Source organism: Streptomyces sp. NPDC028991 (assembly GCF_055564775.1).
Window position 1 is genome coordinate 1 of sequence record NZ_JBVHVP010000033.1, and the last position, 55,574, is coordinate 55,574.

51 protein-coding genes and 3 pseudogenes are annotated in these 55,574 nt (G+C 70.3%); 25 read left to right on the forward strand and 29 right to left on the reverse strand.

All coding sequences use genetic code 11. The features are described 5' to 3' along the window. Positions 1-398 precede the first annotated feature (398 nt). On the reverse strand, positions 399-1,445 hold the full coding sequence (locus ACZ4V1_RS33390) for a saccharopine dehydrogenase family protein (protein ID WP_468344049.1): 1,047 nt from the start codon (positions 1,443-1,445) through the stop codon (positions 399-401). A 129-nt stretch (positions 1,446-1,574) separates the two neighbouring features. Here ACZ4V1_RS33390 and ACZ4V1_RS33395 point away from each other — a divergent pair, with 129 nt between their 5' ends. The 3 genes and pseudogenes from ACZ4V1_RS33395 to ACZ4V1_RS33405 all read left to right on the forward strand — a co-directional run bounded on the left by ACZ4V1_RS33395 (position 1,575) and on the right by ACZ4V1_RS33405 (position 3,828). After that, positions 1,575-2,546 carry a helix-turn-helix domain-containing protein gene (locus tag ACZ4V1_RS33395; protein ID WP_468344052.1) on the forward strand — a complete coding sequence of 324 codons (972 nt, stop codon included), beginning with the start codon at positions 1,575-1,577 and terminating at the stop codon, positions 2,544-2,546. Then, positions 2,509-2,649, forward strand: a pseudogene (locus ACZ4V1_RS33400) (transposase); the annotation flags it as partial. The gene ACZ4V1_RS33395 and the pseudogene ACZ4V1_RS33400, both read left to right, overlap by 38 nt. Positions 2,650-2,763: 114 nt before the next feature. Continuing rightward, positions 2,764-3,828, forward strand: a complete 1,065-nt coding sequence (locus tag ACZ4V1_RS33405; RefSeq protein ID WP_468344055.1) for a LacI family DNA-binding transcriptional regulator — start codon at positions 2,764-2,766, stop codon at positions 3,826-3,828. Here the strand turns inward: ACZ4V1_RS33405 and ACZ4V1_RS33410 are convergent. The 4 genes from ACZ4V1_RS33410 to ACZ4V1_RS33425 are packed head-to-tail and all read right to left on the reverse strand — an operon-like array spanning position 3,788 to position 8,417. Next, positions 3,788-5,197 (reverse strand): glycoside hydrolase family 32 protein, encoded by a 1,410-nt coding sequence (locus ACZ4V1_RS33410; protein WP_468344058.1) that lies wholly within the window; start codon positions 5,195-5,197, stop codon positions 3,788-3,790. The genes ACZ4V1_RS33405 and ACZ4V1_RS33410 overlap by 41 nt on opposite strands. Continuing rightward, complete coding sequence (locus ACZ4V1_RS33415) at positions 5,194-6,048, reverse strand: carbohydrate ABC transporter permease (protein ID WP_468344061.1); 855 nt, start codon at positions 6,046-6,048, stop codon at positions 5,194-5,196. The genes ACZ4V1_RS33410 and ACZ4V1_RS33415 overlap by 4 nt, the downstream gene beginning before the upstream one ends. A gap of 15 nt (positions 6,049-6,063) precedes the next feature. Continuing rightward, positions 6,064-7,017: a carbohydrate ABC transporter permease gene (locus ACZ4V1_RS33420; RefSeq protein ID WP_468344064.1), complete on the reverse strand. Its 954-nt coding sequence runs from the start codon at positions 7,015-7,017 to the stop codon at positions 6,064-6,066. Further along, the gene (locus ACZ4V1_RS33425) at positions 7,014-8,417 is read right to left on the reverse strand and encodes an extracellular solute-binding protein (RefSeq protein ID WP_468344067.1); all 1,404 of its coding nucleotides are present in this window, start codon (positions 8,415-8,417) and stop codon (positions 7,014-7,016) included. The genes ACZ4V1_RS33420 and ACZ4V1_RS33425 overlap by 4 nt, the downstream gene beginning before the upstream one ends. Before the next feature lie 160 nt (positions 8,418-8,577). On the opposite strand from ACZ4V1_RS33425, the gene ACZ4V1_RS33430 reads away from it, so the two are divergent. Genes ACZ4V1_RS33430 through ACZ4V1_RS33440 form a run of 3 tightly spaced genes read left to right on the forward strand, consistent with a single transcriptional unit; the run spans position 8,578 to position 12,056 of the window. Beyond that, positions 8,578-10,131 (forward strand): glycoside hydrolase family 32 protein, encoded by a 1,554-nt coding sequence (locus ACZ4V1_RS33430; protein WP_468344070.1) that lies wholly within the window; start codon positions 8,578-8,580, stop codon positions 10,129-10,131. A 27-nt stretch (positions 10,132-10,158) separates the two neighbouring features. Next, positions 10,159-10,767, forward strand: coding sequence for a MarR family winged helix-turn-helix transcriptional regulator (locus ACZ4V1_RS33435; RefSeq protein WP_468344073.1), 609 nt, complete (start codon positions 10,159-10,161; stop codon positions 10,765-10,767). After that, a complete protein-coding gene (locus tag ACZ4V1_RS33440) occupies positions 10,764-12,056 on the forward strand; it encodes an MFS transporter (protein WP_468344076.1) in 1,293 nt (430 codons plus the stop codon). The genes ACZ4V1_RS33435 and ACZ4V1_RS33440 overlap by 4 nt, the downstream gene beginning before the upstream one ends. A 57-nt stretch (positions 12,057-12,113) precedes the next feature. Here the strand turns inward: ACZ4V1_RS33440 and ACZ4V1_RS33445 are convergent, their stop codons facing one another. Together ACZ4V1_RS33445 and ACZ4V1_RS33450 are read right to left on the reverse strand one after the other, a co-directional pair. Then, positions 12,114-12,437, reverse strand: a complete 324-nt coding sequence (locus tag ACZ4V1_RS33445) for a hypothetical protein (protein ID WP_468344079.1) — start codon at positions 12,435-12,437, stop codon at positions 12,114-12,116. A gap of 548 nt (positions 12,438-12,985) precedes the next feature. After that, positions 12,986-13,399 (reverse strand): winged helix-turn-helix transcriptional regulator, encoded by a 414-nt coding sequence (locus ACZ4V1_RS33450; RefSeq protein WP_468344082.1) that lies wholly within the window; start codon positions 13,397-13,399, stop codon positions 12,986-12,988. Positions 13,400-13,495: 96 nt separating this feature from the next. Here ACZ4V1_RS33450 and ACZ4V1_RS33455 point away from each other — a divergent pair, with 96 nt between their 5' ends. The 7 genes from ACZ4V1_RS33455 (at position 13,496) to ACZ4V1_RS33485 (ending at position 21,554) form a co-directional block, all read left to right on the forward strand. After that, positions 13,496-14,389: an alpha/beta fold hydrolase gene (locus ACZ4V1_RS33455; protein ID WP_468344085.1), complete on the forward strand. Its 894-nt coding sequence runs from the start codon at positions 13,496-13,498 to the stop codon at positions 14,387-14,389. Positions 14,390-14,470: 81 nt separating this feature from the next. After that, the gene (locus ACZ4V1_RS33460; RefSeq protein ID WP_468344088.1) at positions 14,471-14,743 is read left to right on the forward strand and encodes a hypothetical protein; all 273 of its coding nucleotides are present in this window, start codon (positions 14,471-14,473) and stop codon (positions 14,741-14,743) included. A gap of 154 nt (positions 14,744-14,897) precedes the next feature. Beyond that, entirely contained in the window at positions 14,898-15,065 is a 168-nt protein-coding gene (locus tag ACZ4V1_RS33465) for a hypothetical protein (protein ID WP_468344091.1), read from the forward strand. Between the two features lie 148 nt (positions 15,066-15,213). Beyond that, positions 15,214-17,682: a DUF6624 domain-containing protein gene (locus ACZ4V1_RS33470; protein ID WP_468344094.1), complete on the forward strand. Its 2,469-nt coding sequence runs from the start codon at positions 15,214-15,216 to the stop codon at positions 17,680-17,682. Beyond that, positions 17,679-18,977 (forward strand): hypothetical protein, encoded by a 1,299-nt coding sequence (locus ACZ4V1_RS33475; RefSeq protein WP_468344097.1) that lies wholly within the window; start codon positions 17,679-17,681, stop codon positions 18,975-18,977. Before ACZ4V1_RS33470 ends, ACZ4V1_RS33475 begins: the two co-directional genes overlap by 4 nt. After that, a complete protein-coding gene (locus ACZ4V1_RS33480) occupies positions 18,974-20,185 on the forward strand; it encodes a JmjC domain-containing protein (RefSeq protein ID WP_468344100.1) in 1,212 nt (403 codons plus the stop codon). Before ACZ4V1_RS33475 ends, ACZ4V1_RS33480 begins: the two co-directional genes overlap by 4 nt. Next, positions 20,151-21,554 carry a lanthionine synthetase C family protein gene (locus tag ACZ4V1_RS33485; RefSeq protein WP_468344103.1) on the forward strand — a complete coding sequence of 468 codons (1,404 nt, stop codon included), beginning with the start codon at positions 20,151-20,153 and terminating at the stop codon, positions 21,552-21,554. Before ACZ4V1_RS33480 ends, ACZ4V1_RS33485 begins: the two co-directional genes overlap by 35 nt. A gap of 184 nt (positions 21,555-21,738) precedes the next feature. Here ACZ4V1_RS33485 and ACZ4V1_RS33490 read toward each other — a convergent pair whose 3' ends face one another. From ACZ4V1_RS33490 to ACZ4V1_RS33500, 3 genes are all read right to left on the reverse strand, one after another. Then, complete coding sequence (locus ACZ4V1_RS33490) at positions 21,739-22,641, reverse strand: class I SAM-dependent methyltransferase (protein WP_468344106.1); 903 nt, start codon at positions 22,639-22,641, stop codon at positions 21,739-21,741. Positions 22,642-22,661: 20 nt separating this feature from the next. Further along, complete coding sequence (locus ACZ4V1_RS33495) at positions 22,662-23,021, reverse strand: DoxX family protein (RefSeq protein WP_468344109.1); 360 nt, start codon at positions 23,019-23,021, stop codon at positions 22,662-22,664. 166 nt (positions 23,022-23,187) lie between these two features. Next, positions 23,188-23,682, reverse strand: a complete 495-nt coding sequence (locus tag ACZ4V1_RS33500; RefSeq protein WP_468344112.1) for a cupin domain-containing protein — start codon at positions 23,680-23,682, stop codon at positions 23,188-23,190. A 96-nt stretch (positions 23,683-23,778) separates the two neighbouring features. Here ACZ4V1_RS33500 and ACZ4V1_RS33505 point away from each other — a divergent pair, with 96 nt between their 5' ends. From ACZ4V1_RS33505 to ACZ4V1_RS33515, 3 genes are all read left to right on the forward strand, one after another. Further along, positions 23,779-24,615, forward strand: a complete 837-nt coding sequence (locus tag ACZ4V1_RS33505; RefSeq protein ID WP_468344193.1) for a LysR family transcriptional regulator — start codon at positions 23,779-23,781, stop codon at positions 24,613-24,615. A gap of 295 nt (positions 24,616-24,910) precedes the next feature. Continuing rightward, positions 24,911-25,240 carry a DUF1622 domain-containing protein gene (locus tag ACZ4V1_RS33510; RefSeq protein ID WP_468344115.1) on the forward strand — a complete coding sequence of 110 codons (330 nt, stop codon included), beginning with the start codon at positions 24,911-24,913 and terminating at the stop codon, positions 25,238-25,240. Positions 25,241-25,386: 146 nt separating this feature from the next. Next, on the forward strand, positions 25,387-26,250 hold the full coding sequence (locus ACZ4V1_RS33515; RefSeq protein WP_468344118.1) for a potassium channel family protein: 864 nt from the start codon (positions 25,387-25,389) through the stop codon (positions 26,248-26,250). A 446-nt stretch (positions 26,251-26,696) separates the two neighbouring features. On the opposite strand, the gene ACZ4V1_RS33520 is transcribed toward ACZ4V1_RS33515, so the two are convergent. From ACZ4V1_RS33520 to ACZ4V1_RS33575, 12 genes are all read right to left on the reverse strand, one after another. Beyond that, on the reverse strand, positions 26,697-27,836 hold the full coding sequence (locus tag ACZ4V1_RS33520; protein WP_468344121.1) for a site-2 protease family protein: 1,140 nt from the start codon (positions 27,834-27,836) through the stop codon (positions 26,697-26,699). A gap of 87 nt (positions 27,837-27,923) precedes the next feature. Next, positions 27,924-28,154: a YrhK family protein gene (locus ACZ4V1_RS33525; RefSeq protein ID WP_468344124.1), complete on the reverse strand. Its 231-nt coding sequence runs from the start codon at positions 28,152-28,154 to the stop codon at positions 27,924-27,926. Positions 28,155-28,488: 334 nt separating this feature from the next. Next, complete coding sequence (locus tag ACZ4V1_RS33530) at positions 28,489-28,734, reverse strand: hypothetical protein (protein ID WP_468344127.1); 246 nt, start codon at positions 28,732-28,734, stop codon at positions 28,489-28,491. 133 nt (positions 28,735-28,867) lie between these two features. Next, positions 28,868-30,289 carry an NADH-quinone oxidoreductase subunit N gene (locus ACZ4V1_RS33535; protein ID WP_468344130.1) on the reverse strand — a complete coding sequence of 474 codons (1,422 nt, stop codon included), beginning with the start codon at positions 30,287-30,289 and terminating at the stop codon, positions 28,868-28,870. Continuing rightward, on the reverse strand, positions 30,286-31,791 hold the full coding sequence (locus ACZ4V1_RS33540) for a complex I subunit 4 family protein (RefSeq protein ID WP_468344133.1): 1,506 nt from the start codon (positions 31,789-31,791) through the stop codon (positions 30,286-30,288). Before ACZ4V1_RS33540 ends, ACZ4V1_RS33535 begins: the two co-directional genes overlap by 4 nt. 6 nt (positions 31,792-31,797) lie before the next feature. Beyond that, on the reverse strand, positions 31,798-33,669 hold the full coding sequence (locus tag ACZ4V1_RS33545) for an NADH-quinone oxidoreductase subunit 5 family protein (protein ID WP_468344136.1): 1,872 nt from the start codon (positions 33,667-33,669) through the stop codon (positions 31,798-31,800). Beyond that, on the reverse strand, positions 33,666-33,971 hold the full coding sequence (locus ACZ4V1_RS33550; RefSeq protein WP_468344139.1) for an NADH-quinone oxidoreductase subunit NuoK: 306 nt from the start codon (positions 33,969-33,971) through the stop codon (positions 33,666-33,668). The genes ACZ4V1_RS33545 and ACZ4V1_RS33550 overlap by 4 nt, the downstream gene beginning before the upstream one ends. Next, positions 33,968-34,537 (reverse strand): NADH-quinone oxidoreductase subunit J, encoded by a 570-nt coding sequence (locus ACZ4V1_RS33555; protein ID WP_468344142.1) that lies wholly within the window; start codon positions 34,535-34,537, stop codon positions 33,968-33,970. The genes ACZ4V1_RS33550 and ACZ4V1_RS33555 overlap by 4 nt, the downstream gene beginning before the upstream one ends. 19 nt (positions 34,538-34,556) lie before the next feature. After that, positions 34,557-35,486, reverse strand: coding sequence for a complex I subunit 1 family protein (locus tag ACZ4V1_RS33560; protein ID WP_468344145.1), 930 nt, complete (start codon positions 35,484-35,486; stop codon positions 34,557-34,559). Beyond that, positions 35,479-36,900, reverse strand: a complete 1,422-nt coding sequence (locus tag ACZ4V1_RS33565; RefSeq protein ID WP_468344147.1) for a hypothetical protein — start codon at positions 36,898-36,900, stop codon at positions 35,479-35,481. The genes ACZ4V1_RS33560 and ACZ4V1_RS33565 overlap by 8 nt, the downstream gene beginning before the upstream one ends. After that, entirely contained in the window at positions 36,891-37,241 is a 351-nt protein-coding gene (locus ACZ4V1_RS33570; protein ID WP_468344150.1) for an NADH-quinone oxidoreductase subunit A, read from the reverse strand. The genes ACZ4V1_RS33565 and ACZ4V1_RS33570 overlap by 10 nt, the downstream gene beginning before the upstream one ends. 334 nt (positions 37,242-37,575) lie before the next feature. Beyond that, on the reverse strand, positions 37,576-38,496 hold the full coding sequence (locus ACZ4V1_RS33575) for an NAD(P)-dependent oxidoreductase (RefSeq protein WP_468344153.1): 921 nt from the start codon (positions 38,494-38,496) through the stop codon (positions 37,576-37,578). Positions 38,497-38,660: 164 nt separating this feature from the next. Here ACZ4V1_RS33575 and ACZ4V1_RS33580 point away from each other — a divergent pair. Continuing rightward, a pseudogene (locus ACZ4V1_RS33580) lies at positions 38,661-39,260 on the forward strand (helix-turn-helix domain-containing protein); the annotation flags it as partial. Positions 39,261-40,096: 836 nt separating this feature from the next. Here ACZ4V1_RS33580 and ACZ4V1_RS33585 read toward each other — a convergent pair. Continuing rightward, entirely contained in the window at positions 40,097-40,333 is a 237-nt protein-coding gene (locus tag ACZ4V1_RS33585; RefSeq protein WP_468344196.1) for an imine reductase family protein, read from the reverse strand. Positions 40,334-40,357: 24 nt separating this feature from the next. On the opposite strand from ACZ4V1_RS33585, the pseudogene ACZ4V1_RS33590 reads away from it, so the two are divergent. Next, positions 40,358-40,584: pseudogene (locus tag ACZ4V1_RS33590) on the forward strand (IS5/IS1182 family transposase); the annotation flags it as partial. Positions 40,585-40,644: 60 nt separating this feature from the next. Here ACZ4V1_RS33590 and ACZ4V1_RS33595 read toward each other — a convergent pair. Then, positions 40,645-41,205 carry a TetR/AcrR family transcriptional regulator gene (locus ACZ4V1_RS33595; protein WP_468344156.1) on the reverse strand — a complete coding sequence of 187 codons (561 nt, stop codon included), beginning with the start codon at positions 41,203-41,205 and terminating at the stop codon, positions 40,645-40,647. Between the two features lie 89 nt (positions 41,206-41,294). Here ACZ4V1_RS33595 and ACZ4V1_RS33600 point away from each other — a divergent pair, with 89 nt between their 5' ends. Then, a complete protein-coding gene (locus ACZ4V1_RS33600; protein ID WP_468344159.1) occupies positions 41,295-41,693 on the forward strand; it encodes a nuclear transport factor 2 family protein in 399 nt (132 codons plus the stop codon). 81 nt (positions 41,694-41,774) lie between these two features. Next, positions 41,775-42,116, forward strand: a complete 342-nt coding sequence (locus ACZ4V1_RS33605; protein ID WP_468344162.1) for an alcohol dehydrogenase catalytic domain-containing protein — start codon at positions 41,775-41,777, stop codon at positions 42,114-42,116. 179 nt (positions 42,117-42,295) lie between these two features. On the opposite strand, the gene ACZ4V1_RS33610 is transcribed toward ACZ4V1_RS33605, so the two are convergent. The 4 genes from ACZ4V1_RS33610 to ACZ4V1_RS33625 form a co-directional block, all read right to left on the reverse strand. After that, the gene (locus ACZ4V1_RS33610) at positions 42,296-42,799 is read right to left on the reverse strand and encodes a DoxX family protein (RefSeq protein WP_468344165.1); all 504 of its coding nucleotides are present in this window, start codon (positions 42,797-42,799) and stop codon (positions 42,296-42,298) included. A gap of 130 nt (positions 42,800-42,929) precedes the next feature. After that, on the reverse strand, positions 42,930-43,586 hold the full coding sequence (locus tag ACZ4V1_RS33615; RefSeq protein ID WP_468344168.1) for a lytic polysaccharide monooxygenase: 657 nt from the start codon (positions 43,584-43,586) through the stop codon (positions 42,930-42,932). Between the two features lie 84 nt (positions 43,587-43,670). Beyond that, positions 43,671-44,117 (reverse strand): DoxX family protein, encoded by a 447-nt coding sequence (locus ACZ4V1_RS33620; RefSeq protein ID WP_468344171.1) that lies wholly within the window; start codon positions 44,115-44,117, stop codon positions 43,671-43,673. A gap of 116 nt (positions 44,118-44,233) precedes the next feature. Beyond that, positions 44,234-46,570: a family 49 glycosyl hydrolase gene (locus tag ACZ4V1_RS33625; RefSeq protein WP_468344174.1), complete on the reverse strand. Its 2,337-nt coding sequence runs from the start codon at positions 46,568-46,570 to the stop codon at positions 44,234-44,236. A gap of 856 nt (positions 46,571-47,426) precedes the next feature. On the opposite strand from ACZ4V1_RS33625, the gene ACZ4V1_RS33630 reads away from it, so the two are divergent. The 5 genes from ACZ4V1_RS33630 (at position 47,427) to ACZ4V1_RS33650 (ending at position 53,730) form a co-directional block, all read left to right on the forward strand. Next, entirely contained in the window at positions 47,427-48,611 is a 1,185-nt protein-coding gene (locus ACZ4V1_RS33630; protein WP_468344176.1) for an ROK family protein, read from the forward strand. An 88-nt stretch (positions 48,612-48,699) separates the two neighbouring features. Next, a complete protein-coding gene (locus tag ACZ4V1_RS33635) occupies positions 48,700-50,439 on the forward strand; it encodes an alpha-glucosidase (RefSeq protein ID WP_468344178.1) in 1,740 nt (579 codons plus the stop codon). Between the two features lie 43 nt (positions 50,440-50,482). Further along, on the forward strand, positions 50,483-51,799 hold the full coding sequence (locus ACZ4V1_RS33640; RefSeq protein WP_468344181.1) for an ABC transporter substrate-binding protein: 1,317 nt from the start codon (positions 50,483-50,485) through the stop codon (positions 51,797-51,799). 111 nt (positions 51,800-51,910) lie between these two features. Continuing rightward, positions 51,911-52,804, forward strand: coding sequence for a carbohydrate ABC transporter permease (locus tag ACZ4V1_RS33645; RefSeq protein ID WP_468344184.1), 894 nt, complete (start codon positions 51,911-51,913; stop codon positions 52,802-52,804). 2 nt (positions 52,805-52,806) lie between these two features. After that, positions 52,807-53,730 carry a carbohydrate ABC transporter permease gene (locus ACZ4V1_RS33650; protein WP_468344187.1) on the forward strand — a complete coding sequence of 308 codons (924 nt, stop codon included), beginning with the start codon at positions 52,807-52,809 and terminating at the stop codon, positions 53,728-53,730. Positions 53,731-54,984: 1,254 nt separating this feature from the next. On the opposite strand, the gene ACZ4V1_RS33655 is transcribed toward ACZ4V1_RS33650, so the two are convergent. Beyond that, complete coding sequence (locus ACZ4V1_RS33655; RefSeq protein WP_468344190.1) at positions 54,985-55,209, reverse strand: hypothetical protein; 225 nt, start codon at positions 55,207-55,209, stop codon at positions 54,985-54,987. Positions 55,210-55,574: the final 365 nt, after the last annotated feature.

Consider the following 55,574-nt stretch of genomic DNA (forward strand, 5'->3'; position numbering starts at 1 on the left):
CCACTCGCTACGACAAGACCCGCGAGTCCTACCAAGCCGCCGTCACCATCGCCTCAATCCTGCTCTGGATCTGACCTTTGAAGACGATCTCTAGGAGCGGATCGGCTTCAGCCGCGGCCGGGTTGACGCCACCGACACGGTCGCCTCGTCACGGACAGGCTTGCCGTCTCGTGGCCACGGCCCGGTGACGCCAGAGGCGGTCGGGCCGCCGAAGGTCCGACGGGACCGACTCGGCCGCCGCACTGACGGTGGCACGACTCGAGGGCCCCGGGGACGCGCGTCCAGCGGCGGTCCGACCGCGGCGGGCCGCCCGTCGCCGCCCCGTCCCTTCTCCTCGAGGTGTGCGGCCTCACGGTCCCCTGAGGGCGCACGCTCGACGGCTGGGCGGTTGACCCGGGTCAGGCGATCTGCTCCTGGGGGTGCAGTTCGAACGCGATACGGGGGGCGAGCGCGCGCAGGAAGTCAGGGGCGTCGAAGATCTCGCCGGCAGAGGTGACGCCGCCGACGGCCTTGGCGCGGCCGGTGAGGACGCGGTCGAGTGCCTCGACGACGAGGGGCGCGGTGATGGCGTAGATGTCCTGACCGGTGGCTGTGGCCCGGCGTTCGGCGCCACCTGAGCGGACGACGACGTCGACGAGGAAGGTCTGGTCGGAACGTCCGCTCTCGTCGGCGGCGGTCGGGGTCGGTGTGTCAGGGGCGGCGACGTCGCGGGCGGCTTCGGCGCTCATGTACGTGGTCACGTCGGGGATGGCCAGGTGCTGTGGGACGGTCACGACGTCCGCCATGGTGAACTCCGCGATCACGGACCGGCGTCCCACCGGTTCCGGGAAGGTCCACTCCGCAGTGGGCGCGGCATCGGTGCGGTGCTGCCACTGTCCGCCGCGGTAGCGCAGGCGGACGTTGCCGCGCCGCTCGCGGGAGACCGCGCCCGACAGCCGGGTGCCGGCGGTGGGGTGCCAGTTGCTGAGCGCGTAGGCGATGTGGGCCTCGTCGGCCGAGGTCCAGTCGCCCATCGCCGCGGTGGCCAACAGGTCACCGAGGCCGCCGAAGAAGGCCATGGCCGGGACGATCACCGCTCCCGCGGCCCGGGCCCGCTCGCGGAAGTGCGCGAAGGTGTCGAGGTTGGCCTCGATCTCGGCGGCCACATCCAGATACGGCATCCCTGCCCGGAGCGCGGCTTCGATCACCGGGCCGGTGGTCGAGGCGAATGGGCCGGCGCAGTTGATGACCGCCACCGCACCGTCCAGGGCCCGATCCAGCGAGGCCGGATCGTCGACCGACGCCACCCGGGCCTCCAGCCCGTGGTCGTCGGCCAGTTCGCCCAGCGCATGCGCGTTGCGTCCGGACAGCACGGGAACGAACCCGCGCGCGGCGAGCTCTGCGACCACGAACCGTCCGGTGTGACCGTACGCGCCGAACACCGCCACCAGTCGGCCTGACTCCATGAGACTGCTCCCGTGTACTCGATCGTCCGCTGCGATGCCGATCCGCCGGCGGCCTGACACCGACATCCTGCCCCTCCGGCAGGACCCCGCACGAGCGTCGGAAACGACACGCCACATACACTTTCGGACATGCATCGCGTAGCACTGGCCGTCACCGACGGCATGCTCCACTACGAACTGTCCGTGGCCCTGGAGATTTTCGGAGCCGACCTGACTCACGTCGTGGACCCCTGGTACGACTTCGCCCTCTGCGGACCCGGCCCGGTGCGAGTCGACCGCTTCCATGTGGAGCCCGACCACGGACTCGACCACCTCCCGCAGGCGGACACCGTGCTCGTGCCCGGCTGGGCCGACACCGACCGCGAACCTCCGGCGGAACTGGTCGACGCGCTGCGCGCGGCCCACGCGGCCGGTGCCCGGGTGGCCTCGCTGTGCACCGGCGCCTTCGTCCTGGGCGCCGCCGGCCTGCTCGACGGCAGGCGCGCCACCACGCACTGGGCCCACACCAGGGAGCTGGCCCGGCGACACCCGGCCGCCGCCATCGATCCGGACGTCCTCTACGTCGACAACGGCGATGTCCTCACCTCGGCGGGCAAGGCCGCCGCCATGGACCTGTGCCTGCACCTGGTCCGCCTCGACCACGGCTCGGCCAACGCCAACAAGATCGCCCGCCGCCTGGTCATCCCTCCGCACCGTGACGGTGGCCAGGCCCAGTTCATCGCCACTCCCGTCCCCGGCCCGGGCAACCACCCCCTCGGTGAACTCTTCCCGTGGGTCCTCCGACGCCTCGACCAGCCCCTCACCGTCGAGGACCTCGCCCGACGGGCCGGCCTGAGCTCACGTCACCTGGCCCGTCACTTCAGGCACCTCACCGGCACCACGCCCCTGCATTGGCTCCACGTCCAACGCATCCGCCGCGCCCAGGAGCTGCTGGAGACCACCGACGCCACCATCGATACCGTCGCCGAGGCCGCCGGAATGGGCACCGCCACCACCCTGCGCCGCCACTTCCAGCGCACCGTCGGCGTCCCGCCCGACGCCTATCGCCGCACCTTCCGCCCTGCACGACCCGGCGGGCAAGGAAGAGAGATACAGCCGTGACGGCAAACGCTCCGGAACGGTCCTGACCGGCCCAGGGCCGGTGGAGAGCACCGTGCCCCGTGACCGCCACGGCCCCTTCGAACCGGAGATCGTCAAGAAGCGCACCCCTGCGGAAGTCCGTGAACCCCTTGATCCCCGCCCCGGCGGTGCACGGGCGACCGCTCCGGATAGGCTGAGCGCGGGTCGGCAGACGGGTGGGAAGAGGGCGGCGGACGGCATGGCAGGCGCGGAGGACAAGCACACGTCAGGGACGGGGCGTCCCACGTCCCGGGACGTGGCCAGGCTCGCCGGTGTGTCGCACACGGCCGTTTCCTTCGTGTTCAACGGCCGGGCCGAGGGCAACCTCTCCCTCGCCACCCAGGAACGTATCCGGCAAGCCGCTGCCCAGCTCGGCTACCGGCCCGACCCTGTGGCCCGCGGCCTGCGCAGTCGTCGTACGGCCGTGATCGGACTGGTCACCGACGAGATCGCCTCCACGCCGTTCGCCGGGCGCTTGCTGCGCGGTGCCATGGAGACGGCGTGGGGCAGTGAGCACCTGGTCCTGACCGTCGACTCCGGCGGCGACCCGGCCAAGGAGGACGCGGCGGTTGCCGAGCTCCTCGACCGGAGGGTCGACGGGATCGTCTACGCCGCCATGTCGCTGCGCCGGGTGCGTGTGCCGGAAGGGCTGCACCGCACGCACTCCGTCCTCGCCAACTGCGTGCCCGAGGACGGCTCGTTGCCCGCCGTCATCCCCGCCGAACGCGCGGGCGGCCGGGCGGCGGCGCGGCTGCTGCTCGCACAGGGGCACCGCGAGGTCGCCGTAGTGGGGGGCGAGGCCGACATCGCGTCGGTGGAGCGGCTGCACGGCTTCCGTGACGCGCTGCGCGCCGACGGGGTCACGGTCCCCAGGGAGCGGGTCGTCCGGACCGGCGGGGAGATCTCCAGCGGGTACGAGGGCGCCCTGCGGCTGCTCGACGGCGCTGCCGCGGGACGGTACCCCACTGGGCTCTTCTGTTACAACGACAGGGTCGCGGCGGGTGTCCTGCATGCAGCGGCCCGGCTGGGACTCACCGTCCCCGGCGACCTGTCGGTGATCGGCTACGACGATCAGGAACACATGGCGGCGTTCCTGTCCCCGCCCCTCACCACGGTCGCGTTGCCGCACCGGGCGATGGGCGAGGCGGCGGTCCGGCTGGTGCTGGACGCCATCGGTACGGGACGGATGCCGAGCCCCACCGTGCGGCGCATCGCCTGTCCCGTCATCGACCGGGAGTCGGTGGGACCTGCTCCCAGCCGGTGACGGTCGCCCCGTCGCCGGTCACGAGCAGTTCCGCCGCGTCGTCCGGGCGGCGGTACACCCGCTCGGTGACCATGGCGCGGTCGCCGGCGAACACCTCGTACAGCGATCCGTCGACGAGGACGCGCACCGTGAGCTCTTCGCCGCACGGTACCTCCACGGTGATCGGTGCCTGGTCCCCGTGTGCCGTGCGGGGCCAGCCGTCGCGGTCGAGGGTCACCGTGCCCCGCGCGGGGTCGACGTGCACGGTCAGTTCCGCGCCCGAGGCCGAGCGGAGCAGACGTACGGCGGTTGGTGCGCGGGCGGTGACGGTCAGGTCGTACGCCCGGGGCAGTGGTGCAGGTCCGGGGCCCGTGGCGAAGGGGCCGGCGGCGCGCAGCAGGTGGACTTCGGGAGCCGGGGCGACCCGCAGGGTCCCGTCCGGGTGGACGCCGACGTCGCGAGGGACGGTCAGAACGCCGGCCCAGCCGGCCCGGTCGACATCGGGCTGCGCACGGGCCTCCCACGACCAGCCCCACAGCAGGGTGCGATCGGCTTCCTGGAGCAGGGCGGGGGCGTAGAAGTCGCGGCCGTGATCGAGACGCGCCCCGGACCGGGCCGCGAAACGCAACCTGCCGTCCGCGTCGCTTGTCAGATGCCCCGTCAGATACCCCGTGCTGCGCGGCTCCTTGTCCCACAGTGACACCACGAGGATCCAGTCACCGTCCGGTGTCGCGCCCAGCTGCGGGCACTCCCAGCCGACCGCCGTGTCACCGAACGCGGCCGTCGCGACGGGATCGGCGCCGTCGATCAGCACCCCGGCGAACCGCCAGTCGGACAGGTCGTCGCAGTCGTACAGCAGTACGGACGGTGTGCCGTCGGCGTGACCCGCGCCGACCAGGGCCCAGCGCCTGCCGCCGTGCCGGAAGACGAACGGATCGCGGAACATCACCACGTCCAGTCCGTCCGGCGGACCCGCCACCACCGGTGTGGGCAGTGGCGCCCACTTCGTCAGCGCCTCGTCGTCAGGGTCCGCCGCCGGCGCGAGGCAGATGGTCCCCAGGCCGGTGTGGTGACGGTCGACCCCCGTGTACACGGCGGTCGGCACCCCGTCGTCGTCGACCACGCAGCCGGACCAGCAGCCCGCTTCGTCGGGGCCGCCCGGGGTCGGCGCCAGGGCGATGGGATGGTGCCGCCATCGGACGAGGTCGGGGCTGGAGACGTGGCCCCAGTGGACGTTGGTGTGCACCGGAGCGTCGGGGTTGTGCTGGTAGAAGAGGTGGTAGCGGCCGTGCCAACGAAAGGGACCGTTGGGGTCGTTGACCCAGTTGGCGGGCGGACGGACCCGGAAGCGCGGAGCGTCGGGATCGTGGGACGCGGCTGCGAGGCTCAACGGTTCACTCCTGCGGAGGTGATGCCCTCACGGAGAGGGCGCTGACCGATGACGAACACGGCGACGGCGGGAATCATCGACAGCACGACGCCGGCGAGCACCACCGAGATGGATCCCGTGCCGAGGTTGCCCTGCAGCGAGACGAGGCCCAGCGGAAGCGTGTAGTTCTGGCTGGAGGTCTCCAGGATCAACGGGCGGAAGAACTCGTTCCAGTGGTAGTTGAAGGCGAGGACACCGACGATCGCGAGGCCGGGCGCGGCCAGCGGGGCGTACACGGACCGGAAGACCCGCCAGGGGCTCGCCCCGTCGAGCATGGCCGCCTCGCCCAGGTCCTTGGGCATGCCGAGGAAGTACTGGCGCATCAGAAACGTCCCGAACGCGGTCGGAAACGCCGGGATGATCAGTCCGAGCAGGGTGTCGGTCAGACTCATCGACTTCAGCACCAGGAACACTGGCACGATCGTGACCTGGAGCGGCACCATCATGGTGGCCAGGACCAGGGCGAACAGGGACTTCTTGAAGCGGAAGTCCAAGCGGGCGAAGGCGTACCCGGCGAGCCCCGCGGTGACCATCTGTCCCAGCGCGATCAGCGCGGTCACCAGTGTGGAGTTCAGGGCGAGCAGCCACACGTCGATCTGGTCGAAGACCCCGCTGTAGGCCTCGGTCGTCGGGCTGGTGGGAACGATCTTCGGGGGCAGGTCGAAGGACTCGGCGGGGGTGCGCAACGAAGTGGACACGGTCCAGATGACCGGGCCCAGGGTGAGCAGTGCGCACACGGTCAGTGCGGCGATTCGCGCCGACGGCGCGAATGAGTGCCGGATACGGCTGGCGGTCAGGGTCGCTTGGCTCATGGACTCGCACCCGGCTCACTGGTAGTGGACGAAACGCCGGCTGAGCCGGAACTGGAGGGCGGTGACCGCCATGATCAGCACGAACAGCAGCACGCCCACCGCGGACGCCGTACCGAAGCGGAGCTGCTCGAAGGCGGTTTCGTAGATGACCATCACGACGGTGCGGGTGGAGTCACCGGGACCGCCGTTGGTGAGCACGTACGGCTGCTCGAAGACCTGGAGGGCGTTGATGAAACCGACCACGGACGCCACCAGGAGGGTGGGCGACAGCAGCGGCAGCGTCAGGTGCAGGTGCTTGCGCAGGCCCCTCGCACCGTCGAGGGAGGCGGCCTCGTGGATCTCCTTGGGGATGTTGTTCAGGCCGCCGACGAACAGCAGGAACGAGAAGCCGAACTGCTGCCATACGTAGACCAGGACGACCGCGGCCATCGCGCCGCTCTCCGAGGTCAGCCAGGGCACGGGAGCGACACCCACCAGCCCCAGCAACCAGTTCACGACACCGAAGTCCTGGTTGAACAGGTACTTCATGACCACCGAGATGGACGCCGCGGACAGCACCAACGGGAAGAAGAACGCCGACCGGAACACCGAGCGAAGCCACACCGGCATCCGCCCGTTCACGGCGAGCGCCAGCAGCAGCGCGATCAGCAGTTGCAGCGCCACGGCCAGCACCATGAACAGCAGGGTGTTGCCGAAGGAGACCAGCACGGTGGAGTCGGTGAACGCCTCGCGGTAGTTCGCCGTGCCGGCGAAGCGCGGGGAGTCGATCACGTTCCAGTGGAAGAGGCTGAGAACCACTGAGCCGGCGATCGGTACGACCGTGAAGACCACGATGCCGATGACGGTGGGCGCCAGGAACAGCGCCGCCAGCAGGCGGGTGCCGCGCTCGCGCGCCGAGGGCCGGGGACGGTCCCCGATGGGGGTGGCGGCCCGTTCCGGCCGTACGGCCGGGGCCTGGGTGTTCGTCATGTGTCACGCTCCATGGCCTTTTCCAGGTCGCCCTGGAGCCGGCGCAGCGCGGGGCGCACCGAACGCGGGGAGGCCAGGGCGGTTCCGGTGTGCTTGAGCAGCACCTGTTCGACCTCGGCGACCTGTGGCGGCGCCGGGATCGGTCCGGTGTCGGGGAACTGGTCGAGGGTGCCGTAGAAGGCCTGCCAGTGCTTCGGTCCGCTGTCCCGGTAGCGTTCCGCGGTGAGCATCGAGCGGCGCGCCGGGGTGGTCTGGTTGGCCCGGAAGAGCCGGGTCAGGGTGTCCTTGCGGGCGGCGTACTTGATGAACTCCCACGCCTCGTCCTGCCGCTTCGAGGTGCGCAGCATGGCATACCCGGCCGCGCCGAACTGGTGGCGCTGGGTGCGCCAGCGCGGGAAGTACTGCACGTCGTAGTCGGTCGGCTGCATCCCGGCCAGGCTCAGGCCGCCGGCCCAGAATCCGCCCGCCGGAGTGACTCCCACCCGGCCGGTGGAGAATACGCCGACGAGGTTGGTGCCGTTGCCGCCCTCGGGCCGGGTGCACAGGCCGTCCCTGATCAGGGAGGCGAGGTACTCGTACGTCTCCTCCACCCGGTCGTCGGTGGCCTGCGGGGCGGTCCAGCGGAAACCGCCTCCGCGCCCGTGTCGCCGGCCGGCCGGATAGAAGCGGTCCCACAACCAGTCGCCGCCGGGCGCCTTCGACTCCTCGAGGAGGTTGGTGCCGTTGGCGAAGAGCCACGGTACGACTCCGCCCCACAGGCGATTGGTCCAGAAGTAGGGGGTGAAGTGGGAGTCGCTGGTCCGCTTCATCCGGCGCAGCAGGTCGGTGAAGTCGTCGCGCGTCCAGTCCGGTGGCGGGTAGTCCGCGCCGGCCCGGCGCAGTACCTGCCGGTTGAGGTAGATGTCGGCGGCGTTGAACTCCACCGGCAGCTGGTAGAGGCTGCCTTCGTACATCATCGACTCCACCAGTGAGGGGTGGACGTCGGCGAAGTACTCGCGCAGTTCGGCCGCGTCCCGCCTGACCCAGCGGTCCAGAGGAACGCCGAGGCGTCGGGCGAACAACTGCACGCCCTCGGTGGCGACGTAGACCAGGTCGGGGGCGGTGCCCGCGGCGATCTGGGTGAGGATCTTCGCGAAGAAGTCGGACCAGTCGACTGCCTGTACGGCGTTCACACGCAGCTTGATGTCGGGATGGAGGGCACGGAAGCCCTCGCCGAGGGTGCGGACGGCGGCCTGGTCGAAGGCGGAGCCGAGGGTGGCGACGACGAGGGATCCGTCGTCCCGGCCGGGGATGTCGGCTCCGGTGAGCCGGTCCCAACTGGCGGCGGTGCCGGCCAGCGCGGTGGCCCCGGCCCCGTAGGCGCCGTACCGCAACAACGCGCGGCGCTTGAGATGGTGCATCGGGCGGCCCTAACTCGTGTTAGTCGGAAGCTGATGACCCAGATGATGAGAACGGCCCCACGCGGATGTCAAGGGTCCCGAACGGCTTGACCTTTAACGAGTTAGGTCTACAGTCCTGCTCCACATGGACCGCTCGCTCCCACGAAGGGATTGATGTGTGATGTCTGGAATGCCCAGAAGGCTGTTTCTGGCCGGTACGGCAGCGGGAACATCCGCCGCGCTGCTGCCTGCCGGAACCGCCGCGGCGAAGCCCAGGGCCGAGACCACCGCCTGCCTCGGCTACCGTGCCCGGTACCACTTCACGGTCCCCGACCAGTGGAAGAACGACCCGCAGCGTCCGGTCTGGATCGGCGGCGAGTACCACTACTACTACCTGTACAACCCGGACTACTTCACCGGTGGCACCACGGCCGGCACCGCCTGGCGGCTGGCCACCAGCACCGACCTCGTGAAGTTCACCGACCGAGGCATCGCGGTGCCGAAGGACACCACGCCCAACGGCGACGTGTGGTCCGGATCGGCGGTGGTGGACACCGGCAACACCGCCGGGTTCGGCGCGGGGGCGGTGGTCGTCCTGGCCACCATGGAGCCCGTCGAGAACGCGAACGGCCAGGCCCAGTACCTGTATTACTCCACCGACGGCGGCCGCACCTTCACACACCACGGCACCACCCCGGTCCTGCCCAACCCAGGCGTGCGCGACTTCCGCGACCCCAAGGTGATCCGCGACGAGGAACGCGGCCGATGGGTGATGGTCCTGGCCGAGAACACCAAGGTCGGCTTCTACCACTCGGAGAACCTGAAGTCCTGGACTTACGCCGGCGGCTTCGTCAAGGAGGGGATCGGCGTCCTGGAGTGCCCCGACCTGTTCCGCATCACCGCCGAGAACGGCACGGCGAAGTGGGTGCTGGGCGTGAGCGCCAACGGCAAGGCGTCCGGACAGCCCAACACCTACGCCTACTGGACCGGCGCTTTCGACGGCACCGCGTTCACACCGGACGCCGCCGAGCCGCAGTGGCTGGACCACGGCTGGGACTGGTACGGCGCCGTCACCTTCGAGAAGCGGGACGCGGCCGGACGCGTCGACGAGCGCGTCCGCCACGCGATCGCCTGGCTGAACAACTGGGATTACGCGAACACCACGCCCACGATCGACAGTGACGGCTACAACGGAACCGATTCGATCGTCCGCGAGGTCACCCTCAAGTCGACGTCGTCCGGCGCCTACTACCTGGCATCACGGCCGGTGCCGGCGCTGGACGGATACGTCTCCCGCACGATACGGCTCGGCGATCTGGAGGTCGAGGGGACTCGGGTGCTGGACTACACGGGCACGGCGTACGAGGTGACCTGCGAGATCACCTGGGACGAACTGGCCGGCGCCGGATTCCAGCTGCGGCGCTCGGGTGACGGCAGTCGCCATGTCGACGCCGGCGTGTACCGGGACTACGCCTTCCTCAACCGTCGCCATGTGGCGAATCCGGACACCTCTGGAAGGTGGCAGGAGAGCCACAGTCCCTTCGGCGCGGCTGCGCGGCGTGTGCGGCTGCGGATCCTGGTGGACCGGACGTCGGTGGAGATGTTCGTCGACGACGGCCGGTACGTGCACTCCTCGCAGGCGTTTCCGTATCTGATCGACACGGGTCTCGCGCTGTTCACGATTGAAGGGCGAGCGGTCTTTCGTGACCTGGTGATCCGGGAGTTCACGGTGTGATGACGGCCGCGATGGGGAAAGCCCCCCGTGGTCGGCGGCGGCCTGGGTGCGGGCCGCGTCCCGGCCGACGAGGGCGACGCTCTGCCCGGCTTCGACCACTGGTTCGATCACGAGCGACGATTATCGCAGCGCTGTTATATTAGCGCTGTGACACCTTCGGATCCCACAGCGCTACCCGATCCCTGGCATGCCCTGCACGAGCTTCTGGCAGCCATGGACGCCGAGATCGAGCAGGTCTACGTCGAGCGTGGCATCGAGGGGGTGCGGCCTCGGTTCGCCTATCCGCTGATCCGGCTCGCCCACACCGGACCACTGACCATTCGCGAGCTTGCGAAGTCCCTGGGCCGCTCGCACTCCGCGATCAGCCAGACCGTCGCCGCCATGCGCAAGGAGGATCTGGTCACCTCCGAGCCGGGGCCCGACGCCCGCACCCGGCGGATCGACCTGACCGAGCGCGGCCGGTCGCTGGTGCCGTTCCTGGAGGCGGAGTGGCGCGCTACCCACGAGACGGTCGCCGAGCTGGACGGCGAGATCCCGTACGCGATGACCACCGTCGTCGAGGAGGTACGGCAGGCGCTGGAACGCCGGTCGATGCGGCAGCGGATCCTCCACCACCTTGTCGAACCACCGCGATGAGGGGCCGGGTCCGTGTCCGGTTCCTCGACACCCGCCCGCTGCGTAGCAGCCGGTCGTTTCGCGACCTGTGGATCGCCACCTCGGTCTCTCAAGCCGGTGGACAGATAGCCAACGTGGCGGTGCTGGCCCAGGTCTGGGATCTGACCGGCAGCCCAGTGGGCACCGGTGCCATCGGGCTCGCCACCGGTCTGCCGATGGTGCTGTTCGGTCTGCTCGGCGGCACGTTGGCCGACACCTTCGACCGCCGTGCGGTGGTACGGGCCACCACCGCGGGCCAACTACTGGCCGCCGCAGCGCTGTGCGCCCAGGCCCTGACGGACAACCGCAACGTGCTGCTGCTGCTCGCCCTGGTGGCCACGGGGACGAGCTGCGGCGCTCTCGGCGCTCCTGCCCGGCGGACCTTTCCGGTCCGGCTGTTGCCGGGCGACCAGGTCGCGGCCGGCCTCGCGCTGACCAACGTCTCCTTCCAGGCCGCGATGCTGGCCGGACCCGCGCTGGCCGGGCTGATCATCGCCCGTTGGGGCTTCCCCGCCGCATACGCGACCCAAGCCGTGGCCATGATCGTCTCGATGCTCGCGGTGATCCGCCTGCCTGCCATGCGGCCCGAAGGCGCCGGCGCGGGAGGCGGCGGGCGCCGGCCGGAGCGTGGCGGCCGGCGGATCGTCCTGCGCCGCCCGACGCTGTGGGGCTCGATGGCCACCGACCTGTCCGCAACCCTGCTCGCCATGCCCATCGCGCTCTTCCCACTGGTCAACGAGATCCGCTTCGGGGGTAACCCGCAGACCCTGGGACTGTTCCTCTCCGCCGTCGCGGTCGGGGGGATCACGGCTGGTCTGCTCTCCGGTACGGTGACGCGCTGGCGCCGTGGCGGCCTGGTGCAGCTGTCCGCAGCCGGCGTCTGGGGCCTGGCGCTGGCCTGTTTCGGTCTGGCGGGGCCGTTCTGGCTGGCGCTCGGTTGCCTGGCCGTGGCGGGCGCTGCCGACACCGTGTCTGTCGTCACCCGCAGTGCCCTGGTCCAATTGGAGACCCCGGATGCGTACCGGGGGAGGGTTTCCTCGGTAGAACACGTCATCGGTGTCGCGGGCCCCGAACTCGGCAACTTCCGTGGTGGCCTGTTGGCGTCGGCTACCTCCGCCTCCTTCTCCCTGGTCTTCGGCGGACTGTCTGCCATCCTGGCGATCGCCGCCGTGGCCGCCACCAACGCGCCCCTTCGCGCCTACTGCACGCCGCCCGCCGCCGCGAAGCCGACCGTCCCTGGGGTCGCCGACGCGGCGGCGACCGCTGGTTAGGTTTTCTGTTTCACTTCCAGCCTCGAGCTTGGTGAGCGCACCAGAAGCGTCTACTGGTCAGAAGGGATCGGTGAACGAGACCGGCTTGCCGGTGGCGTGGGCGTATGCGATCTCCCTGCTCGTGGACTCGCCGACATACCCGCCTGGGTTGACGACCAGCACCCGGTCGGCCAAGTCGATCTTGCGCAGGTGGAGGGCGGCCAGCGTGGTCTTCTGCTCGCTGGTGATCAACTCGTCTGTGTCGTGATCCTCGGGGCGCAAGAAGACGCCCGGCGCGACGACGATGACGCCTGCGAAGGTCAGATCACGGTTCGCCGCGCTCATCTCGTCCACGAACCGGGTAGAGCCGCAGATGCAGACGATCTCAGGTCGGTCGGGCACGGCTCAGTCCTTCGAGTCGAACGGGAAACCGTCGGTGTGCGCGTCGCGCAATTCTATGCGTTGGTCCTTCGACCGCTGCTCCACCTGACGGCGCCGCAGGGTCCGGGGTGTGGATCATTGCCGACGTGTGGTGCGCGTGAGCGTCGGCGTCCCCGTGTGTCCCAGTTTGCGAGCATGGCGTCGGCCGCGGCGTGCACTTCAACACGGCGATCTTTGCGGGCGGCGCTGTAAGGGCGCTTGGCGCTCGTCACGGTCGGCTTCGGCCGGCGCGCGGCATTCCCCGCAGGGCGCTGATCGAGAGAGGGGCTCGCCGCCGCCATGCGTGTCGTGCGCCGCCGGCTCGGGACGTACCCGGCTCCGGCAGGCGCGCGCACAGCGTGCCGAACGGCTCGGCATCGCCACCGCGCCACGCTCAGCCCGGATGTTCGGCAGCGGCTCGGCTCCGGGACTGTCTTGCCCCGTCGGCCCGTCTGATGGCCCGTATCACCGGCCGGCGACCGTGAAGGGCCGCGCCGTCGTGGCAGCCGGTTGCGGTCGAACGCAGCCTCTCAGGCCGTCTCTTGCGCCCCGTGGCTCAACTCGTTCGCCCGGTCGACCTCGGCCATGTGCTCTTCGGCCCAGGCGCGGACGCCGGCGAGCGCGACCTCGAGTGACAGGCCGAGTCCGGTGATCCGGTAGTGCACGCGAGGCGGGACCGTCGGCTCGACGCGGCGCGTGACCAGGCCGTCGCGCACCAGGTTCCGCAGCGTCACCGAGAGCATCTTCTGTGAGACCCCCGGCATCCGGCGCTGCAGTTCCGCGAAACGCACCTCCTGCGGGGAGGCCTCCGCCAGCACCTTGACCGCCATCGACGTCCACTTCGTGCCGATCCGGTCGAGCAGCCGACGCGTCGGGCACTGCGGGTCGAACAGGTCGCCGCGCACGCCGCGCACGCCGGAGTCTTCCCTGACCTGGGAGGTCACCTGGAGCTCACCACCTGAGGAGAAAGTGCCGTCTTGGACCCGCCAGCTTACTTACCTAACGTTTCCTTGTCACCAAGAGATACCTCTGGAGCGCACATGACCGCCAGGACCGTCCCCCTGCCCGCCGACCCCTCTCGTCCCGAGCCCCACCCCGAGGTCGAGTTGCGCCGAGTCACGGCCAACGGTGTCGAACTCAACGTGGCGACGGCGGGGCGAGGGCCCGCTGTCCTGCTGCTGCACGGCTTCCCGCACACCTGGCGGGTGTGGAGCCGAGTCATCGGCGAACTGGCCACGCGGTACCGGGTGATCGCACCGGATCTGCGGGGCTTCGGCGCCAGTGCCCGGCCCGCGGAGGGCTACGACGCCGGAACCCTGGCCGACGACGCCGAAGGCCTGCTGGAGGCGCTCGGCGTCCCCTCCGCGGCCGTGGTGGGCATCGACGTCGGCACCCCGCCCGCCTTCCTGCTGGCCATGCGTAGGCCCGGCCTCGTACGGCGTTTGGTGGTCATGGAGTCGTTGCTGGGCCGGTTGCCCGGGGCCGAGGGTTTCCTCGCCGACGGCCCGCCGTGGTGGTTCGGCTTCCACGGCGAGCCCGGGCTGGCGGAGTCGGTGCTGGTGGGGCACGAGGAGCGGTACGTGGAGTGGTTCCTCGACCGCGGCACGCTCGGCCGCGGGGTGCCGCGGGACCTGCGCGCCCCGATCGTCCGGGCCTACGCGGCGAGCGACGCGCTGCGCGCCGCGTTCGGCCCGTACCGGGCGCTGCCGGCGTCCGACCGTCACATCCGGTCGGCCGTGGACTCGGCTCGGTTGACCGTCCCCGCGATGACGATCGGTGCTCACCCTGTGGGCCGCGCTCTCGAACACCAGCTGCGCCCTTACGCGGATGACGTGGAAGGCCACGTCATCGAGAACTGCGGCCACATCATCCCCTTGGACCGTCCCGACGCCCTGCTGTCCCTGCTGCGACCGTTCCTCGCGGCGGACCTTTGACCACTCGGCCGTCCCGATGCCCGGCGCGGCAGCGTGGCGGGCTGGGAGATGCGGTCGGCCGCGGCGGCAGGTGTCGAGGCGGTGGCCGAAATGCTTGCCGTGGTCCTGCGGGCGGGCCTGGAGCGCTCGGGCGGTGAGATGAGCGGCGTGTGCGGCGGCATCTGCGCGATGGACTCCACCCAGGGGCATACCGCCGGTTCTCATAGCCGTACCTACCGGGGCCGGGGCCGGGGCCGGGGCCGGGCCGGGGCCGGTGTGGCAGCCGCTGATGCGGAAGATGCCGATGACCGCGACGAGGTCACCGTCGTCTACGCCAAGCCCTCCACCTGTGCGGGGCCGGCCTCGTCGACCTGACGGTGACGCGGTGGTGCGAGAACACCGCCGATCAACGTCCTTTGTCGCACGCCGCGTTGAGTGCGAACCGAAGTGAAGAGGCTCCCTTGACGGTGCTGGTCCCGTGCTGTGGAATCGGGCGGTGAATTCGTTACTCCTGACGAGAGGAACGTTCATGCAGACTGTCGCGGAGCAAGGCCGGACCGAGACGGAGCAGGCGTCGGACGACATGTTCGACCTGGTGATCGGCGACCTGGAGCAGGAGATTCCGCCGCTCGCGTCGCCGATGAACTCGGGCAGCGGTACGGCCTGCGGCTCGTGTGCGGGCATCTACTGCTGCTGAAGCGTACCGAGTGGTGCTGCCGGCCGCGGCACCACTCGGTGTCCTGCCACTACGGGGAGTCGAAAGGGCGGCTTTGTCACAGGCGTCCGCGGACATGGAGCCGCTGTGGGAGACCGGAGTTCCGGCAAACGACGACGGTCGCCGGGCCATGGCCGGGCTTCCGGCCACGGCGCGGCGTCTGATCGCCGCGGTCGGTGACGGTGCGGCGGGCGGGCTCTTCCCGCCGGTCGTCAAGGACGGCCCCGACGGCACGGTCGCGGTGGACCGGCTGCTCGGGGGGCCGGAGGACGCCCGGACACTCGTGTCCGCATTTCAAGACCGGCGATTCGCCCCGCTGCTCGCGTTGCTGGACCGGCTGGACAGCTGGTGCCGCGCCGCCACGCGCCGCTACGCCTCCGTTGTCGCCGATGGAATCCTGGACATCGTCAACGCCGATCTGTTCGGACCGGTGGTATCGGAGGCCTTCGTGGCCTGCGCTGCCGGGCGGCCGCACTTCGCACGCGACCGGGTGGCGGAGTGGGCGGAGCGCTGTGAGGCGTCCCTGGAGCTCTTCCTCGAGCGGCTGCTGCGCGACATGAGCGGCCACTGGCCCGAAGACCCCCGGTTCGAAGGCCCGGTCGTCGCGCTGTGGGCCCACGGCGAGGAGACCCACAACGGGCGGCAACGGGTGATACGTCTCGACTGCGCCGGCGGCGGCGCCGTCGCGTACAAGCCGCGCCCGGCCTCCGGCGAGTTGCTGTTCACCGCGGAGGGCACCACCGGCGGGGCGGATGCCGGACGCCCGGCGTCGGTCTTCCAGCTCCTGAACGAGGCCCCGGCGGCGTCGGGCCCGGTCCGGCTGCCGGTCCTGGCGTGCTGGCCCGGTGCCGAGCGGGGCTATCTGTGGCAGGAGTGGATCGAGCCGCCCGCGCAGTGGGGGCCCATCCGCTCGTCCGGTCCCTGGCGCCTGGACGGCACCCGGTTCTCGCCGCCGGAGTCGAAGCGGTACTGGCACCGTGCGGGCTCGCTGACCGCCGCGCTGTTCGGCTTCGGCGTGACCGACATGATCGGCAGCAACGTGGTCACCGGCAGCAGACCCGCGGACCCCGAGCCCCTGCTGTACCCCATAGACCTGGAGATCTACTTCTGCCAGGTGTCGCGGCTCTACGACACCGGGCTCCTGCACGACCGGACCGCCGACGTCGACCAGCACCATGTGGGTCTGGAGAGTACGGCCCGGTGGTGCACCGCAGAAGGGCCGGCGGTCTGCTGGAGCTCCGGGCCCGGAGGGACGCTGCGTCTGCACCGCCGACGTCGCCCGCTCTTCAGGCGGGAGACACGCAATGTCGTCGCGGACACGCAGGGGCGGGCCGGGTACGGGCCCTACCTGCCGGCGATGCTGCGCGGCATGTTCGACGCCTGGACCCTGATGTGCCGTCAGCGGCCGGCGATCCGGGACTTCCTGTCCGATGCCGCGCCAGGGCACCACGTACGGGTGCTGCGCCAACCCACCCACCGCTACTTCGACGCCCTGGTGCCCAGATGGCTCTCCGGCGGCGGCGCCGCGCCGGTGCCCGTCGATCCGGACGTGCGCTTCGACCGGCCGGAGACCGAGCAGCTGCGGCGTATGGACGTGCCTTACTTCGTCCGCTCGCTGGACGGCGGACCGGTCCGGTGCGTCGAACCGCCGCCGATGCCGTTCACGACGGCGCCCGTCGCCGCCCGGCCGGAGCCCGAAGGCGGCTGGCCCCCCGTGCGCGGGCTCATGGAGGGCACGAACCTGGAGCTCGCCCGGCTCGGCGTGGCCCTGCGGGACGCGGTGGAGCACGTCTTCGACGACGTGAGCGGATACGACGCCGACGACTACGAGGTCGTGGACGAGGCGTCTGGCGTACGGCTGTGCCTGGGCAGCCCGGGGGAGGGCCAGGTGAGCTTCGACTGGCCCGAGACCGGCCGACGCGTCACCTATCTGTGGGACCTGGACCGCATCCGGCTGCGGATCGACCCGGTGGGCGCTCCTCACCCCCCGCCCGCACCGGCGCCCGGCGGCGAGATACGGCGTCGTCTGCTGCGCTTCGACCGGCTCGACGGCGCCATCCGCACACCGTGGGCCGACGGTGGCATGGCCGACGCCGTCGCCGAGCGGCGGCTGGGCACCCTGACCGACGCCGGCATCGCCTGGCTGTCCCGAGTGGTGGCCGAACACGGGTGGCCGGGACGCAGGCTGGTCGGCTCGGCGGCCGCCGCGGCGGCGAGCCGCCTCGTCCAGCACACCAGGGGGCACCTGGACTTCCGCCGGCACTGTCTCGACCTGATGCGACAGGCCGCGACCGACAAGGACCTGGCTTGGCGTGAAGTCGCCTATCTGACCGACGAGCTGCGCCGTGACGAGAGGCTCCCGCAGGTCTACGGCACCAAGTTCGAGCCGGTCGCCGGGCAGCTCGTTCCCTATCCGATCGAGGACCCGCGGACCGTGGACGAAAGGCGTGCCGCCATGGGGCTCGAACCCCTGGCGCAGTACACGGAGCGGATCCGGCGGCGGTTCCCGCTGGCGGGCCGGCAGGCAGTCCAAGCGGAGCAGGCGGCTCAAGAGATCCATGCGGCGGAGCACGCGCCGACGGGGAGGGAAGCATCGTGACCACGACCGCTCACCGGATCCAGGAGCGACCATCGGAGAACGGCGCCGGGCCGGACTGGGCGGACTTCGCACGCCGGTACTGGGACCGGCAGCCAACGGTGGTGCGCGCCGCGAGCCCGGTCGACGAGGACCAGGTGCACGCACTGACCGTCCAGTCCTGCGCCCCGTTCCGGGCCGGCACCCGCTACTGGGTGATGCCCGACGTCCGGCTCCTGGTCGGTGACGGCTGGCTGCGCGCGCCCGGCGCCCTGCTGCCGGACGCCACCGACGCCACCATGGACGCCTACCTCGACCGGCTGGACGCCGACGTGTCCGGGCGGGGCTTCCTCCTCGCCGTGCGGCAGCCGCTGCTCTTGGACTACGCCATGTGGTCGGCCGTACGCGATGCCGTCAGCGGACTGTGGCGGGCGGTCGGCTGGCCGAACCTTCCGGTCGTCGCCGAGATACTGATCGGTGACCGGTTCACCCAGCACACGGGAGCGGCCGAAGCACCGACCCACGCGTCGTTGACGTGGGTGCTGCGCGGCCGTCTCGACGTACGCCTGTGGGACGAGAGCGACGGCCCTCCGCCGGTCGACATCGCCGATCCGGAGACGACGCCGGCGTCCGTGCGGACCCTGAGCGCCGGTTCCGGCGACCTGCTGTACTGGCCGGGGGACCAGCGGCACGTCGACACCTACCGCGAACGGGGCGTGGCCCTGCGCCTGCGGATCCCCGTCGACCGCCACCTGCCGTTCACCGCGCTGCGCGACTTCCTCGCCGAACTGGTGCACAGCCGGCAGGACAACGACGAGACGGTGCCGTACTTCCCGTTCGGCCCGGACACCCGCTTCGACGAACCCGGCGGGGTGCTGCCCCGGCTGACCTGGATCGGCGACGAACTGCGGACCCTCGTCGAGAGCGAGCAGCTGCGCCGGACGCTGCGCGTGCGGTGGGCCGCGCTGCGGTCCGCGGCCGGACTCGAACCCATACCGGCGCCGCGCGAGGGCCCGGCGCTCACCACGCGGACCCGCATCCGCCGGTCGGCCGAGATCGTCCGGATGCCCGACGGCCCCGGGCGTGAGGTGTGGGCGGTCAACGGCAACGTCTTCGCCCTGCCCGCGGCGGCGGGCGACCGGGTGTCCGCCGCGCTCGGCGGGGGAGAGGAGGTCACGGTCGCCGAGGTGTGCCGCGCCCTCGCCCCCGAGGGCGGCGGGACCGGCGCGCACGAGAAGAACACGCTCGACCTCCTGAACAGGCTGTACCGACTGCGCGGCATCGACGCCGCGGCCGATGCCGAGGAGTCCGCGCGATGACACTGGCCGTCGAGAGGGTCCTCGACTGGGACACCTTCACCGAGCGGTACTGGGACCGGCGGCCCGTGCTGTACAAGGCGGTCGGCGACAGCCCGTTCCGCGAGCCCGAGGCCTTCGCGGCCGCCGTGGCCGGCACGGTGCCTCCGCATCCGCTCACCGTCGCCGGGAACGTGCAGTTCCTCATCCAGCGGCGACAGCAGACCCGCCCGCACGACTACATGCCACGACCGTCGGACGGCTCGTTCGACGGCTATGAGCGCCGGATGGCCGAACGGCTGCGGGGGCAGCGCTACGCGCTCGTGGTCCACCGCTTCCACGCCTTCGACCACCCGCTGTGGCAGCGTGCGCGGCGCTTCTACGCCGGGCTGTGGGAGCGGGTCGGCCAACCCACGAACAGCGCCGGCTGCTCGATGTTCCACGGCTCCTACGAGCACAGCCCGGTCGGGGTGCACCAGGACCGCTTCGCCACGTTCATGTTCTGCCTGCGTGGCCGCAAACGGATGCGGTTCTGGGCCGAACGACCGTGGCCGGATCCCGTGCACACCGTCCTGGACTACCAGCCGTACCTGGACTCCTCGTTCGTCGCCGAAGCCGAGCAGGGCGACCTGCTGTACTGGCCCGCGCGCTACTACCACGTGGGAGAGAGCACCGACGGCGCGCCGGCGACCAGCGTGAACGTGGGCATTCCCCGCCGCGAGCACCGGCCGTACTACGAGATCAAGGACCTGCTCAGGGGGACCCGCCCGGCGGTGTCGGCGCCGCTGCTGACCGTGGACGACGGTGCGGACGGGCGGCTGTCCGGCGAGTTGCCCACGGCACTGGCCGAGGCGGTGGACGCGTTCGCGGCCTGCCTGGACCGCACCCGGTTCGCCGACCGTGCCACGGGGCTGGCCCTGAGGGTCGCCACCGCCGGCGGATTCTGGCCGACCGAGCCGCCGGCCGAGCGGCAGCCGCTCGACGACATCACCCCGGTCCGCGCCTGCGCGCCCGTGCTGACCGCCTCCGGCGACGGCGAGCGCCGGTACGCCGCGAACGGCAACACCTCCCTGGCCACCGGCGCGGCCCTCGCGGTCCTCGACCGGCTGACCGCGGGCGAGACGGTACGTGTCGGCGACGTACCGGTGGCCCGGCGCGGGGAGGTACGCCGTCTGCTGGAGGAATTGGAGACCTTCCGTGCCGTCATCCGCACCGACACCGCCACCGAGTGACCGGGCGGCCACCGGACACCACACGGAGCCCGACCACCGTGCGACCGCGGCCCGGATCGTCACGGAGATCGCCGACCGGCTGACCAGGCCGCGGCACGTGGCCGAGACCACCGGCGCGCCGGACAATCTCATGCGCTATCCGGGCAGCCCGCAACCGGTCTGGGACCCCCTCCAGCTCAACGACGGCCACCCCGGAGTCGCCCTGCTCTTCGCGGAACTGTCCGCGACCCGGCCCGAGATGCGCACACCCGCGCACGCACACCTGTCCGCCGCGCTCGACGGCGGCATCCGCCTGCTGCCGCAGGCGCTGTTCGGCGGCATGGTGGCCCTTGCGTACGCCGGCCACACCGCCGCCACCGGGTACGGCGGATACGCCGCGATGCTGACCAGCCTGGACCGGCACATCACCGACCAGGTGCGCTGCCGCACGCGGGCCGACCGCGCACGGGTACGCGCGGGCGAACCGGTCGGTGCCTGGGGGCGCTACGACGTCCTCGCCGGTACGGCCGGCATCGGCCGCTACCTCCTGGCCCGTCACCAGACGGCAGCCGAGGAATCGGCGAGGCAGGCGGCGGGTGATGCGCTGACCGACGTACTCGACACGCTGGTGGCCGTGGCGACGGCACGGGACATCGCACGCGACGGGACCCGGCTGCCCGCGTGGTGGATCACCGAGGGCCTGGAGCACGGCCTGTCCGAGCACGTCAACCTCGGCCTCGCACACGGTGTCTGCGGGCCGCTCGCGCTTCTCTCCCTCACCTGGCGGTCAGGGTTCCGCGTGGCCGGACAGGACGAGGCCATCGAACGGATCATGGAACTGCTGAACCGCTGGCGCACGATCGACGACACCGCCGGCCCCCGCTGGCCCCACCTGATCAACCGGGCCCACATCGACAGCGGGCGGCCACCGGAGCGGGGGCGTGACTCATGGTGCTACGGCGCCGCGGGCGCGGCCCGCGCCGTCTACCTCGCCGGTCACGCCCTGGACCGTGCCGACTGGCGCGGCGACGCCCACGCCGCGCTGCGCGGAGCGCTGGAGGCCGCGAGCGACGAACTGATCCGCGACGCCGCGCTCTGCCACGGCTGGGCGGGACTGCTGCACCTCGTGCTGCGTATGGCACACGACAGTGAGGGAGATCCGTCCGCCCCGGACTACCGCCGCGCCGCCGACCGGTTGGCGGCGCGGGTCGTGGACGGCTTCGACTCCGAGGCGCCGTTCGGCTACCGCTACTCCCACGCACTGGCTGCCCGCCCCCTCGACCGCCCCGGCTTCCTGGAAGGAGCCGCGGGCATCGCCCTCGCCCTGCACGGCTATGCGACGGGCCAGGCGCCGGCGACCTCGTGGGACAGCGCTCTGCTTCTGAACTGACGGGCGGACAGCGCGGCGTCGGGATGACGAGGCCCGCCTGCGCGCCCTGTCGCGCCCCAGTACTCGGCTGCCCGCTCGGTGGAGGGTGAGGTGGCGGAAGAGGTGCGTCAGTGCCGGCGACCGGCGCATCTCCCGCGTCTCCCGGATCCGGAGCGCGGCGAGCCCGCCGCCCAAGCAGCCCCTGTCAGCGGCAGCCCCCACGCTCCCCGCTCCCCGACCCCGGCGTGCGCTCGGCGATGAGCAGCGCGTAGCCGAGTACGCCGTCCGCGACCGCGGCACGGGCGGCTGCCAGGACGCCGGGGGCGGCGCCGAGGTCGACGCCCGAGGCAGCGAGGCGGGCCGGGGCGGTCATGCGCAGCAGGTTCAGCCGGGCCTCGATCTGGTCGATCATCCGCAGCATCGCCTGGTCGTGGCGCTCGGTGCGGAGTGTGCGCAGGCCCGCGCCGGCCAGGATTCCGCCGTACTCGTCCAGCGGCCGGGCGTCGGCGATGCAGGCGATGCGGGCGCCGAGGCCGGTGAGCTCGGGCGGCAGCCGGGTGGGGTCGATGGTGACGTCGGTGATGCCGAGTCGGGCGCCGGGCTTGAGGACGCGGGCGAACTCGGCCGCGGCCCGCGCTTTGTCGGGGAAGGTGCACAGGGCGCACTCGCACACCACGGCGTCGAAGACGCCGTCCGGGTACGGCAGGTGTTCGGCGTCCCCGGTGGTGAACCGCACCCGGTCGGCGAGGCCGGCCGCCTGTGCGGCGCCCTGGGCGAGGGCGGTGTTCGCCGGCGCGTAGTCCACCCCGTCCACCTCAGTGCCGCAGGCGTCGGCCAGCAGCAGGGCGGTGGTGCCGCGGCCGGAGGCGACATCGAGGACCCGCGCACCCGGGGCCAGGCCGAGGCCGTCGGCGAGGCGGCGGGTCAGGGCGGTGCCGCCGGGATGGTACGAGTCGCCGAGAAGGAGGGCGACGCGGTTCTTGAACCGTACCGAGGTCCGCTTGACGTTCTCGTGCAGTGCGAAGGTGTAGCCGCCCTTGGCCGCTGCCTTGCCCTGTCCTGTGGCGCCCGCGGCGCGGCCGGTCTCCGCGCCGGCAGCCGCATCCACCGGTCGAGGACTGTGCCCGATCACAGCCTGGTCGCCGGCCAGATGGCCACGGCCGCCGTGGCGGCGAGCCCGACGTTGAGCGTGACCCGGCGGTCTTCACTGGTCAGGTGGACGGCGATCGCGCCGGTCTGCAGGAGTACGAAGCCGATGGCCGCGGCTGGTGCCAGCGAGGGGGCGATACCGGTCAGCGGCGGCAGGATCAGGCCGGTCGCGCCGAGTATCTCGACTGTCCCCAGCGCCCTGAGGGCGGGCAAGGGCAGGCGGTCGACCCAGGCCATCATCGGGCGGAGTTGATCGCGGCTGCGGATGACCTTCAGCGTGCCTGAGTAGCAGTAGAAGAGGGCGAGGAGTCCGGCGATGATCCAGTAGGCGATGTTCATGGTCTCCGTTCATGGGCCACCAGTTCGCGGGCCCGTCGGTGCGTCGATTTCCATGGAGCCCTGGCAAGGCCCGGGCCGTCGTACGAAGGGCCCGGACACCGGAGACGGGAGCGCCGCAACCCAGCCAGTCGAAAGGAGGGCGGCCGGCCGTGCCGTCCCGTCGGCTTCAGGCGGGGTCGGTGGCGGGCTCGGTCGCGTAGCGGCTCATCGCGTCGACGCTGGCCTGTGGCGCCGGCGGTCCGCCGTCGGCGAGCACCTCCTGGAGGTCCCGGAAGTACTGCACGTACAGGTCGGGGGTGAAGGTGCTGAGCATGACGGCGGGTTGGTGGGTCAGGTTGGCGAAAGTGTGCGGAGTGCCGGGCGGAACCATCACGAGCGTGCCCGCAGTGGCGTCGTAGTCCTCGTCCCCGACGGTGAACCGCACGCTGCCGGACAGGACGTAGAAGCCCTCGTCGTGTCGGGCGTGGCGGTGCTGGGGCGGTCCCTGGGTGTGCGGGGCGAGGACGGACTCGGCGATCGCGAGGCGGTGCCCGGTGTGGCTGCCGTCCTCCAGAACCCGCATGCGCGTGGTACCCAGGACGATCATCTCACCGTCGCCGGGGCCCACTACCGTTATCGCGGGGTGGGTCTGCGGCTCGCTGGTCCTTGCTTCTTCGGTCATGCTCACGAGTTCACCGCCGGGTCCACAGAGCTGTCCAAGACCTGTCCCGCGGCTCCGATACCTCGCGGGTATCGTTGCAGCGTGGAGCTACGGACCTTGCGCTACTTCGTGGCGGTCGCCGAGGAACTCCACTTCGGCCGGGCCGCAACCCGACTGCACATGAGTCAGCCGCCGCTGAGCCGGGCGATCAAGCAGTTGGAGGACGACATCGGGGCCCTGCTCTTCGCCCGCTTGCCTACCGGCGTCACGCTCACTCCGGTGGGCACAGTGCTGCTCGACGAGGCGCGAGCCCTGCTCGATCATGCCGACCGCGTCCGGGTACGCGTGAGCGCGGCGGCCGGCACCGCGACCATCACCATCGGCATCCTGGGCGACGGCACCGACCCAGCAGTGGCCAGGCTGGCCGCCGCCTACCGCCGACACCACCCCGGCACCGATATCCGCATCCGCGACACCGATCTGACCGACCCAACCTGCGGGCTGCGCGCCGGACTGGTCGACGTCGCGCTGACTCGGGCGCCGTTCGACGTGACTGCCCTGACGGTGCGCGCACTGCGGACCGATCCGGTCGGCGTGGTCCTGCGCGCCGACGATCCACTGGCCCGCCGCGACGGGCTGCGGCTGGCCGAACTGAACGAACGTCGCTGGTTCCAGTTCCCGCAGGGCACCGACCCCGTCTGGCAGTCGTACTGGAACGGCGGCAGGCCGCGCGAGGGCCCAGTGGTCCGCGCCGTCCAGGAATGCCTGCAGGCCGTGCTGTGGAACGGCACTGTCGGCCTGGCCCCGCTCGGACACGACCTGCCTGCGGAGCTGGCCGTGGTGCCGCTGACCGACATGCCGCCGAGCCGAGTGGTGGCGGTGTGGAACGAGGGTGACACCAACCCGTTGATCCGATCCTTCATCGAGATCGCGACAACCGCGTACCGCCACTGAGCACCGGCGACAGGTGCTGCCGCGACTCGAGTTCAAGGCGGACGCGGTCGCGCTGTACCAGTCGCGCCCGCCCTGGAGCGACGATCAGGTCGGTTGCCGCTGACCTGGGGGGCGTGCGGATCCGGCCGCACGCCCCGCGCCTCCCCCACGCTTCGCGCACCGCCCGAAGAACGAGCCGCTCGGCCTCGCCGCCTGTCCGAACCGCCCCCAAGCTGATGCTCCGCCGGCGCGACCGTGACCAGGGGGAGGCCGGTCGACCAGTATCGAGTGCGGGCGGGCGGGTACTCAGTCGATCATGACCTTGTCGCTGGAGTTGTTGTCCGAGTCCGCGCTGCGTGATGCGATCGGCTTCCTCGTGCGGCTGATCGAGTCCGCCGGCGCTCTGGTCGTCTTCGTGGGAGCGGGCTGGGCCTTCTGGCGGTTCGTGTCCTCGGGCCTGCGCGGCGGTGGCCAGGTCGAAGAGTTCGACCGGATCCGGTTGCGACTGGGACGCTTCCTGGTCCTGGGACTTGAGTTCTGGTCCAGGGACTTGAGTCCCAGCCGGCGGGTGATGTGCTGCGCACGGCAGTGGCGCCGAGCTGCGGAACGCCGAATCGTCCCGGTCTCGGCCCGGGCACGGCGGTGAAGGGAGGAAGACGTGAGTGAGTGGTTGGACGCCGCCGCTGTGCTGGTCACCGCGGGTGGGCTCCTGTCGGCCGCGGCGGTCCACCGGATGGTGCGCGGCGTTCTGCGTCCGGAGGGCCGCAGGTGAGCGGGGGAGTGGGCTGGCTCGTGACACTGACCGGCGCGGTACTCGTCGTGGCCGTCCTGCGGGACGTGTTCCACACCCTGTGGCGCCCCACGGGGCGGGGGGAAGCGAGCAGGTGGGTGACAGCCGGCCTGTGGTGGCTGGCCCGCCGGATCGACGCCGGCGGCCGGGTCGTCTCGGTGGCCGGTCCGCTGGCACTGGCCATGGTGGCCGCCCTCTGGACCCTGACGATGACCCTGGGCTGGGCGCTGATCTACTGGCCGCACCTGCCGGGCGGTTTCTCCTACTCCAGCGACCTGAACCCGGCACAACGCGCCGGCTTACTCGACGCGCTGTACCTGTCCGCGGTCACGGTGGCCACCCTGGGGTTCGGCGACATCGTTCCGGCCGATGGCTGGCTGCGCGTCGCCGCACCTCTCGAAGCGCTCATCGGCTTCGCCCTGCTCACGGCCGTCGTCTCCTGGATCTCCCAGGTGTATCCCGCGGTCACCCGCCGCCGGACCCTCGCCCTGCGTCTGGCGACGCTGCGAAGAGCCGGACACCCCGCCGACCGGTTCGGCCCCACCATGACGTCGAGCCTGCTGACGAGCCTCGCCACCGACGTGATCCAGGTCCGGGTCGATCTCAACCAGCACGCCGAGGCCTACTACTTCCACGATGACGAGGACGACACGTCCCTGGCCGCGATGGTCGGTTACGCCGCCGACCTGGCCGTCCAGGGGCAGACCTCACCCAGCGTCGAGGTCCGCACCGGCGCCGCCCTCCTCGGCCGCACCCTGGAAGACCTCGCCACGGTTCTGAACCGGGAGTTCCTCCGTCTGGACACGGACGACGCCATGACGATCCTGCACGCCTACGCGGCCGACCGCAGGCAGCGACTGGCCTGACCGGCCGAGAGGATCTTTGGCGCCTTGCGGCAGCACGGTTCAATCCGGTCAGGTGGGACAGCCGGCCCGCATGAGGTAGATGAGCGCAACTTCTCGACGCTGGGGCGGGGGCGGCTGTGGAAGCGGCTCGCCGTGTCCTGTGTGTTCCGGCGACCGCGTTCAGCAGGTGCCGGGCGACGGCCACGACGCCGGGGGTTCTCGAGTGGACCGGCGGGCCGACGACAGCCGGCCCGAGGAGGGTCCGGCACGGCAGTGGACCGGCCCGCCCGGATCACGTCGGCGGCTGCGGAAACACATGGGCCTCTGGAGGTCTCGGTGCGGAAACACATGGGCGCCTGGAGGTCTCGGTCGTGAGCGCGGGGCGCAGGCGCCTGCCGGCGCTGCGGGAGTTCCGCGTGGACGTGTACAGGCCGGGGAAGTGTCCCAGGGAGGTACGGCGGAGCGGCTCAGAAGGCCCGTCGGCGCCACGAGGACGACGAGGCCAGCCACGATGTGACCCTACTGATGTCGGAGCTGGTGATCATGCCCGTGACCCGGCCGTTCTCGACCACGAGGGCGCGGTGCGCCGGGCTGCTGTCCAGCTCGGGCAGGACACGCGCCAGCGGGTCGCCGGGCTGGGGCGTGGGAATGTCCTCGACGGCGATCATCACCGAGGTGACCGGGGAGTCCCGTTCCGGTTCCGGGACTTCGGCGGCGGTCTTGACCTGCAGCAGCCCGACCGGGCGCTGTTCGGCGTCGACGACGGGAAAGGCGGAATGCCGGTAGCGGTACTCGGGCGCGGCGAGGAACTGGGCGACGGTCGTGGAATCGGGGACGGTGACGGGATCGGGGCCCATCGCCTGGTGCACGGGGACACCGCTGAGCAGTTCCCGCAGTTTCGCCTGTCCGCCCTCCGCGGTTGCCATGGCGATGAGGAACCAGCCGATGACGGCGAGCCAGAAGCCGCTGAAGAGGGCGCCGAACAGCACCAGATAGAGCCCGACACCGATCAGCACCCAGCCCAGAACCCGCCCGGCTCCTGTCGCGACCGCGGTCGCGCGCAGTGGGTCGCCCGTCCGGTGCCACACCAGTGCCCGCAGCAGTCGTCCGCCGTCCAGCGGGGCGGCGGGCAGAGCGTTGAAGACGGCCAGCAGGATGTTGATACCCGCGAGCCAGGCCAGTGTCTCGACGGCGAGTCCGGCACCGTACAGGGCTCCGAAGAGCCCGGCGAGGGCGCCGAAGAGCACGCCCAGGAGCAGGCTGACCAGTGGGCCGACTCCGGCGATGCGGACCTCGGCGGCCGGCGTGGGAGCCTCGCTCTTCAGCCGGGCGATGCCGCCCAGGAGCCACAGGGTGATGTCGTCGACGTCCACCCCGTTGCGGCGCGCGACGAGTGCGTGGCTGAGCTCGTGGGCCAGCAGCGACAGCAGGAAGACCAGCGCGCCCAGCGACCCGGTCAGCCAGTACTGCCACGGCTGCCGGTCGGGGTAGGCGTCGGGGATCCGGCTCGCGAGGCCGACGGCGAGCACCACGACGATGACCAGGACGCTCCAGTGCACTCCGATCCGGATGCCGCCCACGCGTCCGAGCGAGAATGTCGCCTTCATCGCCGATACGCCTCCTCTCGGCCGCCGTGCACTGATCCGGGTTCCCACACAGCCGGGACCTGACCCGTGTCCGGCCGGCCGGCATGCTCAACCGCGGGAACTGCGGTTCCTGCGAGCGTGCCGGACGAACACCTCTCCCATGGTCCCCATGAACATGCCCAGCGAACCGGCCACGAAGAGCCACAGAGCGATCCGCTCCAGACTGGGGAACAGGAAGAACACACTCCCCACCAGGAACGTGGTGTTCCCGAATCCGCCGATGATCAGGTGGATCAGCGGGAAGTCCTGGAGCAGATACCTCTCGAATCGGGCCAGCAAGTGTTGTCCCCTCCCGGAGTTGGTGGTGTGGTGTCCACAACAAGACCGGTGGGTACCGTGCCGTCGCAGGAGGAAACACCTCGACGGCCCGGATGATCAGGGGTTCCTGAGGGTGCCGAGCAGGGCCGGCGGCGCGGGGACGAGGGCCGGCCAGAGCGTCACGATCACCTGGACCGCGGCCAGGCGACCCCTGCGGCCAACAGAATCACGGTGCACCAGGCGGCCGGCCGAGGAACGGCCTTCTGGCAGCAGTGGCTCGCCTTTCAGCGTACGTACCGGCCGCCCTGTCCACAGCGGGCGGCCCCGCCCGGAGCGAGCGGCGTGGTCGATCGGCCTACGGCGCCCCCGCACCGGCGCGCTCCGAGACCCGGGCCGTGTTCGTGACGTGCTGCGGTCGGCTGCTGGACTCGCGGGTCCAACGTCCGGCCGGCGCGTCGTCGACGAGCCGGGTCAGTTCGGTGAGCTTGAAGTGCTCGGTGGCGTGCAGGTTCTGGGCGTCGATGGTGGAGCGCGGTCGGGTGAGTGCGGCGGTGGCGTGCGGGTGCTGGACGGGCGTGACGTGCCAGGCCAGTTCGAACAAAGCTGACCAGGCGCCAGATGTACGGCCGCGCGAGCTTCCCCTCCTCCTCCGTCACCGCGTCCTCCTGGGCTGACCACATCCTCCGTCACCACCGGCTACGGAACAGACACGAACGTCTGACAGTCCCCGGGTGTCAGGACAGCAGCGGGCCTTCCCCAATGAGAAGGGACACTCCGCCGGTGAGGCCGAGGATGAGGGAGAGTGCCGCGGCGGTGTAGGCGGTGCCGGCGGCCCACCGGCCCAGGACGGCGTGGGCTTCGGAAGGTGTCGGCTCGGCGCTGGTGAAGAGGGGGGCGAGCCAGCGCAGATAGTAGAAGAGGGAGGCGACGGTGTTGGCGACAGCCAAGGCGGCGAGCCAGGCGTAGCCGCCGTCGATGGCCGCGGTGAAAACCTCGAGTTTGCCAAGGAAGACGCCGGTGGGCGGGGTGCCGACCAGGCCGAGGAGACAGACCACCAGGACAGAGGTGAGGCCGGGGTGGCGGCGGGCCAGGCCACGGTAGTCCTGCAGGGTTCGGGCGTGGGGCAGTTCGGTGACGACGGCGAAGACGCCGAGGTTGGTGGCGGCGTAGGCGGCCAGGTAGAACAGCAGGCCCTTTTGGGCGAGGTCTGTTCGGGCGGCCGTGGCGAGGGCCATGAGGAGGTAGCCGACTTGGCTGATGGTGGAGTAGGCGAGCAGGCGTTTGACGTCGGTCTGGAAGAAGGCGGCGAGGTTGCCCAGGGTCATGGTCACGGCGGCGAGGACGGCCAGCAGAAGCGGCCAGTTGACGTTGGTGTCGGCCATGGCTTGGTGGAGCAGCCGGTAGCCGGCGATCAGGGCGCCGATCTTGGGCACGGTGGTGACGTAGGCGGCGACGGGGGCGGGGGCTCCCTGGGTGACGTCGGGGACCCAGAAGTGGGCGGGTACCGCTCCGGCCTTGAACAGAAGACCGGCCAGGACGGCTACCAGTCCGACGGCGGTGAGCCCGTAGGGCGCGGCCGGGAGCGTGGCGTGCAGTTCGCGGTAGCCGGTGGCGTGGCCCGCGGCGTAGAGGAGGGCGGTGCCGGCGAGCATGGTGACACCGAGCAGGGCGCCCATCAGGTAGTACTTCAGGGCGGCTTCGGTGCCGGGTGCGTCCTTGGCGAACGCTGCCAGCGCATAGGCGGGGATGCTGGCGAGCAGGTAGGCGGCGAACAGCATCAGCAGGTCGTTCGCGCCGATCAGTGCGAGGGTGCCGCCTGCTGTCATCAGCATCAGCACCCAGTACTCAGTCTGGCGTTTGTGGCCGCGGACGGTTTCCACGGACATGGTGATGACCAGCAGCAGGGCGCCCAGGACGGTCAGGCGGCCGGCATCGGTGGCCGCGTCCACGGCGAAGGCGTGGGAGAAGACGGTCTGTTCGCTGCCGGTGGCCATGGTGTGGGTGGTGGCGGCCAGTGCGGTGACGCAGGCGGCGCCTGCGAGGACGGCGACGGGCCACTGGCGGTGACGCGGCAGCCAGGATCCGGCGAGCAGACCGATCACAGCGGCGCCGAGCAGGGCGATCTCGGGCAGGAGGGCGGCCAGGTTCTCGTTCACCGTGCCACCAGCCCGGTCACGGTGCGGCTGGCCGGTTCGATGACGTCCAGCAGCCAGCGCGGCGCGACGCCGATCACCAGGGCCACGGCCATCAGGGTCACGGTCGGGACCGCCTCGCTACCGCGCAAGTCGGCGATGCCGCCGCTGGGAATGGTCTGCGGCAGGTGCGGGTGGCCGAGAAACAAGGTGCGCACCGCGCGCAGGAACAGGGCTGCGGTAATGAGGATGCCGGTCACGGCGATCGCGGTGGCGGTCGTCTGGGAGGCGAGGGAGCCGGTGAAGATCTGGAACTCGGCGATGAAGCCGGAGAATCCGGGGATGCCCAGGCTGGCGAACGCGGCGACGGCGGTGACAGCGGCGAAGCGCGGGGCGTGCGTGGCCAGGCCCGAGTAGGCGTCCATCGCGTACGTGCGCCCGCGGTCGTAGAGGACTCCGGTGAGCAGAAACAGCGCCCCGGTGATCAGACCGTGGCTGACCATCTGGGTGACCGCACCGGTCACCGCCAGCGAGCGGGCCTGGACGTCGCTGCCGGCGAGGGTTCCCGCGGCTCCGACCGCGAGGATGATGTAGCCCATGTGGTTGACCGACGTGTAGGCGATCATGCGTTTGAAGTCGGTCTGGCCCAGCGCCACCAGGGCTCCGTAGACGACGGAGAGCGCGCCGATGACGACGATGACCAGAGCGTAGTGGCGCCAGGAGCCGGGCAGCAGGGGCATGGCGATGCGGACGAAACCGTAGGTGCCCATCTTCAGCAGGACTCCGGCGAGGATCGCCGAGCCGGCGGCGGGAGCGTCGGTGTGGGCGGGCGGCAGCCAGGTGTGGAACGGTACCGTCGGCGTCTTGACCGCCAGGCCGACACCGACAGCCAGTAGGACCAGGCCGGCGTACGGGCCGCGTCCGGCCAGGGGGTTGGTGCGGGTCAGATCGGTGATGTCGAAGGTGTGCGGGCTGGCGGCCAGGTACAGGCCGATGAAGCCGAGCAGCAGGGCCAGCGAGCCGATGAAGGTGTAGATGAAGAACTTCAGTGCCGCGGCCTGGGCGCGTTCGCCGTGGCCCCAGTCGGCGATGACGAAGAACATGCCGACGATGGACAGGTCGAAGAAGACGAAGAAGAGGATCAGGTCCAGGGCGACGAACAGGCCCAGGCTCACGGTTTGCAGGAAGAGGAACAGACAGACGTAGGAACGCACGCGTTCGGTCTCGCGCAGCGAGTACACGGCGACGGCCAGGAACAGCAGGCAGGTCAGGGCCACCATGGGCAGAGAGAGACCGTCGACGCCCACGTGGTAGCCGACCCCGGCACTGGGAATCCAGCGCGCCCGCTGCTCGTACTGCATGCCTCCTGCGGCGTCGAAGCCCGCCCACAGGGCGATGACCAGGGCCAGGTCGGCGGCAGCGGTAGCGATCCACACCCAGACATGCACCCGGTCGGGCAGCGTGCGCGGCCAGAGCAACAGCACCGCGCACACCAGCAGCGGAAGGAAGGTGACGACACTCAGCACAGGGATTTACCTCACCAACAGCACGATCAGAGTCAGCACCGCGAAGCCGACGGCGATTTGGGCGTAGTACTGGTGCAACAGCCCGGTCTGCGGGCGTCGCGCCCACCGGCCCAGGCCCCGGGCACCGGACGCGACCGCGCGGACGGCGGCGTCGATGCCGCCGTCGTCGACGCGGCGGGCGAGCCGTCCCACGGTCAGGCCGCTGTGGGCCGCCTGCCGCACGGCGCCGTCGACGATCCGGTCGTCGAAGGCCGCCAGCGCCCGCGCCAGTGCCAGGACGGGCCGTACCACCAGGACGTCCGCGGCCCGCTCCAGAAACAGCCACTGCTGAACCCACCGCGGTGCGGGCCGGGGTGCTGATGCCTGGCGGCCAAGCCGCCACCAGGCCGCGCCCGCAGCAGCGAACGCCACGCCGGCGGACAGCCCCAGCTCCCACCCCGCGGGGCTTGGCTCATCAGGGGTGCCGAGCAGCTGCTTGAGCCAGGACGCCGGGCCGGGCAGCGCGAGCACACTCAGCACTGCCGCGGCTCCCACCAGCGCCCACAAGGGCACCGGAGCCGCACGTGAGACGCGGCGCGAGCCGTGCCGCTCGGTGTCGTAGCCGGTCTCCGGGTCCTGAGGCAGGGGCCTGGTGACGTACCACAGGGCCTTGACGCTGTAGACCGCCGCCACGGCCGCGGCGGCCAGTCCGACGGCGTACAGGCCGACGCTCTGGGCCCGGGCGGCGGCGAGGACTTCGTCCTTGGCCGCCCACAGCGACAGCGGAGGCAGCCCCGCCAGCGTCAGCGCACCGAGGGCGAAGGCGGCACCGACCAGCGGGTAGCGGCGGGCGGCGCCGCGCAGAGCGGGCAGTTGCCTGGTGCCCAGTGCGGTCAGCCACGCTCCGGCGGCCAGGAACAGCCCCGATTTGGTGGCGGCGTGCGCGACCAGCTGGGTGACGCCGCCCGCCACGCCGCCGCTTCCCGCGGCCAGGACCATATAGCCGATCTGCGCGGAGGTGGAGGCCGCGAGCAGCTGTTTCACGTCGCGCTGGGCGACGGCCACGACCCCCAGGGCCAGGGCGGTCAGCGCGCCGGTCCAGGCCACCAGCGGCCCGGCCCAGGCGGTGGCCGCCAGCAGGGGGTGCAGGCGCAGCAGCAGGTAGGCCCCGGCGGCGACCATGGTCGCCGAGTGCAGCAAGGCCGAGACGGGGCTGGGGCCTTGCATGGCCTTGGACAGCCAGAAGGAGAACGGCAGTTGGGCGGACTTGCCCAGCGCCGCGGCCACGACTCCCGCCGTGACCAGATGCAGCCACGGGGAGCTCGCCGAGGGCAGCGCGTCCAGGCGCAGGGAGCCGATGCCGCCCGCGAGGGCGGCCCCGGCGGCCAGGTACAGTCCGAGATCGGCGGTGCGGGTGGTCAGGAAGGCGACGTCCGCCGCGCGCACCCGCTCCGGCTGTTGCCACCAGTAGCCGATGAGCGCCCAGCTGGTGGCGCCCATGACCTCCCAGGCCATCAGCAGCAGTGGCAGCGTGGTCGCCGTGACGGTCACGAGCATGGCCCCGGCGAACAGCAGCGTCAGCCCGAAGAACCGGCCCCGGTCCTCGTCCCGGCCGAACTCCCCGGCGGAGAACACCAACACGCCCAGGGTGACCGCGGCGACGGTGACCGCCATGACCGCGGACAGACCGTCCACCGCCAGCGAGGCCCGCATCCCGGCGAGCAGAGGCGCACTCGCTTCAGGCCGTGCCAGCGCGGCGGCCACCGCCAGGCCCAGTGTCATCAGGGCCGCTCCCACGCCCAGGGCAGGGGCCGGGCGATCGACGCCTCTGCCGGCCAGACTCAGCAGGGTTCCAGCGCCCAGAGGGACGGCGATCAGCAGCCAGAGCAGCGCGCTCACCCCTTCAGCTCCTCGGCCATGTCGGTCATGTCGACCTGCCGCGCCCGGTAGATGGCCGTGGTGACGGCGAAGCCCATGGCCATCTCCACCGCCATCGCCACCACCGCCGCCACGATCACCACCTGGCCGCTCGCCGCGGCCGGGGCAAGGAAGTGCCAGAAGTCGGCGGCGGCCACGATGACCCCGCCGATCATCAGCTCGATCCCCATCATGATCATGACGATGGACTGCTGGGACAGTGCGCCGAACAGGCCGATCGAGAACAGGCCCGCGGCCAGCACCAGGAGCAGCTCGAAGGTCATCGGCCCACCCCGCCGCCGGCCGGGTCGTTTGCGGGCCGCTGGTCGAGGTCGTCGCCGAAGCGGTCGTAGCGGCCCCGGTGGGTGGCCAGTACGGTGGCGCCCACCATCGTGGCCAGCAGCACGAACCCCAGCGTCACCATCGTCAGCATCTGGTCGCCCATCAGCGACACGCCGACCTGGAAGGTGGTGTCCTTCGGCCGCGCCCCGGCCGGGTTCGGCCACGGCACTGTGAAGATTCCGGCGACCAGGGCGGCGAACACCACGGCGCTGATGGCCAGGGAGCCGCGCTTGTTGTGCAGCATCGACATCGGCATCAGACCGGCCGGGTTCATCATGTAGGCGATCATGAACACGGCCATGATCACCATCTCCATGACCATCATCAGTACGATCACCACGCCCAGGTACGGCAGTCCCAGGTCGGTCACCACGCCGCCGATGCAGCACAGGGAGGCCAGCAGGGCGAAGGTGACGCGGGCCATCGAGTTCAGGGTGAACACCAGCACACCGCCGACCAGGGCGAGTACGCCCAGCACGGCCGACAGCATGAGGTCGGTGGTCGTCATGACGTGCTCCCTTTGCTCGTCATCGGTTCAGGGCGACCAGGGCCGGGACCAGTGCCTGGACAATGATCAGCGGGATGAGCACCACCCAGGCCGGCTCCACATACCGGTCCGCGCGGATCACCGGCAGCCTGCGTACCGCGGCCACCAGCACGGCCAGCACCAGCAGCGTCTTGACCAGCGACCACGCCCAGGGCGGTAGGACCGGGCCGGCGCCGCCGCCGAGGAACAGCGGCACCGCCATCGCCGCCCCGGCCGCCAGCCACAGCCACCGTCCGGCCTGAAGCAGCAGCCGGTCCACCCCGGACGCTTCGCTCAGCACCCCGCCGGCAAGGTCACGGCCGGCCGGGTAGGCGAACGGACCCAGAAAGCTGAAGGCCAGGACACCGGCCAGGTAGACGATGAAGGCGACCGGCATCCACACCGCGTTCCACAGGCCGTGCTGGGAAGCGGCGATGTCGCTCACCCGCAGGGACTGCGCACCGGTGGCGGTCGAGATCAGCGCGAACATCAGCGGCAGCTCATAGGCCAGGCCCTGGGCAAGGAACCGGTAGCCGCCGATGAGGGAAAAGGCCGCGTTGGGGCCCCACCCGGCCAGCCACAGACCGGCCCAGGTCAGCACCTCCATGGCGTTGAACCACACCAGCCCGACCGACACATCGGCCACCGCTGTGGTGCCGAACGGAATCACCAGCGTGGACAGCACCGCGGCCACCGGCACCGTGATCACACCGGTCCGCCACAGCAGCACATCCGGGGCCGGCAGGCGCCGCGGCTGCGCCAGCAGTGCCCGCGGCACCCCGAGGAACGGCCGCATCACGGCCGAGGGAGAGAACGGCCGGCCCGCCTCGCGGGCCTCGATCACGGCGTTGCCGGCTACCGCCAGCATGGCCAGGGCGAGCAGCATCGCCGGAGCGGCCAGCAGCGTCCACCACGCACCCGCCTCAACCACGAGCCGTCACCTCCCGGCCGCTCGCGGCGAGCTCGTCCAGGTCGGGGTCGAGGCTGGCCACGATGAGACGGGCCGCGGCCAGCTCGGCTCCCGTCAGCAGACGCGGCAGCAGCGAGATCAGCGCGGCCGACGGCGGGTCGTCGCTCCTCCAGTGGCCGCGAGGCCCTTCGTCCACCCCTGGTCGAAGCAGCGCGGAGTCCTCCAGCCGCCCCACGTCCCGGCGGACGTCGTCAAGCCACTGCCGGTAGCGAGCGGTCACATCCCCGCCGGCCCGCGCCGCTGGTCCGCTCACCCCGGCCGCTCGCGCCTCGACCGCGCTCAGGCTGCCGATTCCACGGGTCAGCCAGGCCAGCGTCCGCGACCGGCCGACCCGGCGCGCGAAACGGTCCAGCCGGGAGGCGACGGCCGCGCCGGGGGCACCGCCGAGCAAGTCGTCACGCAGACGCCTCGCTGCGGTCGCCTCGGCGGTCCAGCCGGCCACCGACAGCAGCCGGGCCAGACTGTCCAGATGGGCAGCCGCCCGCCGCCGGGCCGCCTCTCCCACGCTCACCGGCTCCCCTTCAGCCGCGCGCAGCCACGGCTCCGCCCAGAACGGCAGAGCCGATCCCTCCGTAGGCGTGAGCGGATGCTCGACGCCGGCCTCCTGGATGACGTCGCCCTGCAGGGTCAGCTTGACGGTCAGACCGGCCGGCCAGTCGGCGAGCAGCGGCCCCAACGGCACGTGCAGGCGGTCGAGCGTCAAACCGTCACGGTCCTCACCCCGTTCGGCCATCGGCAGCCCGCCCGGCATCTCCATCTCCCCGCCACCGTGCCCTCCATGACTGCCGTGACCGTCGTGACCGCCGTCACCGTCATGGCCGCCGTGTCCGTCCTGAGGTTCGGGGGGCTCGTTGTTGTGGCCGCCGGGGGCCCGGCTGCCCCCGCGGGAGGCGTCCGCACCGTGATGGTGGCCGCCGTGCCCATCGGTGGGCGCACCGGTGTTGCGGTTGTCTGCGCTCGCGTGGCGACGGTGAGCACCGCCGGAAGACTCCTGGCAGTGCGGGCTGCCGCCCTCGTCGTTCCGGACCGTTTCGGTGGACGCTCGAGCGTGCTGTTGCTGAACAGCCGGTGAGCCGAGCTGGGTCCGTCCGGCCCGCAGTGCGGCCTCGACATCGCCGGCATCGCTCACGTGCAGGCGGGCGCAGGGCACGGCCATGTCCTGCCAGAGCCGGTCCACCGGAACGTCAAGGGCGGGGCTGTCCGGTCCGGCGACAAGCAGCAGGTCCGCCTGGGCCGGAGTGCCGGCCAGCGGCCAGTCCCGAAGCCGCGCCAAGCGCTCGGCTTGAAGCCGCGCGGCCGTTCCGCCCGGCAGCGTGGCCAGCAGCACGCGGGGCCGCGCGGCGGCGGCGCGCAGGGCGAGACTGGTCAGGTCCATCGCAGTGCGCCCTCCCGCCAGGCATAGACGACCCCGGCGAGCAGGACCGCCAGGAAGACGAACATCTCGATCACCGCACTGGGCCCCATCGCTGAAATCACCCGCGTCCACGGGTACATGAAGACCATTTCCATGTCGAAGGCCAGGAACAGCATCGTGACGGTGTACCAGCGCACGTGGAAGCGGCTCGCCGCGTGCTCGACCGGCTCCTGCCCCGACGCGAACGGCACGGCGGACACGGGATCGCCGGACAGCCGCGCGGCCCAGGCAGCCCCGTACACGCCGACGACGATCAGCGCTGCGACCCCCACGAGCGACAGCGCCGCCGTCACCGCGTTCACGGCGCTTCACCGTCCCGGCCGGTGACCGGCAGGGGTACCTTCTCGACCGGGCCGGCAGGCTGGTGGCGGCCCCGTCGGGGGGCGGTGCCCTGTTCGGCCATCTGCGCATCCTCTCTTGCGTCGTCCGGTCCGCTTCGCGTACCCGAGGGGGGCATGCGTATTCGGGGCGGCGGACCGGCGTACTTGCGCAGCCTTGCGAGTCCGGTCCCCGGGAGGTGGAGGGCGCGCCGCAGAGCGGGAGAAGTTTCCCGCCATGGGATCGCGCGCGTGCCGGCACACGTAGGGGCGGGGCGCCGTGAGGATGCGTCAGACGGTCGAACCCGCCCTCTGCCCCTCACGCCGCCTGCTGCCTTGCGTCACTGTCCTTCGGGCCGCGCCGCCTCAGCACCTCGATCACGCTCGCGTAGCTGTCCGCGCCGTGCCCCGACGCCGCCGCGCGCTCCATGGTGGCCTTGAGCAGCTCGGGCAGCGAGGTGTCGATGCCCCGGAGCTGCGAGGCGTGGATGAGGTGGTCGATGGTCGCGATCTGTACGTCGACGGTGGCGTCATCGCCGGGATAGTGCCCGGCGTCCACCTGGGAGGCGTACGTGGTCATGAAACCGGTGACGGTGGTCAGCCAGCGGAGCGCGAGCGGCAGGAACTCCGTGGTCCGCGTCTTCTCCGTGCCGACCAGCGCGGTGCCCTGGAGCCAACCGGTGAAGACGGACCACATCAGGCCCAGCAGCGCGGCGTCGGTGAGCGAGGCCAGGCCGGGGCCGGTGCCCAGGTACAGCGGATCGCCGAGTACCGCCAGGACCGACCGCCGGGCCTCGAAGACGGCCCGTGAGCCGCTGTAGAGGAACATCATCTCCGGGTTGCCGACACCCGGCGGGGTGGTCATGATCCCGCCGTCGAGGTAGTCGGCGCCGTGCGACGCGGCCCAGGCCGCGAACTCCCGGGCCTGCTCGGGGGAACCGGAGCCCGGATTGACCAGGGTCCGCCCCCGGAACGAATCGGCGACGGGGTCCACGACGGCGTGCAGTACGTCGTAGTCGAGCACACAGGCGAGGACGACCGGGCTGGCGGCGATCGCCTCCCCGGCCGTCGCGGCCTGCCGGGCGCCCTTCTCCACCAGTGGCCGGGCCCTGTCGGCCGAGCGGTTCCACACGGTGGCCGGGTGGCCCCGGTCCAGCAGCGCGGGGGCCGGCGCCGAGCCCATCAGGCCCAGCCCCAGGACGGTGACGGCCTGCCGGGTATCAGATGTATCCGTGGTCATGTCACAACTCCCCACATACGCCCGCTCTCCGCGGGTTCGATCAGGTGTGCCCTACGTTCGCAGCCCGTGGCGGCCGGACACAGTGACATGGGTGACGGCACCCACCAAATTCCTGCCAGTACCCTTCGGGGCATGAGCGTGGGAACTGTCGCAGTGGTCGTGACCGAGGAAATCGGCTTTGGATGCACACCGCCCAGCTCGCCGAGCGCTACCCGAAGGTCCACGCCGACGACTCCGTCCTCTACGTGGACGACGGCGACGTGCTCACCAGCGCCGGCCTGACCGCCGGGCTCGACCTCTGCCTCCATCTGGTACGCCGTGACCTCGGTGCTCACGTCGCCAACCGGCTCGCCCGCCGCATGGTGGTGCCGGCCCACCGCTCGGGCGGTCAGGCGCAGTTCATCGACCTGTCCGTGCCCGTCACGGACGACGAGGGACTGGCACCCGTACTGGAATGGGCGCGAGGCCGCCTGCACGAACCCCTCACCGTCGATGACCTCGCCCGCAGGGCGGCGAAGAGCCCGCGCACCTTCTACCGCCGCCTCCAGGCCGCCACCGGCACGACCCCGCTCCAGTGGCTCCTCAACCAGCGTCTCGCCGACGCCCAGGCCCTGCTCGAATCGACCACCCTCCCGGTCGAGAAGATCGGTGAACTCACCGGCCTCGGCACGGCGAACAACCTGCGCCACCACTTCCTCGAGCAGGTGGGCGTCTCACCCACCGACTACCGACGCGCCTTCCCCCGCACCGTCTCCGGGGGATGAGCCTCACGGCCCCCTCTCCGGCTACCGCGGCAACAGCCGCGTCGGCCTGGCGCCCGCCGTCGGCTTCACCGGCTCGCAGCCCCGGAGCGGGCGTCTGGTCCACCGCCACACTCGCCGCCGCCCGGCACCCATCGACCGCGTCCCGCACGGGGCACACCGGCGACGCGGACGACCGCACCAAGCCCGCATCAGCCACCGCGAACGGCAGTTGACGGGGTGCCGAATATCCGCGACATACTCTGCGAACGGGCCGAGTGGCCGCGCTCAGCCGGACGGAGAGCATGACCCGGGACACACGGCGCGGCTAGCGGAGCGGAGCCAAGGGGGGTTACATGAGCGGTCGGCGCACGAGGGGCCACTCGTGTCAGAGCTACGGTCGGCCCAGGGCCTACAGCCTGCACCCTTGGAGAGAGCGGTATGCCGGGCTGTCCGCAGACCGGCAGCGGCGGGGCTGGGGCCACTCGCTGGCCAGGTACGAGCACGGGAAGGGCTGGTGCTGCCCGGTATGCGGCGACGAATGGTCCCTGTGGGTCGGACTTGGTGGCCTGCTGCGGTGCTGGACGCCCGCACGCGACGAGGAATCGGGGCGACAGTCCAACTTCGGGCCGGACCCCTCGTGGTGGTCCTACGGATACCGTGCCGAAGCCGAGGCGGCCGGCACTCGGTGCACCCACACCCGGATCAAGGAAATCAAGGAGAGCGGCCGGCGAGACTCAGCGTCCGGGCACCACGTCCTGCTCTGTCGCTGTCGACGCTGCGGCCGGGTCGTCCGTTGGGAGAGGACCGGAGAGTAGGCGCGGGCCGGTGAGTACCCCGTGACCCGGCCGCCGCACGACTCATGGCTTGCCGAACTGCTCCACCAGCGCCGCGTAACCGCTGGCCCCGTGACCGTCGGCCACCGCTCGCTCGGCCAGCGCCCTGACGAGTCTCGGCAGTTCGGCGTTGACGCGGAGCGACTCGCTTTCCTCGACCACGGGCGCCATCGCCGTGAGATGCGTGGCGACGGTGCCGTCATCGGCCGGGTAGGTGCCGTCGTCGGCCTGTCGCGCGTAACCCGGCAGCCGGACGGCCATCGACGCGGTGGAGATGGGGGTCGAAGCGGGCACGATATCTCGGTGGGCACCGCCCACGCCTACCCCGCACCGTGGTCGACCTGCTCGCGGTGCGGGCACCTGGCCTGCTCGAAGTCCTGCGTGAAGCCGACCCGGATTTCGTCCCGCTCGACGGCACCCTCGCCGCATGCGACCGCCTTGGCGACGGCCGGGCGGACTACTCCGCCAAGCACCGCCGCCACGGCGTGAACGTCCAGGTGGTCACCGATCCCGCGCCCACTCACCGGTCTCGACCTGATGGTCGGGCGGGCCGGGTCGTCCTGCCTGTTGCGCTACGCGAGGATCTGCTCGGCGAGCTCCCGCGCGGCTGCGACGGGGTTGGTGTCGGGGCGGGTGGCCCCGGCCGCCAAGACTCCGTCGATCAGCAGCTGGAGCTGGTCGGCGGCGTGGGCCGGTCGGGGATGGCCGAGCTTGACGAGTTCGCCTGCCAGAAGCTGGCTCACACGCTCACGGTACCGACGCGTGACGGCGTGTCCCGGATGGGCGGGGTCGGCCAGGGCCAGGTCGGCAGCGAGATACCGGCAGCCCCGGAACCCCGGCTCGACGACAACGGTGGCGAGCTTGTCGAAGACAGCCAGAAGACGCTCGCGCGGATCGTCGCCCGCCGCCCGCATGGTCTGCTCATAGCTGGCCTCGTCCTCGTCGGCGCTGCAGCGCAGCACCTCTGCGATCAGGCCGTCCTTGCCGCCGAAATGCTCGTAGAGGGACCGACGGGCCACATTCGCGCTCTTGAGCAGAGTGTCCACGCCCACACCGACACCATGGCGGTAGGTCAGCTCCTGTGCCGCATCCAGTAGGCGCTCGCGTGGTCCTGGTTCCGTACGGGGGCTCATGGCGGCCAGCCTGCCAGTGGTTGACCGGTAGATCAACCGGTCTATACAGTAAGTAGACCGACTGTTCTATCTACCTATCAGGAGGGGCTATGACGCCTCGCACGACCGCCGCTGTGATCGACCGGTTCAACCACGCGTTCGTCCGGCACGAGCCCGACGTACTCGACGATCTGGTGGGCGAGGACTGCGTCATGGAGGCGATCCAGCCCGCACCGGACGGTGGGCGCTACGAAGGCCGGGAGGCGTGTCTCACCTTCTGGCGGGCACTTGCGGCCGACCGCACCACCCAGTTCCAGCCCGAGAGTGTCGACGTCGCGGGCAACCGGGCGACGATCCGCTGGCGCTACCGCTTCGGCGACGGGCCCAAGGACTCCGTGCGTGGCGTGAACCTCATGCGCGTCGAGGAGGGCCGGATCGTGGAGGCCCTCGGCTACAGCAAGACCGCCGGTGAAGTCCCGCTGGCCACCGAGCCGGACGCGGACGAGTGAGCGGCAGCCGAGCAGGACACGAGAGGGGAGCACCGTTCCACGCGTAGTTGCCACATCGACAGCGGCGCCGGGATCGACGGCTTGGCCATCCGCGAGCATGCGGACCCGGTCCCCGGCCCGGGGCAGGCCCTGGTCGCCATACACGCCGCCGCATTGAGTCACCGCGACCTGGCGGTGCTGCGCGGCGACTACGCACTCCCGGTGAAAGCCGACGTGGTCCCGGTGGCGAACGGAGCAGGCCGCGTGGTCGCGGTGAGCCCCGATGTGAGGGCGGCGCGGGTCGGAGAGTCACGCCGACGTCGGCCTCCGCCTTGCGGACGAGTCGGCGCTGCCGGCACCACGCGCTGGAACAACTCCCACAGCTCATCCGGCACCAGCCGTTCAACGGTCCCCACTCCGGCAGGCTATCGAACACGCCTGTAGGGTCTCGCCGCTCGGGGCACAGGGCATGCTCGTTGACCAGCGTTTCTTCCGCTGTCTCAAGTCGATGGCACAGCCGCTCAGTCTCACGAACGTGGCACTTCTTCGCGGTGTCGGCTGACTCCTGGACCCGAAGGACCGGGCGGATAATCTGGCGGCTGCGTAGCTGGGGTTGGTGAGCGTCAACCAGAGATCTCGTCGGCTGCGACGGCCAGGCAGGCGGCCACCAGGACAAGGTTCTTCAGGACGTACTGGCCTTCGAGGGTGGGCACACCGTGGTGCCACATCTGACCGTGCAGCAGCGCGAGGGAGGTGAAGACCCCGGCCATGTGCCCGAGGAACAGGGTCAAGGCGGGCCGGAGCAACAGGCCGGTGACCAGAGCGAGTCCGATCAAGGTCTCCGCCGTTCCCAGCAGCGGCATGGACACGGTTGTGGGCAGCAGGCCACCGGTGAGCTTCGTCATGGCGGCGGCCGCGATCTCCTCGGCCGGGCTCGCGGCAGGGAAGAGCTTGAGCACCCCGAACCAGCAGTAGAGGACACCGAGGCTGATGCGCAGAACCGCGGTGCTGCGCGTCCGGTAGTACTCGGCCGCGCGCTGTGTGGTTGTCCTTCGGGCCGATGGGGTGCGGACGGCGGGAAGGAGCCGGTCGCGCAGCAGGCGGCGGGGGTGGCTGGTCAGGAGCATGGGTCCTCCGTGAGGCGACCGGTCCGGCCGCGGCAGCCGACCGGTGAGAGGGAGGGGGAAGGCCCCGCGAGGTGTGTGCACCTCGCGAGGCCGATGTGCCGTGATGTCGTTCAGCTGGGGCGCCCTGGTGTCAGCTGAAGTTGACGTCGCTGCACAGGAAGTACTTCTGGTCCATGTGGGACGCCTTCCAGACGGTCACCACCACGTGCCGTCCGCTGTATCCGGAGGTGCTGACGTCGGTGACGTAGTGCGCCTGGTAGGGGTAGCGGCCGGTCTTCTTCACCAGTTCGAGATCGTCCCACCCGATCAGCTCATACTCGGGGTTGAAGCCCTGCTTGGTGACGTAGACCTCGAGCCAGTCGGCGCCGTGCCGGGCCTCGTCGTAGAGGTCGACGGTGAAGTTGGAGCTGATGTCGGTCATCTTCCACGGGCCGGGGCGGTCGAGCGGCCGGTAGTTGGTCTCGCCCTGGCCGCCGGCGCTGCAGATCTGGCCGTCGGGGATGACCTGCTGGTAGTTGTCGCCTGTGTTGTTGGCGTAGACGGCCTTCCACGCGCCGATGGCGTTGGCGTTCTCGTGGTAGGTGCGGTAGCACATGGGGTCCTGGGACTCGTTGGGCTCGGTGTAGCCCCAGCGCTGAAGGCAGCCGTAGTTGCGGGTCTCGGGGGCGATGACCGTGCCGTGCGCGGCGGCCGTCGGCGCTTGGGCGAGTACGCCGATCAGGCTGGTGGCCAGTACGGCGGCGCCCAGTGCGGTGCGGCCGGCCGCGGTTGCGGGTACGCGGTTCATGATGCTCTTCCTCCGTGTGCGTCGGGGAATCACAGGCCGATATGACCAGTGATTTACGTGCTCATGACAGACAGTGGTGCGAGGTCAGATGCTGCGCGTGTCGCTCACCTCCTTTCGCGGGTGCTGCTTGCGGTGGGTGGAGAGGGTGAGCAGCTCGGTCGTGGCCCATCGGCCGGGGCCGAGGACGGCGATGAGCAGGAAGGCCCAGCAGAACAGGGCCGCCTGCTCGCCGCCGTTCTCCAGCGGGAACAGTCCGTCGCTCTGGTGGTGCACGAAGTAGGCGTAGGCCATGGAGCCGGAGCACAGAAGGGCGGCCGGTCGGGTGCCCAGGCCGAGCAGGACGAGGGCGCCGCCGACCAGCTGGATCACTGCCGCCCACCATCCGGGCCACTGGCCGGTGCTGGGGGGCTGCCTGTGCGGTCCGCCGAGTACGTCGAAGAGCGTTGCCGCCCCGTGGCAGGCGAACAGCAGTCCGAGCACGATCCGGAACAGGCCCAGCACCGGTCCCTGGTACCTGGTGGGTGTCTCCACGGTGATGCCCTTTCTCAGCGGCGAGCGGGGGGTGACGCTTCTTCCAGAGAGGAGCGGGGTGCGGGGGCCGGTGGCCGCCGGCAGCGGTGGGTTGCCGGCGGCGGCCACCGGGGTGGTCAGGAGGTGAGGGTCCACTTCTGGCTGGCCCAGGTGCCGCAGTCCCACAGGTGCAGGCGGGCGCCGTCGGCGGTGCTCTTGCCTTCGATGTCGAGGCAGCGTCCGGACTTGACGTTCTTCAGGGTGCCGTTGGACTGGACGGCCCACTTCTGGCTGTCCCAGCTGCCGCAGTCCCACAGGTGCGCCTTGGTGCCGTTGGAGGTGGCACCGCCTTCGACGTCGAGGCACTTGCCGCCGGACTTCAGCTGCTGTCCGTCGAGCACCCAGCTCATCGAGGCCACGTTGGCGCAGGACCACTGCTGGACGGCAGTGCCGTTGGCGGTGGAGCCGCCGGCGCGGTCGATGCACTTGGACGTCGCACCGTTGACGATCTTGCCGCCGGTGACCGGGTCGGGGTCGGGGTTGCTGCCGCCGGGGCCCCAGGCGTTCCAGTTGTCCCAGGTCTCGGCGTCGAAGCCGATCCGGCCGAGCTGGTCGGCTGCCCAGTTGGTGCCGGACTTCTGGATGACGGTGCCGCCGACGGTGTAGTTCTCCAGCTTCAGGCCGCGGCTGTCACGCGTTTCGTTGCCGAGGGTCACCTTCTGTCCGGCGCTGTTGGAGTACCGCTTGAGGAGGCTGACCTGGGAGGACGGGTCGAGCTGGTTCCATGCGCCGATCTTGAGGTTCTTGACGTGGATGTTCTCGGTGCTGGACAGGGCGAAGACGCGGATCGCGCAGTTGGTCATGCCTTCGACGGTGATGTTCTCGAAGGTCATGTTCTTCACCCACGCGCCCGGGTCGGCCGTGGTGGTCGAGCCGGTGTTCTCCCAGTGGGAGGAGGAGTTGAGGATGCAGGTGTTGTACTTGACGTCCTTCCAGTACATGCGGTTGTGGATGACGTGGGTGTTGTTCACCCGGACGTTGTCGATGTTGCGCGGGGTCCAGCCCCACTGGATGACGGGGCCGTTCTCGTTCTTCCAGATGACGGTGTTATCGATGCTGACGTCGCTGTGGTACATCTTCAGCACGTCGTCGTTGGCGTTGAAGAACGTGTTCTTCATGGTGCTGCCGCGGTAGAGCTCGATGCCGTCGGTCTGCCAGTACCAGGACCCGACCTGCTTGTAGTTGTCGACCCGCATGCTGAAGGTCTGTTCGTCGCCGTAGACGACGAAGGAGTGGTAGGGCGGCTCGTTGATGGTCACGCCCTGCAGGTCCAGGTGCTGCTGGCGGCCTTGCGCGGAGGCGAACTGCAGCATCTTCACGCAGCTGGTGTGGCAGTTGGACGCGCCGGAGAGGTGGTCGTAGTTGTTGTTGGTGTCCGCCTCGTAGACGTACTGCTCGCCGGAGAGCACGCCCTGGCCGGTCACCTTGTACAGGCCCTGGCTGTCGTCGGGGAACCGGATGGCGCCCTTCACATATGCGCCGGGGGCCAGGTAGACCCACTTGACCTGCTTGGGCAGCAGCGCGTGGTACTTGGAGGTCATGTAGTAGGTGCCGGGCCGGAAGTACACGATCTCCTCGCTGATCGTGTTCAGGTTGGTGACCTGGCCCTGAGGCGGGTAGTAGGTGCTGCCCGAGGACGCCGTCGGGATCAGCCGCTCGGCCTCCGCGCCCGTCGGTGCCGGCTCCGCGAAGATCATCATGGAGTTGCGGGGCTCGGTGTGGACGGCCCGGTTGCCGCCGCCGCCCTGGGTGGTCAGCTTGCCGGCGTCGTTCGCGGGACCGGACATGTCGTTGTAAGCCGTGTACAGCTGCGGGTCGAACTCGACGGAGAACCGGTAGCCGGCCGAGCTGTAGGGCACCTTGACGCGCACGGTCTTGCTGTCGACCAGTTCCTTGGCGAAGTCCAGGCTGCTCGGCTTGATCTTGACCTGGTCGGCCGAGGAGATCGTCTGGCCGGTGCGCAGGGAGACGTCGACCCACACGTCGGTCGTGTACTGGAAGGACGACCAGCTCATGGTGAGGTTCGCGGACGAGGAGAACTCGGCCCCGTCCTCCTTGGTGTAGCCGATCTTTCCCTTGCCGCTGCGCGGGATGCTCATGTACGCGAACGAGTCGTACTGCGTCGTCGGGGCCGCCGCGGTAGCCACCTTCACGTCGTAGAACGACGACCGCCGGACCTTGTCGTTGGCCACCGGGCTAGTGGTGTTGAACTCGTAGTTGTCGTGCCACCAGGTCTTGAGTGCGGTGCTGTCCGCGGGTGTCGGCTCAGCCGCCGGAGCGGCCAGGGCGTCAAGGGCGGGGCGGCTTGGGGGTGTTCCGGCCGCGGCCGTGCTGACGGGCACGATGACCGAGGCCAGTGCCAGCGCCAGGCCGACGGCGATCGCCGCCAGTCCTCTCAGTGCTGCTGCGGGCATGCTGATGTCCTTCTCCTTGGCAACAGGGGGACCACCGGCGGCTCTGCATCGCGGTCTGTCCGGGCGGCCCGACCAGCGCGCAAGCCGGCGGGACCGCACGCATCAGGGGGGAAGCGCGGCCGAGGCGGCCACCGGCGGGTTCCTACAGGTGTGCCGGGGACGGAAACTGGGTGCCCCCGGCCGGTCCGGGCTACGTACACGTAGATGGCCGGATGCCCGGCGGATCGGCCGGCCACGGCCGCATCGCGGACCGGTGACCGGGCCAGTGCGAGAGTCCTCCCTTCGGCAGGCAAGAACGGGTGGCGCGTGCGCCCGGGTTCATCCGGGGAGGCCGGAACACTCCGGTTCTCCGCCCCACCCGGGCCGGTGGGCGCAGCACGCACTCCGCTGAGCGCACCAACGGCGCGGACAACGGGCCCCTGGGGTGCCGCGCAAGCGCCGGATGCTGAGCCCAGCGCTGTGCGGTCGCCGGATAACGTCCCGTCATTTCTTCCCCGTGTCAACGAAATAGACAAGATTCGTTGCCGCTCACCCCCCTCTTCGGCCGAACCGAGGCCCCAGACCGGGACTTCTTGTGCAGGAAGCAGGCATGTGAGGCGCGATTACGGTTGCGTAACGCGCTGTTTTCTTTCTTGACGCACGAAAACTGGGAGGACAGACTCCCGTCATGTCCAGCCGGCCCGGGGCACCGGGCCAGGCTCCCGGAGTAAGGCGGGAGGAGAGCACGGTGATCTTCCTGGCCCTGATTGCGCCACGGTTTCGCCGTCACCGACGACGGCACGCACCACATCGGGTTCGATGGAAGCGGACCGAACCGACCAGCCGTTGACCGACTACACCTTTGGAGGCGCGCGTGATGAGCCCGTCCAAGATCCGTTTCTCGGAGCTTGTCGGTGAGCAGACCCGGGCAGAGATCTTCGCGACCGTGCTCACCGCGGGTCCCATCTCGCGTACCCAGCTCGCCCAGCGCCTCGGTCTCGTTCCGTCGAGCGTGACCCGGATGCTTCCCCCGCTTCTGGAGCACGACTACCTGCGCGAGTCGGACGCCGTTCCCCAGGGGCGGGGCCGGCCGCAGAAGATGCTCCACGTCAATCCGGACAAGCACGTTGTCGTCGGCATGAAGATCGGTCCCGCGCAGGTGTCCGGGGTGATCACCGACATGGCGGCCAACGTCCTGGCCCGTGCCGAGGAACCGATCGCCGACTGCGCGCCCGAGACTGCCCTGTCCGCCGCTGCAGCCCTGACCAGCAGGCTCCTTTCCGAGGCGCCCGAAGCGGCGGACAGGGTGCTGGGGCTGGGGGTCGGGGTCAGCGGACACGTCGACTCGGGCGCCGGCATCTGCCGCTACTCGGCCCTGCTCGACTGGGACAAGGTCGACGTGGCCGGCCCGCTGCGCGAGGCGACCGGTCTGCCGGTCGTCGTGAACAACGACGTCAACACCCTGGTCGTCGCAGAACGCTGGTTCGGGCAGGGGCGCGACGTCGACTCGTTCGCCGTCGTCACCGTCGGCCCCGGCATCGGCTGCGGCCTGCTGCTCGATGGAGCCCTTTTCTCCGGCGCCACCGGCTTGGCCGGAGAACTCGGCCACCTGCCCCTCGACCCGGCGGGCCCGATGTGCAGCTGCGGCCGCCGCGGCTGCCTGGAGGCTCTGGCCGGAGACCGGGCGGTCCTGCGTCATCTGCAGGATGCGGGCATTCCCTGCACCAGCATCTCCGAAGCCATCGACCTCGCCCGTTCGCCCGCAGGCGGGTCGACCCAGGCGGTCGCCCGCTCCGCGTTCGCCGAAGCGGGAGCCGCCCTGGGGCGGGGGCTGGCCGGTATGTGCAACCTGCTGAACTTGCAAAAGATCATCATCGCCGGAGAAGGAGCGGTCGCTTACGACCTTTTCGGCCCGGCGGCGTCACAGGCACTGGAAGCGCACGCGTTCTCCACCGCTGCCCGCGACTGCGACCTCCACGTCGACCCTGTCCGCCACGATCTGTGGGCCAGAGGCGCGGCCTGCCTCGTCATCCGTGACGCGGTGGGCGCGGCTATCTCCTGACCTGCTGCCGCCGCCGAGCTTCACGCCAAGGCTGTCACTCCTCCCCGACTTCACTTTAAGTAGCTGATCACACACGATGAGGTTTGCCGTGCCCGAAAACGTAGCCAGCCCCGCCGATTCCTGGTGGAGCAAGGCGGTCGTCTACCAGATCTATCCGCGCTCCTTCGCAGACTCCAACGCGGACGGAATAGGCGACCTTCAGGGGATCACCGAGCGTCTGGACTACCTCTCAGAGCTCGGCGCTGACGTCTTGTGGCTTTCCCCGGTCTACCCCTCACCGCACGACGACAACGGCTACGACATCAGCGATTACCAGGACATCGACCCGCTGTTCGGCACGCTGGCCGACTTTGACCGGCTGCTGGCCTCGGTACACGAGCGTGGCATGAAGCTGGTGATGGACCTGGTCGTGAACCACACCAGCGACGAGCACCCCTGGTTCACCGCCTCCCGAGACGGCGGACCGAGCAGCCCGAAGCGCGACTGGTACATCTGGCGTCCCGCCCGCGACGGGATGGAGCCCGGGACGCCCGGAGCGGAGCCGAACAACTGGGAGTCGTGGTTCTCAGGCCCCGCCTGGACGTACGACATCGCCAGCGGCGAGTACTACCTGCACACCTTCTCCCGCAAGCAGCCCGATCTGAACTGGGACAACCCCGAAGTCCGCCAGGCCGTGTACGCGATGATGCGCTGGTGGCTGGAGCGCGGGGTGGACGGCTTCCGCATGGACGTCATCAACCTGGTCTCCAAGGATCCGGCCCTGCCCGACGGCATCGTCGCCGAAGGCGCCCGCTTCGGCGACGGCAGCCCGCACTACGTGTGCGGGCCGCGGATTCACGACTACCTCGCCGAGATGCACCGCGAGGTTTTCGCCGGCCATCCGCGGCGCCTGCTGACGGTCGGCGAGATGCCCGGCGTCACCGTCGAGCAGGCCAGGCTCTTTACCGATCCTGAACGGCGCGAGCTCGACATGGTCTTCCAGTTCGAGCACGTCGGTCTCGACCAGGGCCCCGGTGGCAAGTTCGACGTCCGCCCCTTGAAGCTGACCGACCTCAAGGCCAGCCTCGGCCGCTGGCAGACCGGCTTGGGCGGGACCGGCTGGAACAGCCTGTACTGGAACAACCACGACCAGCCGCGGGTGGTCTCACGCTTCGGTGACGACTCGCCGTTCTACCGCTACCGCTCGGCGAAGCTGCTGGCCACCGTCCTGCACCTGCACCGCGGCACCCCGTACGTCTACCAGGGCGAGGAACTGGCCATGGCCAACGCGCCCTTCGCCGCGATCGACGACTTCCGGGACATCGAGTCCCTCAATCACCACCGCGATCAGCTGGCCCTCGGCGCCGACGAACAGCAGGTCCTCGCTGGGCTGCGGCACCGCAGCCGGGACAACGCCCGCACTCCCATGCAGTGGGACGCCACCGAACACGCCGGCTTCACCGCCGGCACGCCGTGGATCGCGGTCAACCCCGACCACACCGAGATCAACGCCAAAGCACAGCAGGCAGACCCCGAGTCCGTCTTCCACTACTACCGTCGCCTGATCGCCCTGCGGCACACCGAGCCCGCCCTCACCCACGGCGACTTCCACATGCTCCACTCCGACCACGAACAGCTCTACGCCTTCACCCGCCACGACGCGGACCGGGGCACGGAACTGCTCGTCCTGGCCAACTTCAGCGGCAGCGACCTCACCGTCGACCTGCCCGACGGCTGGGAGCACAGCGAAACCCTGATCGCCAACGTTCCCGCCACCGACCCGCTCACCCAGCCGCACACCCTGCAGCCGTGGGAAGCCCGCGTCCACCGCCGCCGCACCACCAGCTGACACCGCCCGCCCTTGTCGCAACGACGCACACCAAGGAACAGCCATGAACATCCCGCGCACCCGCTCCGCCCTTCGCAGAAGGCCGCTCCTCCTCGCGGCCTGTGCCCTGGCCCTGCTGGCACCGCTGACCGCCTGCGGCGGCTCCGACAGCGCCGAGGGCGACGGCAAGACCCTTCGCCTGTGGCACTACGAGCAGGAGGACGGGGCCCTGAGCAAGGCATGGGACGCGGCCATCGCCGAATTCAAGAAGACCCACCCTGACGTCAAGGTCGTCTTCGAACGCAAGACGTTCGAGCAGATCCAGCAGAACGCCGGCATGATCCTCAACTCCGACAAGGCGCCCGACGTCATGGAGTACAACAAGGGCAACGCCACCACCGGCCAGCTCGCCAAGCAGGGCCTGCTCACCGACCTCACCCCGCTCGTGAAGGAACACGGCTGGGACAGGAAGATCAGCGAAGGGGCCTCCGTCACCGCCCGCTACAACGACAAGGGCGAGATGGGCGGCGACACGTGGTACGGCATACCCAACTATGGTGAGTTCGTCCTCACCTACTACAACGACGACCTGTTCAAAAAGTACAACGTCGACAAGCCCACCGACTTCAAGAGCTTCGAAGCGGCGCTGGCGAAGTTCAAGGCCGCCGGCATCACCCCGCTCGCCAACGCCGGCAACGACCATCCCGCCAGCCACTGGCTCTACCTGCTCGCCCTGTCCCAGGCGAACAACACCTGGGTCGACAACTACCAGCGCTACCTGGGCAAGGTCGACTTCCACGGCCCTGAGATGACCTACGCCGTCGACAAGTACCAGGAGTGGCTCGACAAGGGCTACTTCGACAAGAAGGACGTCGGCCTCAAGGGCAGCGACATGGTCGAGCAGTTCGTCTCCAAGAAGCGGCCCATCATGGTCGGCGGCAACTGGTGGTTCGGCAGCCTGACCACCGACATCAAGAACTTCCAGTGGTCCACCGCCGCCTACCCGGGCAGCGAGAGGACCCTCGGTTCCGGCGGCAACAACTGGGTCATCCCCACCAAGGCCAAGAACAAGAAGCTCGCCGAGGACTTCATCGACATCACCATGTCCGACAAGATCCAGAAGCTGATCGGTGAGGAGGGCAACGTCCCGCTCGCCGCCAAGCCGGCCGACATCACCAACCCCAAGTCCCGCGAGCTCACTGAAGCCTTCGCGCAGACCCAGGAGAACGACGGCCTGGCCTTCTACCCTGACTGGCCGGTCGCCGGCTACTACGACACCTGGGTCGCCGCCACGCAGAACCTCATGAACGGCGGCAAGGCCGACTCCGTCCTCGACGAGCTGGCGGCCCCCTACGAGAAGTACGTCGCGACCAGGCCGTGACGTTCCCGCCCCGGCCGTCGCTTCGTCGTGCCGCCGGCCGGTGACCACGCGTTCCGGTGGGCGGCTGCCCGGGCCCGCCGCGGCAGCCGTCCCGCCCAATCAGGAGCAACAGTGAAAACCAAACGTCACCCGCGGTCCACGGGCTATGCCGTCTTCCTTGCGCCGGGCCTGCTGCTGAGTCTGCTCTTCCTCGTCGTCCCGCTGGTGATGACCTTCTACTACAGCCTGACGGCGTGGCAGGGCATCGGCGATCCCACCTTCACCGGCCTGGACAACTACACCCGGCTCTTCCAGGACGCCGACTTCTGGGCCTCCTTCCGCAACATCGCGTTCGTCATCATCGGCATCGCCGTCGTCCCCACTCTTCTCGGCCTGTTCCTGGCCGCGCTGTTGTTCGACTACATCGGCAAGAAGCACGGCGACGGCATCGTGGGCATCTTCCGCTCCGGCCTCTACCTGCCCCAGGTCATCCCCGTCGCCGTCACCGGCCTGATGTGGGGATGGATCCTCGCTCCTGAAGGCGCCGTCAACAGCGTCCTGGACACCGTCGGCCTCGGCTCCCTCGCCGAGAACTGGCTCGGCGACCCCGACCTCGCCCTCTGGATCGTCCTCGGCGTCCTGGTCTGGATGCAGCTCGGCTACCCGCTGGTCCTGTTCATGTCCGGCCTGCAGCGCATCGATCCCGAGTTGTACGAGGCCGCCTCACTCGACGGTGCCTCCTGGTGGCAGCGCTTCACCCGCATCACCGTGCCCATCCTGCGGCCCGAGGTCTACGTCGTCCTGGTCACCACCACCATCGCCGGCCTGAAGGTGTTCGCCCAGATCTTCGTCCTCACTGGCGGCGGCCCCGGAAACTCCACCCTCGTTCCGGCCTACTTCGCTTACCAGAACTTCTTCGAACGCGCCGACGTCGGCTACGGATCGGCGATCTCCAGCACGATCACCCTGCTCGTGCTGATCATCGCCGGAACGATGCTCACCCGCCAGGCCCGCGAGGACGGATGACCATGACCACCGACACCACTACCCCTGCCACGTCCCGCACCGCGAAGACACACACCTCCGGCCCTGCCCCCGCCACGCGCCGGCGCAGGAACAAGGCGCCCCGCAAGCGCAGTGCAGGCTCCTACGCCGTCCTCGCCGCGGTCACCGTCTTCGTCCTGGCCTTCCTCGCCCCGTTCGCCATCATCCTGCTCAACTCCTTCAAGACCAGCGCCGACTACCGGACCAACGGGTCACTGTCCTGGCCCGAGCACTGGAACTGGGACATCATCGGCGACGTCTGGGAACGCGTCGACTTCACCCAGAAACTCGTCAACAGCATCCAGATCAGCCTCGGCGTCGTCCTCATCGCCGTCGTCCTCGCCCTCTTCAACGCCTACGCCATCGGAATCGGCCGCGTCCGCTGGCGCACCGCCTTCCTCGTCTTCTTCCTCGGCGTCAACGTCCTGCCACAGGAAGGACTGGTCTACCCCATCTACTACCTCTTCAAGGAGATGGGCCTGTACGACGGAAAACTCGGCTACACCATCCTCGTCGGCATCACCTACAGCGCCTTCGGCACCTACCTGCTCTCCTCCGTCTTCAGCAGCTTCCCCCGCGAACTCATCGAGGCCGCCTCCCTCGACGGCGCCGGCCGCTGGACCATCCTGTGGCGCATCATCCTGCCCATGAGCTGGCCCACCCTGTCGGTGATGTGCGTGTTCTTCTTCGTCTGGAGCTGGAACGAGTTCCTCTACCCACTCGTCCTGCTGATCTCCAACGACAACCAGACCGTCCCCCTCGGCCTGTCCGTCATGCAGGGCCAGTACACCAGCGACCCCACCGCCCTGAGCGCCGCCGCCCTCCTCGGCGTCATTCCCATGGTCGTCTTCTTCCTCCTCTTCCAGCGCACCCTCACCCGCGGCGTCACCGCAGGCGCCGTCAAATAGCCTGCTCACCGAGGGCCCACGCCACCCCGGATCCGGCTCACGCCTGCCCCGCCGCCGGATCCGGGGCTCATCTGTGCCAGTTAGTCCATTGAGCGGGTGGTCCGCATGCTTCGCGGCGAAGGCGGGCGCCTTCGGCGATCACGGCTTCCATGGCGGGTGAGCAGTACGGTGCGAGCGTCTTGAGGCGGCCGGTCCTGCGTGCCGGGGGCCGGGACAGCAGCCGGATCAGCGCTGTCCGGGGCCTGCAAGCAGTTCCGCCCCCTCACCGGTGAGCGGGCGGGCAGAGACAGATCACTTCCGCCGAGGGCGGCCCGGACAAGACCCGGCGGGGCGCAGTGAGACCGAGTTCTTGAGGAATGCGAGGCGGACCGTGGCGAGGGTTGTTCCTTCGCGGTCGGCGATGTCCTGGAGCGACAGGCGATCTTCTTCGTACCAGGTGCGCCACTGCACGATGCGGCTGGCGGTGTGCTGAGTTCGGCGGAACGTGGGCTCCAGTCGAGGGGGTGCTGGGTCAGCAGGTAGGTGACGTGGGCCGTGGTGGTGTTGAGTGCGCGCGCGAACTGGGCGATGGAGAAGTCGCCCATCGGCACGGCCTGCTGGAGCTGGGCGACGGTGATGCTGTCGGGGGCAGGCCCGGGAAGGACGAGGTGACGCAGGGCACGGGCAGAGAGCTGCTGCGGGGTCCACTGGAGTGGCTCGTCGATGCCGTGCTCGTCGAGGAGCACGTGCGCGGTGTGGGTGAGCAGTTCGGCTTCGGCTGGCAGGATCCGCCAGCGGAAGCGCTGGTACTGCTGGCGCTGCAATCCGGCGGCCGGCGCGAGGGCCGGTTGGGCGAGGTGCGGCGGGGAGCCCGTCAGAGTGTGGAAAATCCAGCGCTGGGCGTGCGCGACGTTGAGGGCGTGCGTCGAGCGCAGGCGGCTTTGCAGATCGCTCCAGCAGCGGGGGGGGGGACTTGCTCTGCCGTGCGGCCGGGGAGGCAGAGGCCGCCTCGCTCTCGGCCGGCTTCACTGCGGCATCGTCGCCGTCCTGGCTCCCGCTGCAACTGGTGATGGCCAGGATGATGACCACTGCCGTGGTCAGGCCGAGTCATCGCACTGTTTTCCCTCCGAACAAAACACCGGACCGGTCATGGTTCGCGGTGGGCGCAGTTTGTCACGAGGATCGATGACCAGTACATCAGGAACCGTGCGGCAAGGGTGCCTTGGGCCTGGCCGAGGAGATCCCCGCTCGCTGGGTCGCCGACCTGCTGTTGCTTCAGCGAGCCGGCCCGCGCTCGAAAGCCGAGCGTCGACCGCGGACAGGTTCGGGCATGCGGCCGGTGCCGGGCACGTATTCCAAGGTTGCGGTGCGCTCGGTGAGCATCTGGGCGAACGACCGGGCGTGACCGGTCACGGCGTCGAGCTCAGGGCAGTTGGCAAGGACGGCCTTGAGGCGGATCTGTTCAATCGCGGTCAGCTTCCGGGTCGGCTGAGGAGCCATCTCGTATCACCACGCGGGGTGCCGGGGACACAGCAGATGTTCAGCGCTTCGGGAGGCGGCCGGGCCGCCGCGTGTTCAACGTGCACGAGAAGCGACAGCACTCGCGAAGGCCGATGAAAGTGTTGCCGCTCCAGGCGGGCGGCCCCTACGAGCTACTGGATGCTCCAGCGGAGCGGATAGTCGGGATCGGTGGGGGAAGCGAAGACGGAGCTCGCCGGAGCGGCTCATGATGACCTCGGTGGGGTGCGGACCGGAAGGCGGGCGGTTCTTGGTCCTAGGAGTCGTCTTCAAAGGTGCTCAAGTGATGAGGGATCATGCTTGTCGTGGTGCGTCGTCATGAGCTTTCGGATGCTGAGTGGGCTGTG

What these genes read in the sequence shown, in the direction of transcription:
- ACZ4V1_RS33395 (WP_468344052.1), top strand. Translation starts at nt 1,575, where the DNA reads ATGCATCGCGTAGCACTGGCCGTCACCGACGGCATGCTCCACTACGAA.
- ACZ4V1_RS33615 (WP_468344168.1), bottom strand. Translation starts at nt 43,586, where the DNA reads ATGAACCGCGTACCCGCAACCGCGGCCGGCCGCACCGCACTGGGCGCC.
- ACZ4V1_RS33510 (WP_468344115.1), top strand. Translation starts at nt 24,911, where the DNA reads ATGACCTTGTCGCTGGAGTTGTTGTCCGAGTCCGCGCTGCGTGATGCG.
- ACZ4V1_RS33425 (WP_468344067.1), bottom strand. Translation starts at nt 8,417, where the DNA reads ATGCACCATCTCAAGCGCCGCGCGTTGTTGCGGTACGGCGCCTACGGG.
- ACZ4V1_RS33600 (WP_468344159.1), top strand. Translation starts at nt 41,295, where the DNA reads ATGACGCCTCGCACGACCGCCGCTGTGATCGACCGGTTCAACCACGCG.
- ACZ4V1_RS33625 (WP_468344174.1), bottom strand. Translation starts at nt 46,570, where the DNA reads ATGCCCGCAGCAGCACTGAGAGGACTGGCGGCGATCGCCGTCGGCCTG.
- ACZ4V1_RS33465 (WP_468344091.1), top strand. Translation starts at nt 14,898, where the DNA reads ATGCAGACTGTCGCGGAGCAAGGCCGGACCGAGACGGAGCAGGCGTCG.
- ACZ4V1_RS33520 (WP_468344121.1), bottom strand. Translation starts at nt 27,836, where the DNA reads ATGAAGGCGACATTCTCGCTCGGACGCGTGGGCGGCATCCGGATCGGA.
- ACZ4V1_RS33650 (WP_468344187.1), top strand. Translation starts at nt 52,807, where the DNA reads ATGACCACCGACACCACTACCCCTGCCACGTCCCGCACCGCGAAGACA.
- ACZ4V1_RS33440 (WP_468344076.1), top strand. Translation starts at nt 10,764, where the DNA reads ATGAGGGGCCGGGTCCGTGTCCGGTTCCTCGACACCCGCCCGCTGCGT.
- ACZ4V1_RS33610 (WP_468344165.1), bottom strand. Translation starts at nt 42,799, where the DNA reads ATGCTCCTGACCAGCCACCCCCGCCGCCTGCTGCGCGACCGGCTCCTT.
- ACZ4V1_RS33555 (WP_468344142.1), bottom strand. Translation starts at nt 34,537, where the DNA reads ATGACGACCACCGACCTCATGCTGTCGGCCGTGCTGGGCGTACTCGCC.
- ACZ4V1_RS33640 (WP_468344181.1), top strand. Translation starts at nt 50,483, where the DNA reads ATGAACATCCCGCGCACCCGCTCCGCCCTTCGCAGAAGGCCGCTCCTC.
- ACZ4V1_RS33480 (WP_468344100.1), top strand. Translation starts at nt 18,974, where the DNA reads ATGACACTGGCCGTCGAGAGGGTCCTCGACTGGGACACCTTCACCGAG.
- ACZ4V1_RS33405 (WP_468344055.1), top strand. Translation starts at nt 2,764, where the DNA reads ATGGCAGGCGCGGAGGACAAGCACACGTCAGGGACGGGGCGTCCCACG.
- ACZ4V1_RS33630 (WP_468344176.1), top strand. Translation starts at nt 47,427, where the DNA reads ATGAGCCCGTCCAAGATCCGTTTCTCGGAGCTTGTCGGTGAGCAGACC.
- ACZ4V1_RS33565 (WP_468344147.1), bottom strand. Translation starts at nt 36,900, where the DNA reads ATGGACCTGACCAGTCTCGCCCTGCGCGCCGCCGCCGCGCGGCCCCGC.
- ACZ4V1_RS33585 (WP_468344196.1), bottom strand. Translation starts at nt 40,333, where the DNA reads ATGGCCGTCCGGCTGCCGGGTTACGCGCGACAGGCCGACGACGGCACC.
- ACZ4V1_RS33595 (WP_468344156.1), bottom strand. Translation starts at nt 41,205, where the DNA reads ATGAGCCCCCGTACGGAACCAGGACCACGCGAGCGCCTACTGGATGCG.
- ACZ4V1_RS33495 (WP_468344109.1), bottom strand. Translation starts at nt 23,021, where the DNA reads ATGAACATCGCCTACTGGATCATCGCCGGACTCCTCGCCCTCTTCTAC.
- ACZ4V1_RS33430 (WP_468344070.1), top strand. Translation starts at nt 8,578, where the DNA reads ATGTCTGGAATGCCCAGAAGGCTGTTTCTGGCCGGTACGGCAGCGGGA.
- ACZ4V1_RS33550 (WP_468344139.1), bottom strand. Translation starts at nt 33,971, where the DNA reads ATGACCTTCGAGCTGCTCCTGGTGCTGGCCGCGGGCCTGTTCTCGATC.
- ACZ4V1_RS33470 (WP_468344094.1), top strand. Translation starts at nt 15,214, where the DNA reads ATGGCCGGGCTTCCGGCCACGGCGCGGCGTCTGATCGCCGCGGTCGGT.
- ACZ4V1_RS33420 (WP_468344064.1), bottom strand. Translation starts at nt 7,017, where the DNA reads ATGACGAACACCCAGGCCCCGGCCGTACGGCCGGAACGGGCCGCCACC.
- ACZ4V1_RS33575 (WP_468344153.1), bottom strand. Translation starts at nt 38,496, where the DNA reads ATGACCACGGATACATCTGATACCCGGCAGGCCGTCACCGTCCTGGGG.
- ACZ4V1_RS33390 (WP_468344049.1), bottom strand. Translation starts at nt 1,445, where the DNA reads ATGGAGTCAGGCCGACTGGTGGCGGTGTTCGGCGCGTACGGTCACACC.
- ACZ4V1_RS33415 (WP_468344061.1), bottom strand. Translation starts at nt 6,048, where the DNA reads ATGAGCCAAGCGACCCTGACCGCCAGCCGTATCCGGCACTCATTCGCG.
- ACZ4V1_RS33500 (WP_468344112.1), bottom strand. Translation starts at nt 23,682, where the DNA reads ATGACCGAAGAAGCAAGGACCAGCGAGCCGCAGACCCACCCCGCGATA.
- ACZ4V1_RS33455 (WP_468344085.1), top strand. Translation starts at nt 13,496, where the DNA reads ATGACCGCCAGGACCGTCCCCCTGCCCGCCGACCCCTCTCGTCCCGAG.
- ACZ4V1_RS33655 (WP_468344190.1), bottom strand. Translation starts at nt 55,209, where the DNA reads ATGGCTCCTCAGCCGACCCGGAAGCTGACCGCGATTGAACAGATCCGC.